This is a genomic window from Methylomonas sp. 2F7 (genome assembly GCF_057126975.1).
The window spans coordinates 4,550,269-4,606,618 of record NZ_CP195203.1 but is presented as its reverse complement, the minus strand read 5'-3'; the positions used below and the strand labels follow the sequence as shown (position 1 = coordinate 4,606,618).

At 51.0% G+C, this 56,350-nt stretch carries 58 protein-coding genes (2 of these 58 running past the window's edge); 21 read left to right on the top strand and 37 right to left on the bottom strand.

The features are described 5' to 3' along the window. On the bottom strand, positions 1-34 hold the start of the coding sequence (locus ACR64Q_RS20765; protein WP_313732982.1) for a helix-turn-helix domain-containing protein. 389 nt of this gene lie to the left of the window's left edge; 34 of the gene's 423 nt are visible here — the first part of the coding sequence; the start codon lies at positions 32-34; its stop codon lies off the left edge, out of view. 698 nt (positions 35-732) lie between these two features. After that, the gene (locus ACR64Q_RS20760; protein WP_313732981.1) at positions 733-1,905 is read right to left on the bottom strand and encodes a hypothetical protein; all 1,173 of its coding nucleotides are present in this window, start codon (positions 1,903-1,905) and stop codon (positions 733-735) included. A 97-nt stretch (positions 1,906-2,002) separates the two neighbouring features. Between ACR64Q_RS20760 and ACR64Q_RS20755 the strand changes: the two genes are divergently transcribed. Further along, positions 2,003-2,242 (top strand): helix-turn-helix domain-containing protein, encoded by a 240-nt coding sequence (locus ACR64Q_RS20755; protein ID WP_313732980.1) that lies wholly within the window; start codon positions 2,003-2,005, stop codon positions 2,240-2,242. A gap of 49 nt (positions 2,243-2,291) precedes the next feature. Here the strand turns inward: ACR64Q_RS20755 and ACR64Q_RS20750 are convergent, their stop codons facing one another. The 5 genes from ACR64Q_RS20750 to dnaA all read right to left on the bottom strand — a co-directional run bounded on the left by ACR64Q_RS20750 (position 2,292) and on the right by dnaA (position 12,805). Continuing rightward, positions 2,292-6,314 (bottom strand): NACHT domain-containing protein, encoded by a 4,023-nt coding sequence (locus ACR64Q_RS20750; protein WP_313732979.1) that lies wholly within the window; start codon positions 6,312-6,314, stop codon positions 2,292-2,294. Between the two features lie 267 nt (positions 6,315-6,581). Continuing rightward, positions 6,582-8,987, bottom strand: coding sequence for a DNA topoisomerase (ATP-hydrolyzing) subunit B (gene gyrB, locus ACR64Q_RS20745; protein WP_313732978.1), 2,406 nt, complete (start codon positions 8,985-8,987; stop codon positions 6,582-6,584). 120 nt (positions 8,988-9,107) lie between these two features. After that, positions 9,108-10,181: a DNA replication/repair protein RecF gene (recF, locus tag ACR64Q_RS20740; protein ID WP_313732977.1), complete on the bottom strand. Its 1,074-nt coding sequence runs from the start codon at positions 10,179-10,181 to the stop codon at positions 9,108-9,110. Positions 10,182-10,195: 14 nt separating this feature from the next. Next, a complete protein-coding gene (gene dnaN / locus ACR64Q_RS20735; RefSeq protein WP_313732976.1) occupies positions 10,196-11,299 on the bottom strand; it encodes a DNA polymerase III subunit beta in 1,104 nt (367 codons plus the stop codon). A gap of 189 nt (positions 11,300-11,488) precedes the next feature. Further along, the gene (gene dnaA, locus ACR64Q_RS20730) at positions 11,489-12,805 is read right to left on the bottom strand and encodes a chromosomal replication initiator protein DnaA (RefSeq protein ID WP_026147079.1); all 1,317 of its coding nucleotides are present in this window, start codon (positions 12,803-12,805) and stop codon (positions 11,489-11,491) included. Positions 12,806-12,926: 121 nt separating this feature from the next. On the opposite strand from dnaA, the gene gmk reads away from it, so the two are divergent. The 4 genes from gmk (at position 12,927) to ACR64Q_RS20710 (ending at position 15,959) form a co-directional block, all read left to right on the top strand. Beyond that, positions 12,927-13,541, top strand: coding sequence for a guanylate kinase (gene gmk, locus ACR64Q_RS20725; RefSeq protein WP_020484045.1), 615 nt, complete (start codon positions 12,927-12,929; stop codon positions 13,539-13,541). A 17-nt stretch (positions 13,542-13,558) separates the two neighbouring features. Further along, positions 13,559-14,002 (top strand): hypothetical protein, encoded by a 444-nt coding sequence (locus tag ACR64Q_RS20720; protein ID WP_313732975.1) that lies wholly within the window; start codon positions 13,559-13,561, stop codon positions 14,000-14,002. Between the two features lie 111 nt (positions 14,003-14,113). Next, the gene (hemL, locus tag ACR64Q_RS20715; RefSeq protein WP_313732974.1) at positions 14,114-15,394 is read left to right on the top strand and encodes a glutamate-1-semialdehyde 2,1-aminomutase; all 1,281 of its coding nucleotides are present in this window, start codon (positions 14,114-14,116) and stop codon (positions 15,392-15,394) included. A gap of 106 nt (positions 15,395-15,500) precedes the next feature. Next, positions 15,501-15,959 (top strand): hypothetical protein, encoded by a 459-nt coding sequence (locus ACR64Q_RS20710; protein WP_483823418.1) that lies wholly within the window; start codon positions 15,501-15,503, stop codon positions 15,957-15,959. 172 nt (positions 15,960-16,131) lie between these two features. Here the strand turns inward: ACR64Q_RS20710 and ACR64Q_RS20705 are convergent, their stop codons facing one another. After that, complete coding sequence (locus ACR64Q_RS20705; RefSeq protein ID WP_313732972.1) at positions 16,132-16,632, bottom strand: phosphate-starvation-inducible PsiE family protein; 501 nt, start codon at positions 16,630-16,632, stop codon at positions 16,132-16,134. A 278-nt stretch (positions 16,633-16,910) separates the two neighbouring features. Between ACR64Q_RS20705 and ACR64Q_RS20700 the strand changes: the two genes are divergently transcribed. The 5 genes from ACR64Q_RS20700 to ACR64Q_RS20680 all read left to right on the top strand — a co-directional run bounded on the left by ACR64Q_RS20700 (position 16,911) and on the right by ACR64Q_RS20680 (position 24,609). After that, entirely contained in the window at positions 16,911-17,534 is a 624-nt protein-coding gene (locus ACR64Q_RS20700) for a hypothetical protein (RefSeq protein WP_313732971.1), read from the top strand. Positions 17,535-17,564: 30 nt separating this feature from the next. Then, a complete protein-coding gene (locus tag ACR64Q_RS20695) occupies positions 17,565-18,905 on the top strand; it encodes a DNA recombination protein RmuC (protein WP_313732970.1) in 1,341 nt (446 codons plus the stop codon). 556 nt (positions 18,906-19,461) lie between these two features. After that, entirely contained in the window at positions 19,462-20,388 is a 927-nt protein-coding gene (locus ACR64Q_RS20690) for a hypothetical protein (protein WP_313732969.1), read from the top strand. 40 nt (positions 20,389-20,428) lie between these two features. Then, complete coding sequence (locus ACR64Q_RS20685) at positions 20,429-21,496, top strand: efflux RND transporter periplasmic adaptor subunit (RefSeq protein WP_313732968.1); 1,068 nt, start codon at positions 20,429-20,431, stop codon at positions 21,494-21,496. Then, positions 21,493-24,609 carry an efflux RND transporter permease subunit gene (locus tag ACR64Q_RS20680; protein ID WP_313732967.1) on the top strand — a complete coding sequence of 1,039 codons (3,117 nt, stop codon included), beginning with the start codon at positions 21,493-21,495 and terminating at the stop codon, positions 24,607-24,609. Before ACR64Q_RS20685 ends, ACR64Q_RS20680 begins: the two co-directional genes overlap by 4 nt. Positions 24,610-24,765: 156 nt before the next feature. Here ACR64Q_RS20680 and ACR64Q_RS20675 read toward each other — a convergent pair whose 3' ends face one another. The 9 genes from ACR64Q_RS20675 to hldE all read right to left on the bottom strand — a co-directional run bounded on the left by ACR64Q_RS20675 (position 24,766) and on the right by hldE (position 30,451). Next, positions 24,766-25,155: a lipocalin family protein gene (locus tag ACR64Q_RS20675; RefSeq protein WP_020484055.1), complete on the bottom strand. Its 390-nt coding sequence runs from the start codon at positions 25,153-25,155 to the stop codon at positions 24,766-24,768. A 102-nt stretch (positions 25,156-25,257) separates the two neighbouring features. Further along, a complete protein-coding gene (locus tag ACR64Q_RS20670) occupies positions 25,258-25,905 on the bottom strand; it encodes a glutathione S-transferase family protein (RefSeq protein ID WP_026602743.1) in 648 nt (215 codons plus the stop codon). A 395-nt stretch (positions 25,906-26,300) separates the two neighbouring features. Then, positions 26,301-26,750 (bottom strand): nucleoside deaminase, encoded by a 450-nt coding sequence (locus ACR64Q_RS20665; RefSeq protein WP_313732966.1) that lies wholly within the window; start codon positions 26,748-26,750, stop codon positions 26,301-26,303. 240 nt (positions 26,751-26,990) lie between these two features. Beyond that, positions 26,991-27,854 carry a 4-hydroxybenzoate octaprenyltransferase gene (gene ubiA, locus ACR64Q_RS20660; protein ID WP_313732965.1) on the bottom strand — a complete coding sequence of 288 codons (864 nt, stop codon included), beginning with the start codon at positions 27,852-27,854 and terminating at the stop codon, positions 26,991-26,993. A 57-nt stretch (positions 27,855-27,911) separates the two neighbouring features. Continuing rightward, positions 27,912-28,106: a hypothetical protein gene (locus tag ACR64Q_RS20655; protein WP_020484059.1), complete on the bottom strand. Its 195-nt coding sequence runs from the start codon at positions 28,104-28,106 to the stop codon at positions 27,912-27,914. 32 nt (positions 28,107-28,138) lie between these two features. Continuing rightward, positions 28,139-28,423, bottom strand: coding sequence for a helix-turn-helix domain-containing protein (locus ACR64Q_RS20650; RefSeq protein WP_313732964.1), 285 nt, complete (start codon positions 28,421-28,423; stop codon positions 28,139-28,141). A gap of 21 nt (positions 28,424-28,444) precedes the next feature. Beyond that, positions 28,445-28,711, bottom strand: a complete 267-nt coding sequence (locus ACR64Q_RS20645) for a hypothetical protein (RefSeq protein ID WP_313732963.1) — start codon at positions 28,709-28,711, stop codon at positions 28,445-28,447. Beyond that, positions 28,704-28,979: a toxin gene (locus ACR64Q_RS20640; protein ID WP_313732962.1), complete on the bottom strand. Its 276-nt coding sequence runs from the start codon at positions 28,977-28,979 to the stop codon at positions 28,704-28,706. The genes ACR64Q_RS20645 and ACR64Q_RS20640 overlap by 8 nt, the downstream gene beginning before the upstream one ends. Positions 28,980-29,020: 41 nt before the next feature. After that, complete coding sequence (hldE, locus tag ACR64Q_RS20635; protein WP_313732961.1) at positions 29,021-30,451, bottom strand: bifunctional D-glycero-beta-D-manno-heptose-7-phosphate kinase/D-glycero-beta-D-manno-heptose 1-phosphate adenylyltransferase HldE; 1,431 nt, start codon at positions 30,449-30,451, stop codon at positions 29,021-29,023. A gap of 72 nt (positions 30,452-30,523) precedes the next feature. Between hldE and arsC the strand changes: the two genes are divergently transcribed. Together arsC and wrbA are read left to right on the top strand one after the other, a co-directional pair. Further along, positions 30,524-30,871 carry an arsenate reductase (glutaredoxin) gene (gene arsC / locus ACR64Q_RS20630; protein ID WP_026147081.1) on the top strand — a complete coding sequence of 116 codons (348 nt, stop codon included), beginning with the start codon at positions 30,524-30,526 and terminating at the stop codon, positions 30,869-30,871. Next, complete coding sequence (wrbA, locus tag ACR64Q_RS20625; RefSeq protein WP_313732960.1) at positions 30,871-31,458, top strand: NAD(P)H:quinone oxidoreductase; 588 nt, start codon at positions 30,871-30,873, stop codon at positions 31,456-31,458. Before arsC ends, wrbA begins: the two co-directional genes overlap by 1 nt. Before the next feature lie 13 nt (positions 31,459-31,471). Here wrbA and blaOXA read toward each other — a convergent pair whose 3' ends face one another. The 9 genes from blaOXA to ACR64Q_RS20580 form a co-directional block, all read right to left on the bottom strand. Then, entirely contained in the window at positions 31,472-32,254 is a 783-nt protein-coding gene (blaOXA, locus tag ACR64Q_RS20620) for a class D beta-lactamase (protein ID WP_313732959.1), read from the bottom strand. Further along, a complete protein-coding gene (locus tag ACR64Q_RS20615) occupies positions 32,255-32,728 on the bottom strand; it encodes a VOC family protein (RefSeq protein WP_313732958.1) in 474 nt (157 codons plus the stop codon). A gap of 38 nt (positions 32,729-32,766) precedes the next feature. After that, a complete protein-coding gene (locus tag ACR64Q_RS20610) occupies positions 32,767-33,243 on the bottom strand; it encodes an SRPBCC family protein (RefSeq protein WP_313732957.1) in 477 nt (158 codons plus the stop codon). Continuing rightward, positions 33,240-33,800 (bottom strand): SRPBCC family protein, encoded by a 561-nt coding sequence (locus ACR64Q_RS20605; protein WP_313732956.1) that lies wholly within the window; start codon positions 33,798-33,800, stop codon positions 33,240-33,242. Before ACR64Q_RS20605 ends, ACR64Q_RS20610 begins: the two co-directional genes overlap by 4 nt. A 35-nt stretch (positions 33,801-33,835) precedes the next feature. Next, positions 33,836-34,318, bottom strand: coding sequence for a DUF1579 domain-containing protein (locus ACR64Q_RS20600; protein WP_313732955.1), 483 nt, complete (start codon positions 34,316-34,318; stop codon positions 33,836-33,838). 24 nt (positions 34,319-34,342) lie between these two features. After that, complete coding sequence (locus ACR64Q_RS20595) at positions 34,343-34,696, bottom strand: YciI family protein (protein WP_313732954.1); 354 nt, start codon at positions 34,694-34,696, stop codon at positions 34,343-34,345. A gap of 11 nt (positions 34,697-34,707) precedes the next feature. After that, on the bottom strand, positions 34,708-35,115 hold the full coding sequence (locus ACR64Q_RS20590; RefSeq protein WP_313732953.1) for a VOC family protein: 408 nt from the start codon (positions 35,113-35,115) through the stop codon (positions 34,708-34,710). Between the two features lie 9 nt (positions 35,116-35,124). Continuing rightward, a complete protein-coding gene (locus tag ACR64Q_RS20585; protein ID WP_313732952.1) occupies positions 35,125-35,616 on the bottom strand; it encodes a VOC family protein in 492 nt (163 codons plus the stop codon). A gap of 120 nt (positions 35,617-35,736) precedes the next feature. Then, positions 35,737-36,114: a YciI family protein gene (locus ACR64Q_RS20580; protein ID WP_026602724.1), complete on the bottom strand. Its 378-nt coding sequence runs from the start codon at positions 36,112-36,114 to the stop codon at positions 35,737-35,739. 415 nt (positions 36,115-36,529) lie between these two features. On the opposite strand from ACR64Q_RS20580, the gene ACR64Q_RS20575 reads away from it, so the two are divergent. Further along, positions 36,530-37,024, top strand: coding sequence for a YchJ family protein (locus ACR64Q_RS20575; RefSeq protein ID WP_313732951.1), 495 nt, complete (start codon positions 36,530-36,532; stop codon positions 37,022-37,024). Beyond that, on the top strand, positions 37,021-37,776 hold the full coding sequence (locus ACR64Q_RS20570) for a YkgJ family cysteine cluster protein (RefSeq protein WP_313732950.1): 756 nt from the start codon (positions 37,021-37,023) through the stop codon (positions 37,774-37,776). Before ACR64Q_RS20575 ends, ACR64Q_RS20570 begins: the two co-directional genes overlap by 4 nt. 52 nt (positions 37,777-37,828) lie before the next feature. Here the strand turns inward: ACR64Q_RS20570 and ACR64Q_RS20565 are convergent, their stop codons facing one another. The 5 genes from ACR64Q_RS20565 to ACR64Q_RS20545 all read right to left on the bottom strand — a co-directional run bounded on the left by ACR64Q_RS20565 (position 37,829) and on the right by ACR64Q_RS20545 (position 42,858). Then, positions 37,829-38,230, bottom strand: a complete 402-nt coding sequence (locus ACR64Q_RS20565) for a DUF4411 family protein (protein WP_409521198.1) — start codon at positions 38,228-38,230, stop codon at positions 37,829-37,831. 45 nt (positions 38,231-38,275) lie between these two features. Beyond that, positions 38,276-39,262: an ImmA/IrrE family metallo-endopeptidase gene (locus tag ACR64Q_RS20560; protein WP_313732949.1), complete on the bottom strand. Its 987-nt coding sequence runs from the start codon at positions 39,260-39,262 to the stop codon at positions 38,276-38,278. 63 nt (positions 39,263-39,325) lie between these two features. Continuing rightward, entirely contained in the window at positions 39,326-40,279 is a 954-nt protein-coding gene (locus tag ACR64Q_RS20555; protein WP_313732948.1) for an IS110 family RNA-guided transposase, read from the bottom strand. An 863-nt stretch (positions 40,280-41,142) separates the two neighbouring features. Then, on the bottom strand, positions 41,143-42,369 hold the full coding sequence (locus ACR64Q_RS20550) for an RNA polymerase sigma factor (RefSeq protein ID WP_313732947.1): 1,227 nt from the start codon (positions 42,367-42,369) through the stop codon (positions 41,143-41,145). Between the two features lie 6 nt (positions 42,370-42,375). Next, positions 42,376-42,858 carry a MarR family winged helix-turn-helix transcriptional regulator gene (locus ACR64Q_RS20545; RefSeq protein WP_313732946.1) on the bottom strand — a complete coding sequence of 161 codons (483 nt, stop codon included), beginning with the start codon at positions 42,856-42,858 and terminating at the stop codon, positions 42,376-42,378. A 71-nt stretch (positions 42,859-42,929) separates the two neighbouring features. Between ACR64Q_RS20545 and ACR64Q_RS20540 the strand changes: the two genes are divergently transcribed. Continuing rightward, the gene (locus ACR64Q_RS20540) at positions 42,930-44,090 is read left to right on the top strand and encodes an aminotransferase-like domain-containing protein (RefSeq protein ID WP_313732945.1); all 1,161 of its coding nucleotides are present in this window, start codon (positions 42,930-42,932) and stop codon (positions 44,088-44,090) included. A gap of 1 nt (position 44,091) precedes the next feature. On the opposite strand, the gene ACR64Q_RS20535 is transcribed toward ACR64Q_RS20540, so the two are convergent. Next, positions 44,092-44,898 carry a helix-turn-helix domain-containing protein gene (locus tag ACR64Q_RS20535; RefSeq protein ID WP_313732944.1) on the bottom strand — a complete coding sequence of 269 codons (807 nt, stop codon included), beginning with the start codon at positions 44,896-44,898 and terminating at the stop codon, positions 44,092-44,094. Between the two features lie 127 nt (positions 44,899-45,025). Between ACR64Q_RS20535 and ACR64Q_RS20530 the strand changes: the two genes are divergently transcribed. From ACR64Q_RS20530 to ACR64Q_RS20510, 5 genes are all read left to right on the top strand, one after another. Next, complete coding sequence (locus tag ACR64Q_RS20530; RefSeq protein ID WP_313732943.1) at positions 45,026-45,496, top strand: hypothetical protein; 471 nt, start codon at positions 45,026-45,028, stop codon at positions 45,494-45,496. A gap of 106 nt (positions 45,497-45,602) precedes the next feature. Continuing rightward, positions 45,603-46,007 carry an MbcA/ParS/Xre antitoxin family protein gene (locus ACR64Q_RS20525; protein WP_313732942.1) on the top strand — a complete coding sequence of 135 codons (405 nt, stop codon included), beginning with the start codon at positions 45,603-45,605 and terminating at the stop codon, positions 46,005-46,007. Then, positions 46,007-46,705: an RES family NAD+ phosphorylase gene (locus ACR64Q_RS20520; RefSeq protein ID WP_026602713.1), complete on the top strand. Its 699-nt coding sequence runs from the start codon at positions 46,007-46,009 to the stop codon at positions 46,703-46,705. Before ACR64Q_RS20525 ends, ACR64Q_RS20520 begins: the two co-directional genes overlap by 1 nt. 9 nt (positions 46,706-46,714) lie before the next feature. Continuing rightward, a complete protein-coding gene (locus ACR64Q_RS20515) occupies positions 46,715-47,191 on the top strand; it encodes an MEKHLA domain-containing protein (protein ID WP_313732941.1) in 477 nt (158 codons plus the stop codon). A gap of 40 nt (positions 47,192-47,231) precedes the next feature. Beyond that, positions 47,232-47,708: a CreA family protein gene (locus ACR64Q_RS20510; RefSeq protein WP_026602711.1), complete on the top strand. Its 477-nt coding sequence runs from the start codon at positions 47,232-47,234 to the stop codon at positions 47,706-47,708. Positions 47,709-47,722: 14 nt separating this feature from the next. Here ACR64Q_RS20510 and ACR64Q_RS20505 read toward each other — a convergent pair whose 3' ends face one another. The 5 genes from ACR64Q_RS20505 to ACR64Q_RS20485 all read right to left on the bottom strand — a co-directional run bounded on the left by ACR64Q_RS20505 (position 47,723) and on the right by ACR64Q_RS20485 (position 54,006). Continuing rightward, complete coding sequence (locus tag ACR64Q_RS20505; protein WP_313732940.1) at positions 47,723-49,651, bottom strand: ATP-binding protein; 1,929 nt, start codon at positions 49,649-49,651, stop codon at positions 47,723-47,725. After that, a complete protein-coding gene (locus ACR64Q_RS20500) occupies positions 49,648-50,157 on the bottom strand; it encodes a YfiR family protein (protein WP_026602709.1) in 510 nt (169 codons plus the stop codon). Before ACR64Q_RS20500 ends, ACR64Q_RS20505 begins: the two co-directional genes overlap by 4 nt. 17 nt (positions 50,158-50,174) lie before the next feature. Next, entirely contained in the window at positions 50,175-52,202 is a 2,028-nt protein-coding gene (locus tag ACR64Q_RS20495; RefSeq protein WP_313732939.1) for a TonB-dependent receptor plug domain-containing protein, read from the bottom strand. A 288-nt stretch (positions 52,203-52,490) separates the two neighbouring features. Next, entirely contained in the window at positions 52,491-53,339 is an 849-nt protein-coding gene (locus tag ACR64Q_RS20490; RefSeq protein ID WP_313732938.1) for an aldo/keto reductase family protein, read from the bottom strand. A 154-nt stretch (positions 53,340-53,493) separates the two neighbouring features. Next, entirely contained in the window at positions 53,494-54,006 is a 513-nt protein-coding gene (locus ACR64Q_RS20485; protein ID WP_026602706.1) for a hypothetical protein, read from the bottom strand. Positions 54,007-54,595: 589 nt separating this feature from the next. On the opposite strand from ACR64Q_RS20485, the gene ACR64Q_RS20480 reads away from it, so the two are divergent. Continuing rightward, on the top strand, positions 54,596-56,350 hold the 5' portion of the coding sequence (locus ACR64Q_RS20480; RefSeq protein WP_313732937.1) for a hypothetical protein. 735 nt of this gene lie beyond the right edge of the window; the window shows 1,755 of its 2,490 coding nt (coding positions 1-1,755); its start codon is at positions 54,596-54,598; its stop codon lies off the right edge, out of view.

Sequence of the window (56,350 nt, the reverse complement as noted above, 5' to 3'; positions counted from 1 at the left end):
GAATCGTGTGTAGAAAACAAGCAAATGGATTCATGGTTGGTCAAAACCGGTAACGTATCTAAGACAAGATAGAGAATAGTCTTAGTAGATGAAAATGTAAAATTTTTTCCTTAATAATCAATTACTTATTGTAAAGTGAATTCGCTTGACAAATAAAAAGCAATTGATAACTATAACCATAATAACCTTTTAAATTCATATAGTTATCAAATATGATTAACTACATTGTTGTGGTAGATAAGTTCTAATTTTTCCACTCAGAAATCAGCAAACATTGCTGGTTTGGTTTGCAGATAGCCTTTTGTCTATTGCACTCAGGCCGTTACACGTAGTTTTGTATCAATAAAAATGCCATCGTGTCATTTTGGCCGACCGTAACGGTTCTTCGTAAATGAGAAATTTTTGAATTTGCTAATGTGATCAACCCCTTGAAAAGGTAAATAATTAGAAAACGCTATAGGGGTTGTAATCCAAAATTTGAATCGAATTCAGATTGATGGTGCTGACCGGCAAGAAATTGCTAAAAAGATTTTCTAAATCTTTCGCGGGCGCGAAAATATTTGCTGCTCATGGATTCGTAATAACGACAATCCTCTTACCCAAACTCGTTGGCTTAACATTAAACTAACTCTCGGACTCAACGGAAACTGGTATCAAAGACTCGTTGCACTCAGCAATCAACCTGACTAATTTAGACAAACGATAAGACTCAGTCCATTGGGTCGTAAAAAGTTACATTTTTGGCCTGGCAATTTTATCCAAAGCCAAATTGAATCCATCATCCCCACGTTTCAGAAAGTCATCGTATAAAACGTAACTGATCATACTTCTAGGTAGTTCGTGGTTTCTGTGAAAGGGTGTCACCACCCATTTTTCGGCCTTAGCTCTATCTACCCAACGTTGGCATGCTCCGATCATGTAATTAGCAGCATGCTGTGGGGCGCAGGAAGTCCTGACCAAGAAGTCAGCCGCTGCCTTGGCTCCCGCATAGATAATTCGATAACATTGTGCCACTGAATAATCCTGTAATAGATTATTCAGCATCATCGATGTACTGCGCTGAGCCGAGGCCGGCAATCCGCGTTGTTTGGCGCAATAGTCGTAAAACTCCTTAATTTCGGCAAATGCTAGAACGCGCGCTAAATCCGGCAACTGACCAGACCAATGCCTAGGCCATTTTCTCTGGGCGACGCGTTGTTCTATGCTTTGAATCAGATTCGTGCGGGTGATTCTGGATATACTCCAGAAAATCGGAAAAGGCGTTTCAATTCGCACTTCATTTCCGAACACACTGAAGTTATCGGGTACCGCTGAATTCAAAACGCTCAGTAATTTTGCCTGGCATAATTTTTGGATTAGCGTATGACCATAATTACCTTTTGGCGCAAATGGCACCGTTGACATGCTCAAAGCCGCCGACACCGCTATAACATCAACATCGGCAACCCCAGGACAACGTAATAGCGACAGCAAAGCGACTGCCAGTTCCAGTGTTAGATTATCAGGCTCAATACTCAGATTTGCGGTCTGTCCGCTTGAGGCATTTTTAATATCAAAAACGTTTCGTAAAACTTTGCCTGAATCTAATGTCCGACGATTACGGCAATGGTCACATTTGCATCGAGAAGTATCTTCATGTCTGCATTGGGAGCAACGCGTCGTTGTTTCATAATGCGCACTCCTGGATATTCTTGGCGACATCATGGCAGCATCGCAACAAGGACATACCAAAGACGAATGAATTATTGGCGGGAATAATTTGAATAGGTGATGCGGGTTGCAATCGACTTTAAATTCTCCCAGTAAATCGGCAATGGTTTCTCCCGCGTAGTACCGTGAAATCAGATTATCTATCTGACTGTCTGAAAGATGAGCCAATTTGGGGTGGATCGACGAATTCGGCATTGGATCGCAAAGACAAAGCGCCAAATATAAGCCTACAGAACATAATTGTCACTCATAGAGCGTGGCCTCATAGGGTACCGGTTAGTAGCATCATGAGATGCCTACCGATTCCCAGCCCAAGCCTGATCCACTTGTCTTATTTGGACAACGTCTTGTCCAATTGAGAAAAGAGCGCGGCTGGTCTCAAGAGCAACTCGCACTGGAATGCGGCATGGCTAGAAGTTATTTGGGCGGAGTAGAGCGGGGGAAACGAAATATTGCTTTGCTGAATATTTGTAAGTTGGCAGATGCGCTATCAGTGTCACCGGCGGAGATGCTGAAACTTAGTAACGACTAAAGTTACAAGCATTATTCGGCAATCAGTTAATAGTTGCCACACAAGGTGCTTAATTGGTTGCAGCCAGCGGGTGACAAAGATTCAGCACGATTGACTTAACTTTTGTTTTTTCGTCGGTATTCTTCAAAGCACACTGGTCGGCTTTTTCACTAAACTCGCCTATTGAGGAACGCGACTTACCAAACCAACCTACCAGATAGATCCCACAATTACGGGATTCCCCATCGAGATATTTTCCAACCAATTGCTCAGGAATATCCTTCTCGGGTTTGGCCTTATTATTTGGCTTTACTTCAATCACTACGCAAGGATGCGACTGATGGAGATTTGCGTCGGGTGAAACCGCTTGAATAAATAAATCGGTTCTTTCACCGATACCAAAGTCGTGCAAATTCCTGATTTCCACTTCCCTGTTGATGATGATTCGACCGTCCCGCCATTCCCTGTCCAAATAAAATTTCAAAAAGTCGGAAAGCCTCTGCTCGGAAAAAGGTTTACTTTGTTTTTCATCCCAAAGAAAAGTCACTAACGGCGGCGAGCCGTGTTGGGCTTCATGCGCAAAACGTTGTAAGGCTTCTTCAACAACATTCATCAATTCAAAGCTATTCCGAACTACCGAAGCATGGGCGTCTGATAACAGCCGAATGGACTGAGCGAACGACAGCCTCGTCCGTTCTTGCCGCCAGAGATTTTTACAGGCGTCGGCTTTCGCCCTGACTAACCAAGAACTGTCGGGATAGGCTTGGAAAATTCGATCCAATTGATTGATTGCGGCCGGCGTTGCCAATCCTACCAACCATCCGATAATGCTATCTCGAAATTGGACAACCTCCAGCCTAGGATACGGCGTGAATACGCCATTTGGCGTAGGAGGGTCTTCCGATGGTGGAAATAAGTGACGAATTCTCTCGTACAGCCATCCTAATTGCTCAACATCCAGCTTTGAATAAACAGACGTTGTGCGCCAAGCATTGTCTGCAACACCCAGTATGACTTCTTGGGCCAGATCAGCCTCATTCGTTAATAGCTTTTGAAGAGTCGGCCAAGTTTGTGTGAGTGCATTCAGAAATAATGTATTGGCCACCTTAGAACGATTACTCAAATCCGGCTCGGTTGTCAGCCAATCAATAAGCCGCTCTATGACGCCTTCAACTTTATTGCGGACTAATAATTCGGCCAGTTGTAATCGACAGTAAAACGGCCAATCGGAATGAGTTAATCGAGTGGTAGCTAACTGTTGTAAAAAACTCGGATGCCAAACGTCCTCACACGAATCAAGGATATGAAGATTTCCCTGTTTCGCTTCATGGTCAGCCCGTTTCAATACCGCAATATCAAACGCTTCCGGGACTATTGATCTTATTTTTCTAAAAATTCGCTTTTGGGTTTCTGCGTCGAAGAAGTGGGTAACAACTACCAAACACCAACGGCTTAAATTTTCATTGGACAAACGCTGAAAATTGTTGGTGTCGGAAACAATGGCGACAGCCATACCGCAAGCAGCTTGCGCAAGCGTACGAGAATTTTGAAGCAGAATTTCATCCTCTGGCGGCTCGGAACATTCCAAGTAATCTATTGCCGCCCCGACGATTCGGCTTCGAAGTTCGCTATCGGCTATTTGCCAACCAGGTAGAGAATCTGGGTCATGTGTAAAAGACTGCGAACCATCCTCATCCAACGCCAGCGATGCAATCAAATTTGGCCAACATTTGAAATCACCCGATTCACAAGCAGCCAGATTGGTTTCGATATAAAACTCGGGAGGATTTGGAAGTGACTGTGCCTGCCTAGGTTCATCAAGACGAGCCATCAACGCTTTATTTTCCAAATATTGAACTTTGAACCGAACGGTTTCTTCGCTATTTAAATACATCGGACAAATTAACCAAGCTAAATGTACCGCTAATATCGGATCAGGATTGGCGACCGCCACACCAGCTCTAAGCAATACTTGTTCTACAGCGTTACGAGTTTCGTAACGCCTGATTAAATGGTCAACAATGGCCGCAATGACATGTCTTTCCGATTCCAAAGAAGTACTATCCAACCGATCAAACAGCCACGTGCTATCTTCTTCCCTAAAACAATTCAAAGTGACAAATTTCCAAATGTCGCTCGCATCAACTTGGTGTATTAGTTCAGCGAGAACAAGCCGTCGATTCAGGAGGCTGTCGAAAAAGTTTTGAGGACGATTTCTTTCCAGTCCGTCGAATAAATAATCATGGTGATAGCGAAGCGCTTTGATCGCGTAGACTAACGTCTCAACCATACCTTCTACATTCACGTAATCAAAAGCTTTGGCTAATAGCCGGCTTTTCAATTTGTTCGAGGTGAACTGGTCATGACTAATTGGCACATGTTGGGCAATCCACTTTAAACCAGTTATCAAACCCTTGGTATCTAACTGATCTAGGAATGAATCCTCATAAACATGATAGCGAAGCTCAGAACATGCTGTTTCTAGGAAAGAAGGGGAAATTTGGTGAAAAAAGGCTTCAGCACCCATTAAACCAGGCCCTAGTAAAGACAATGCGAGCCCCTTTAGCCGCAAATTATTAGCGAACTCAGCTAAGGGAAGCAGCAATTTTTTCGCGTCATTACCCATGTGCATCATAGAGGACATAGCCAACTCGCGAAGTTGAATATCTTCCAATTCGTCTAATGCAATTTTAGCCAATTCAGAACCTAGTGCTTTTAACTCGCAGGCATTAACAATTCGGATTGCCAGTGACCGGCCGGCGAAAGGAATAGAACTGTTCCCTATAACGCAGGACAAACTAGATTCGAGGCCAGAATAATTCAGTTTGGCAAGCCTTTGTTTATCGTAAGCAGGGCGGTGCTCCTCTACCGCCAAACGTAAAAGCCCATCAACTAGCGATGGTAATTCGACCTGCTGTAAAGTTGCGAAATCGGCCTCCAACGCTGCCTCCGGTTCATTGTTGACTAACCAAATTCGAAAGTCGGCATCGAGAGCAGCCAACCAAGCTGCCGTTTCATGCAAGTCTGGAATCAACCGTTGACTATCTGGGTGCAAAATTACTTTTAGCTTTTGCTCGGTAGATATTGGACTTTTCGCAATATACCAAGCTGCCAGAAACTCGGCGAAAGTACGGCTGGCAAATTGAAATCGCGTGCCGTCGAGCCTGGCAAAGATTCCGGTCAATTCCAGGGTCTCTTTGACAGCTTCATCACTTATTTCTTGGCCCGCTTCTTTGCTGGTTACCTGCCTGGCATCGAACAGACCGTTTGGGCATTGAACACGCGGTCCGAGCCAAATACTATTACAACCCTGCAAGACATAACCCAGCGCAATCTTAGTAGCGACTCGAAATCTATCACTAGCCGGAATTTGGCTTTTGAAACCTGTGATTTGCCGCTCTGGACTATCCTCGCAGAGCAGTTCCAATCCTTGCTCGAAAATCTCGGTTCGCAACTTCCGTAACCGATTTTCTTGAAAAAGCCTGAGCATGAATTGCAACGTAACCGGCAGGGCTGCCAATTGCTCCACATTACGTTCAGTTACGGTATTTAAAAACTCTTCGGCATTAATTTGGCTGAGGTTTGCAGCAATACGTATATCGTCTTCGCGGAGTGGGCATAAGCGCCACGACTCTACGGGAGATTCAGCGACCGAACGCCAGCGTTCCGAAAAGGCCTTTTCCAATCTTTCCGGCCAATGGGATGGTCTGCAAGTGATACGGACAAAAACCCGCTCGGGATATTTGACCTTGTTGATGAAATTGCTAATTAGCCAATCGCCTGGAGCTGGGAGCGTGCATTCGTCAAAGCTGTCGAGGAGTATCCAGAGATGGCGGCCTTGTTCAACAAGCTTAAACTCATCCGAATCCAACAACCGCTGCCCATCCCCAGAATCGAAGATTTTTAGATCTTTAATGATAACCAAATCGTCAGGGTGCTCTTTTTCGAGCCGTATCTGTTCGTCCGCTAAAGCGTGGCTTTTTCCATAGCCAGGTTCGCCTAACAGAATCAATACCGGAATCTGAGTTAACTCGGCAAGTTGTTTAGGCAGAGCTTGGTAATAATGACTGTGTTCTGGAGGCGGTAAAGCCAAGTAACCGCTTTGAACAAATACGCTGTTGCTGTTTCCCTCTGGGAACCAGTATCGAGGCCATGGGAAACAGCAGCTTGTATTAGGCAATTCCACCAATCCAAATTAAATCGAGATAGGCAGGTACCTCAAAACGAGTACCTGCTTTTTGCGATGCGATGTTCTTAGTTTGAAAAAATAAGCAATAACTGTCGGATTATTTCATTTTTTGTGTCACTAGTTTTTCACTAATTTGGCACACTTTTCACTTTTTGTGTCACTCGACAACAGCTATACGTCCAAATTCGCCACATCCAAGGCGTTCTTCACAATGAAATCCCGACGTGGTTCCACGACATCGCCCATTAGGGTGGTGAAGATTTCGTCGGCGGCGACTACGTCATTGATGGTGACTTGCAGCATGCGGCGGCTGTTGGAGTCCAGGGTGGTTTCCCAGAGTTGTTCCGGGTTCATTTCGCCCAAACCTTTGTAGCGCTGGATATGCTGGCCTTTTTTGACTTCTTTCATCATCCATTCGAACGCTTGTTTGAAGGTATCCACTTGTTGTTCGCGCTCGCCCATGCGCATGACCGAGGTTTCGCCGAACATGCTGAGGGTTTTTTCCACGAAGCGGGCGATTTTTTGATAATCATTGCCGGCGAAGAACGGCGCATGCAGGACAAAGCTTTTGGTAATGCCGTGCAGGCGCTTGCTAACTTCTATATCAAAGTCGTCGCTGTCGCGATATTTTAGCTGGGTGCTGAATATGGCTTTGTGGCCGCCCTCGTTCAGATTTTTTTGCAGCAAATCGAACCAGGCTTGCAGCTTTTGCTGATCGGCTTTGATGTCGTCGCTTAACACCTGCATGTAGGTCATTTGCTCCAAGTACAGGTCATCGTAGCGTCTGGATAGGCGATTGATGATGCTCATCACGTCGGCAAATTCTGTCGCCAGCTTTTCCAGGCCTTGGCCTTGGATGACCGGGGTGTCGGCATCAGTTTGTAATTGCGCTTTATCCAAAGCCAGTTGGATTAGGTATTGGTTTAAAGCGTTGTCGTCTTTGACGTAATGTTCTTGTTTACCTTTTTTGACTTTGTACAAAGGCGGTTGGGCGATGTAGATGTGGCCTCGCTCGACCAGCTCCGGCAATTGCCGATAGAAGAAGGTCAGTAACAGGGTACGAATGTGCGAACCGTCGACGTCCGCGTCGGTCATGATGATGATGCGGTGGTAGCGGAGTTTGTCGATGTTGTATTCGTCTTTACCGATACCGCAGCCCAGCGCGGTAATCAGGGTACCCACTTCTTCCGATGAAATCATTCTGTCGAAGCGGGCGCGTTCCACGTTAAGGATTTTACCTTTCAACGGCAGGATGGCTTGGGTGCGGCGATCACGGCCCTGTTTGGCGGAGCCGCCCGCCGAGTCCCCTTCCACTATGAACAGTTCGGATAGGGCTGGATCTTTTTCCTGGCAATCTGCGAGTTTTCCGGGTAAGCCGGCAATATCCAGCGTGGTTTTGCGGCGGGTCATTTCGCGGGCTTTTCTAGCGGCCTCGCGGGCTCTAGCTGCATCGATGATCTTGTTGACGATGGCTTTGGCGACTTGCGGTTGCTCCAGCAGGAATTCCTGCAGTTTTTCGTTCATGGTCGATTCGACCAGCGGTTTTACTTCCGATGAAACCAGTTTGTCTTTGGTTTGCGAGGAGAACTTAGGATCTGGGACTTTCACCGATAACACCGCGGTCAAGCCTTCGCGTGCATCGTCGCCGGTGGTGGCCACTTTCTCTTTTTTAGCCAGGCCGTTGGTTTCGATGTATTGGTTAATGGTGCGGGTTAATGCACCTCTAAATCCGGCCAAATGCGTACCGCCGTCGCGCTGCGGGATGTTGTTGGTGTAGCAGAACACGTTCTCTTGGTAGGAGTCGTTCCATTGCATCGCCACCTCTACCGTTACGCCTTCTTTTTCGGCGATAAAGTGGAAGACTTTTTCAAACAGCGGGGTTTTGTTTTTGTTCAGATGTTGCACAAAGGCGCTGATGCCGCCTTCGAATTCGAATACATCTTCTTTGCCGGTTCTTTCGTCGCGGAGGGAAATTCGTACGCCAGAATTTAAAAACGACAGTTCACGCAAGCGCTTGGCGAGGATGTCGTAGTGAAATTCGATATTGGTAAAGATAGTAGGGCTGGGTTTGAAGTTTATGTAGGTACCGCTGCCTTCACAGTCACCTATCACGGCTAAGGGCGATACTGGCTCGCCTAGGATGTATTTTTGCATGTGCAGCTTGCCGTTCTTACGAATCTTCAGCGTTAGCTCTTCAGACAAGGCATTTACCACCGAGACACCTACGCCGTGTAAGCCACCAGAGACTTTATAGGCGTTATCGTCAAACTTACCGCCGGCGTGCAGGATCGTCATGATAACTTCCGCGGCGGAACGGCCTTCTTCTTTGTGAATATCAACAGGGATGCCGCGACCATCGTCATACACGGATATTGACCCGTTCTCATGAATCACGACATCGACGCCTTTGCAGTATCCGGCTAATGCTTCGTCGATGGAGTTATCGACGACTTCGAATACCATGTGATGCAAGCCGGAGCCGTCATCGGTATCGCCGATGTACATGCCGGGACGTTTTCTGACCGCATCCAATCCTTTAAGTACTGTGATATTCGAACTGTCGTAATTTTCACTCATGGGTATATCCATTGTGTTGTGTTTTACCGCAACGATGCCTGGCTTTCATATCGCACATGAAGCCGTTGTATCGTGTGTGATGGGAGTTGTTAATTTTTATTATTTGTTCCACGTGAAACATTAAAGTTGTTTTACTTCGCCTTGTTCCACGTGAAACCATTTATAGTTATCCACTGAACTTAAGTCACCAAAATCAGCTATATCGGTACTGCTGATAAAAACCTGACAACTCAGTCCAACGAGGTATTTTATCAATTTTGCCCGGTTTTCTGTATCCAATTCAGATGCTAGATCGTCAATGAGAATACAGCAGGAGTATGGGCTTTCCTGATTCAATAAAGTCACTTGTGCCAACATCAGTGCCAAAACTAAGAGCTTTTGTTGTCCGCGTGACAGATAATCTTTAGCCAATCTTTTATCTTGATAAGTGTGAAAGTCCGCTCGGTGCGGTCCGCTATGCGTAAAGCCGTAGCGTATGTCTCGCTCCAGATCGTTTTTCAAAATTAAGTCTAGGGCTTGCCTATCATCCCAGCCGGGCAAGAAGCGTAAATCAACATCGTCCTTATTTAAGAAGTGGCTAGCCATTTCTAAAAACACCGGTTGCAAGCTTGCTACATAGGCCAAACGAAACTCGTTAATCACCTGCCCATATTCCACAAGTTCCTTATCCCAAGCCGGAAGCTGTTTGAGTTGCCGGGTTTTCAACAAAGCATTACGTTGGTGCAAAGCTTTATTAAACTTGCGCCAACAGGGCAAAAAGTTTTTGTGTTGATTAAAAATACCCCAATCCAAAAACTCCCTTCTAATCTGCGGCCCTGAATCTAGTAAACGATAACTCTTGGGATGAATCAATTGCACCGGCAGTGCGTAGGCCAAGTCGGCTTTTTGTCGATCTTCCTGATCGATGCGGATCTGGCATTGTTTGTTATCAATCTGTATTCCCAGCGTACTGACCGAACCGGACTGTTGCCGATTTTGCGCGGAAACGGTCAATTGCGACTGCTCGAAAGCAATGGCCTGCTTGGTATGGGTAGTTCTAAACGAGCGAGATCTACCCAAAATAAAAATGGCTTCCAGCAGCGAACTCTTGCCGCTGGCATTGGCGCCGGTGATCAAATTAATGGCGGGCGACGGCGAGATGCTTGCGGAATGGATGTTTCTGACCGACAGCACATCCAGCTTTAACAAGGTCATAATCGCTAAACGACCTACATCCGCATTGGCATGACAATAAATTTAAACAATGGCTGTTCGGGTTCTTCGATGAAACAACTGCTGGCGTTGCCGGCTATGGTCAGCACCGCCATTTCTGAATCCAAGTTGGATACTGCATCCAGCATATATTGCGAATTAAACGAGATGCTCAACGGCTCGCCTTGATAATCGATGATCAATTCTTCCTCGGCCTCGTCATGCTCGGGATTATGGGTACTGAGTTTCAACAAATCGCCGGAAATATCGAAAGTCACACCCTTGTATTTTTCATTGGACAGAATCGCTACCCGCGTTAACGCATCTCTCAAGACTTGTTTTTGGATCAACAACGGACTCATAAAACTTTGATTGAACACTTTACTGAAATCCGGGAATTTGGCATCGATCAGCTTTGACGAGAACACCACATCCTTGTAATAAATTCGGATGTTGTTGCTGGAAAACTGGATGTTCAATTCTGCGTCTGCATCGTCCAGCAAGCGACTAAGCTCCTGCACCGCTTTTCTAGGAATGATGATGCGGGATTCATAACCGGTCGCTTGGCCGATATCGTCTTCATAAATCGATAACCGATGGCCGTCGGAAGCCACCAGTTTGAGTTTGGAATTGCTCACATTCAACAACAAACCGTTCAGGTAATAGCGTACGTCCTGATTGGCCATGCAAAACACGGTTTTATCCAAAGCTTTCTTGAATTTACCGGCATTGAGCAAAAAGCTATGTTCAAACTCGGACTCGTTGAACTCTGGATAATGTTCCGCCGGTAAAGTACTCAAAGAAAACCGGCTGCGGCCGGAAACGACCTTAACTTTATCGTCTTGCAATTCAAAGTGAATTTCCGCGCCATTCGGTAACAAGCGGCAAATATCCAGAAACTTTCTAGCAGGAACCGTGATTTCCCCGGAATGCGCTATTGACTCGATATTTAACTTAGCAACAATCTGAATTTCTGTATCTGTACCGGTCATCACCAACTGCTCGTCGCTAGCCTGCAACAACACATTGGACAGAATCGGCATGGTCTGCCGTTTCTCGATAACGCTGACGATTTGTTGCAGCGGTGGCAAGATTTGATCTCTGCTAATAATAAATTTCATATAAATATCTTTTATATATTGTTACTACTATGTAAACAAAAAGCTGTGGAAAACCGGTTTTATATAATTTAAATCAAAATCTTAGCATGTATCAAACATTGTTGCCGGATACCGCTTTAGCTTGTATGGGGTTTGTGGATAACCCGGATAGGGTATTTTCGGCGCACTTTATCCACAACTTACACGCAATTAATGGGATAAGGTTCTCAACAGGTTTTTGTAATCTTCAGCCATCTTCACATCGTCGTCTTTCAACTCAGCCACGCGCTTGCAGGCATTGATGACCGTAGTGTGATCGCGCCCACCGAAGGCGTCGCCGATTTCCGGATAGCTGTGAGAAGTCAATTCCCTGGCCAGACACATAGCTACCTGTCTAGGCCGGGTGATGGATTGTTTGCGATTTTTTGAAGATAAATCGGCCACTCTGATCTTGAAATACTCGGCCACTGTCTTCTGGATGTTATCGATGCTGATCAACTTGTCTTGCAAACTAATCAAATCATGTAGCGCTTCCTTGGTAAATTCCAAGGTAATGTCGCGGCCGGTAAATTGCGAATTGGCCACCACCCGCCGTAACGCACCTTCCAGATCTCTAACATTGGAAGGTATGCGTTTAGCAATAAAGAAGGCGATATCTTGATCCAGATCCACACCTACCTGCATAGCCTTTTTTATCAAGATCGCGGCCCGGGTTTCCAGATCCGGCGGTTCTATCGCCACCGGCAAGCCCCAACCGAAGCGAGATTTCAAACGGTCTTCCAGACCATCTATTTCTTTCGGATACTTATCGCAGGTCAAAACAACCTGATGTTTGTTATCCAGCAGATTGTTAAAGGTGTGGAAAAACTCTTCTTGCGAACGTTCCTTGCCGGCCAGAAACTGGATGTCGTCCATCAATAAAATATCGATGCTGCGGTAGTATTCTTTAAACTGGTTGATGCTGTTTTGCTGTAGCGCCTTGACCATGTCCTGCACGAATTTCTCGGAATGCAGATAGACAATATTGGCATCGGGCTTTTTCAACAGCACAGCGTTGCCTATGGCATGCATCAAATGGGTTTTACCCAAACCGGAACTGCCGTAGATAAACAGCGGGTTGTAGACCTTGCCGATGTTATCCGAAACCGTCATCGAAGCGGCTCTGGCCAACTGATTGGATTTACCTTCCACAAAGCTCTCAAAGGTGAAGGCTTTGTTTAAAAAATTCGGTTGATTCTTCTTTTGGGTCGGACTCTTGCTGAGTGTTGGTGCTTTGATAGCCGGCGATTTTTTACTACCTATTTCAAACTGCACCGCCAAGGTTGCATTGGAAAACTCGTTGACCGCATCTTCGATGATCGCGAAAAAATGCTGTTTGATATGGTCGATAATAAAGCGGTTGGGAGCAAGTAATTTTAACTGGCTGTCGGTTTCCACTGCTTGCAGCGGCCTGATCCAGGTGCTGAAATCGGTACTGGGAATTTCATGTTCAAGCTTGGCCAGGCAGTTGTTCCAAATCACACTCATCGGCATTCAAGAAGGGGCTTAGAAAGGCCTTGCATGATACCACAGTGACCGCTTAGGGCTTGACTCTGTGGACGTTATCAGAAAAGAATGACGGCCGCATGGATAACCCTCATTACTACACATGATTTCGGGCAAACTTTATATTATTTCTGCGCCATCCGGGGCGGGCAAAACCAGTCTGGTTAAGCAACTGATTGCCGAGACTGACGATCTGGCCGTCTCGGTGTCGCACACTACCCGGGCAATGCGCAGCGGCGAACAAGATGGCGTCGATTATTTTTTCGTCTCTGTTGACGAATTTAAAGCCATGATCGAACGGCAAGCCTTTTTGGAGCACGCGCAAGTGTTCGATAATTTCTACGGCACCGCACAGCAGACCGTGGAAGATAATCTGGCCAAAGGCTTGGATGTGATCTTGGAAATCGATTGGCAAGGCGCTCAGCAGGTAAGAAGAATGTTGCCGGAAAGCCTGTCGATCTTCATCCTGCCGCCATCCATCGAGGTATTGAGCCAGCGTTTGCAAAATCGCGGTCAGGATAATCCTGAAGTGATTGCCCGACGCATGCGCGATGCGGTGACTGAAATGAGCCACTATCCGGAGTACGACTATCTGATCGTTAACGACGATTTCAATCTGGCTTTGCATCAACTAAAAAGCATTGTTACCGCAAACCGCTTAACCCAAAGTCAACAACAACAAACCTTGGCGCCATTGCTGCAAGATTTACTTAACTAATAAAACTAACAACACTTATGAAAACTAGAAAAACTTCTTATCTCTTTGCGACGTTGATTGTTTCAGCGTTGACCATTGCCGGCTGCTCCAGTGATGAAGCGGAAACCCCAAAAGATAGCGCTAGCGCCGGCACTGCCAAAAAAGCGGTACACAGAGTAGATACCGGCGAAGCCACTGAACCCGAGAAACGCCAGTTCGAAAAAGAGTTTTCCGCTAAATGCGTTGAACGGGAACTGAAAAATTCGAATAACAAAGACGTCGATGAAAAACGTTTTGAAGAAAGTTGCGACTGCATCGCCGAACACATCATGAAAGATCTGTCGGAGATCGATGCCGAGAAATATCTGGAAGACCACGAAGACACCCACACCTTGCAGATCAAATTCGACGCTGCGGCTTATTTCTGTTTGCAAAACAAACCGCAACCCAAAGGCCCGCATTTGTTTGGCAAACCGCAATAACAATGTAGGTTGGGTTGGTTCGATAACGCACAACTCAACATTCAAAGCCCCCGTGTTGGGTTACGGCTAGTGCCTAACCCAACCTACACGATTTCTCTATCCTTCATCCCCATGACCCAATCTTCCGAATTATTTTCTCAAGCCAAGCAATACATTCCCGGCGGCGTCAATTCGCCGGTACGTTCCTTTAGCGGCGTCGGCGGCACGCCGGTATATTTCGACCATGCAGCCGGCGCTTATGTTTACGACAGCGAAGGCAAGCGCTATATCGATTATGTCGGTTCCTGGGGGCCAATGATTTTGGGGCATGCGCATCCGGCTGTGATCGAAGCGGTCAAGCTAAGCGCTGAAAAAGGTTTAAGTTTTGGTGCCCCCACCGAAATCGAAACTTTGATGGCGCAAACGGTTTGCGAATTGCTGCCGTCAATCGAAATGGTGCGCATGGTTAGCTCCGGCACCGAAGCGACCATGAGCGCGTTGCGCCTGGCGCGTGGTTACACCGGTCGCGACAAGATCGTTAAATTCGAAGGTTGCTACCACGGCCATTCTGATTCCTTGCTCGTCAAGGCAGGTTCCGGCGCGTTGACTTTCGGCGTCCCTAGCTCGCCGGGCGTACCCGCCTCGGTTGCAGCCGATACCCTCACCCTGACTTACAACGACAGCGATGCGGTACGCAGCACCTTCGCCGAAATAGGCGACAAGATTGCTTGCATCATTGTCGAGCCGGTGGCCGGCAACATGAACTGCATCCCGCCGGAACCCGGCTTCTTGCAAACCCTGCGCGAGGTATGCGATCAATACGGCAGCGTGCTGATTTTTGATGAAGTAATGACCGGCTTCCGCGTTGGTTTGCAAGGCGCACAAGGTCTGTACGGCATCAAACCGGATTTGACTACGCTGGGTAAAATCATCGGCGGCGGCCTGCCGGTCGGTGCTTTCGGTGGCAGCCGTAAAATCATGGAATATCTAGCGCCATTGGGTCCGGTTTATCAAGCCGGCACCTTGTCGGGTTGCCCGGTGGCGATGGCCGCGGGGTTGAAAACCCTGGAACTGATCACTCAGCCCGGCTTCCACGACGCCCTGACCGCCAAAACCGCAAAACTATTGGAAGGCCTGCAAGCTGCCGCCGATCAGGCAGGTATTGCTTTTACCACCAATCAGGTCGGCGGAATGTTCGGTTTGTTTTTCAGCACTGAAAAATCGGTCTGCCGTTTTTCCCAAGTTATGGCTTGCGATGTTGATCGTTTCAAACGCTTTTTTCATGCGATGTTGGATAAAGGTTTTTACCTGGCACCTTCGGCGTTTGAGGCTGGGTTTGTTTCTGCCGCGCATTCGGATGAGGATTTGCTGGCTACTGTGGTTGCGGCGGCTGATGTGTTTAGGGGGTTGTGATGATATTTGGAAATTTTTTAACTACTTAATGGGTACCAAAATTTATTCGCAACACGACCTTGATCCTCAGCTTTCCTCTGCGTTGAAATCAATCTACGAGGAGGTAATGTGGCTTTCTGCGCGCCCCAACGTTACTCCAGGGCGTGCCCGTGCTTGGTACACTCACATCATGGCCGAGGCCGTAAAACGAAAGTTACGTCGCTTCACTGGCAAAGTCTCCGAGATGGCTGCCACACAAAACGATGGCCCGCTAATGCTTGAGCATTTCAAACGTATTCAAACGACGCTTACTGCACTTGTTGAACAACACCGCGCCGAACAACTCAACGACCCGGATGCTTTTATCAAAACGTTAGTTGACTATGAGCAAGTTCACATAGTCACTCGCGATGAGAACTATGCCGCCATGCGTGCCAAAGGGAATTATAACCAAGCAGGTATCGTACTTTTTCCGTGGGAAGAACTTTCTGAAGGGCAGCGTACTGAGTTGTGGAACAAAATGCTTCGAGGGAAGGTAGCAAACGCAGACGCTTTCAAACCACAACGTATAACCTGCACAACATAGGCCGCGTAGCTCCGATTAGCGAAGCGTAATCAGAGGCATGAAAGCCTCCCATTCGTGCGGTTACGCTTCGCTAACCGCACCTACCAATACCGATTTCCCCGTATTTGCGCGGTGCTTGGGCGAGTGACAGTCAACAAGTCAAATAGCTGGGTTTGGCGTAGTCCTTCTCAGCCTAGTTAATTTCCGGTTTTGAATTTGAGGTGGCTATCTCGACTAACCGGTCATCACGTTCGCGCATCAACCAATAGGTTATGCCCAACACCAATGTCACTGCCGCCAAGGCTAACAATACGTCGGCGGAGATTTTGCCGATATCCAGCACGATAAATTTACGCGCCAACGCCAGCAGGGCGATTAAGAGTACAACCTTGGTTTGAATGACACTTTGCTCGCGGGTGACGACATATTGCAGGGTGTGGTTAAACTCCAGCGCAATTAACAAGGTCATGATCTCACCAAACACCTGTTGGAATATTTCGTGGTCCAAAGGATTCAATGCATCGAATACCAATCCGCCGATTACGCCGACGAATAATCTAAACAACGCGACGCTGACGACCAACATCACCAAAAAGGTCAGGGCAAACGCGACCCCGCTTTCGAAGCGTTGATAAAACGTCAGTGCATTCCAATCCTTACCCAATATTCGCCATCTGGATATTTCATTTTTCATACTATGTACTCCGTGATCTTCAAAAGATAAATGCAATATATGAATATGCGCGAAAGTAGTTGCCGAGAGGTAGAATTTCAATAGTTCCGCCGTCTACGAGCAAGACTGGTTTTAGTTGTTAGCCCTGTAGATCAGGGTTCGCGATAGCGTTCCCTGACAACATAGCTCGATTTGTCACGTAGCCGCTATCGCGCCAACGCAACCTGCGAAACTAGTGAAATTAGGCATTATCTGATCGCTTAGACGGCATAGCATTTAACTGACTTGGACCAAAATAGATGAATAGACAGAGCAAAAACGCTGAATCGCTTTTACCGGCCTCTGCGTATCGACATCACAAATTAACCGCATCTCTGATTATTGCGCTCGGCTTCGCGACGTTGCCAAATTTGAGCCATGCCGATTTTGTTACCCATCCGCTAACCGACGCACCGTCTCCAAAGCCATCGGAACCCGCAGCGCCAGCCGTACCGGAAGCCGCCGATACCAGCCAGCCTAACCAAGCCGAGATTGACTTTAACGAGCAATTTGGTGAAAAAAAACTGGGTACTTGCAGCATGACCTACAAGCTGGAGGGGTTTTCGCTAGCTTACAAGCAATACGACGGTACTGGGGAAATAAGCTGCCGCAACGGGCAAAAAGCCAAGGTGGCGCTGTCGTCAAAAAGCATTGGCTTTACTATTGGCTATTCCGTCATAGAAGGAGAAGCCTATTTCACCGACGTGAAATATATCAGCGAAATATTCGGCAATTATGTTTCGCTGGGCAACCACTTTGGGTTTAAAAACTCGGTGGATAGGCAAGTATTGACCCGAGGTGAAATTTCCTTGGTTATGCTGGGCAAAGGCAAGGGGTTTGATATTGGCTTTACCATTGGCGATTTGTCCATCAAGCCGCGTTAACCCGCACGTTTTAGTCACTAAGAGGTTCTGATGGAAGAGATATCGATGACGCTGGCAGCACTACCGCTGGCGGCGTTGCTTGGCTATGGCGTTTGCGCCTGGCTAAGCGGTAAGCGGCATCGCGAGTTGCAAAGTCAGTTGGAACAACTACAGCAGCAGCTCCAACAACAGGCCGTCAAATTGGCAGTGGCCGAGGAGCGCACGTTATTGCTGACCCAAAAAGAAACCGAGCTGCACAGTTTGCAACAACAGTTGCTGGCATTGAAAACCGAGAATGCCGAACTGAACACGCGCCAGCAGGAACAGCACAAACATAACGAAGAGAAAATCCGTTTACTGCAAGATGCGGAAAATCAGTTAAAAACCCAATTCGAGAATCTGGCCCACAAAATATTCGAAGAACGCGGCAAGCAGTTCACTGAACATAACAAAACCAGCATCGAAAATCTGGTCGCGCCATTAAAGCAGCAACTCGGCGAATTCAAAAGCCGCGTCGAAAGCGTTTACGACAACGAAACCAAAGACCGTATTTCCCTGCGTGAGGAAATTGTCTCCCTACGCCGCGACACCGCCAAGATGAATCAGGAAGCGTTGAACCTGACCCGTGCTTTGAAAGGCGATCATAAAACCCAAGGTAACTGGGGCGAGATGATTCTGGAAAAAGTCTTGGAACAATCCGGCCTGCGCAAAGGCATTGAATACGAAACCCAAGGCGCATTCCGCGACGAAGATAATCGCCTATTCAAACCCGATGTGATCGTCCGCCTGCCGGAAAACAAAGACGTGATCATCGATTCCAAGGTCTCGCTATTGGCTTACGAGCGTTACTGTTCCGCTGAAGACGACAAGCAGCGCATCGAAGCCTTGAAACAACATACTGAAGCGGTCAGAAATCATATCAAAGGCTTAAGCAACAAAGACTACTCCAGTTTGAAAGGCCTGCGGTCCTTGGATTTTGTACTGCTGTTCATGCCCATCGAAGCTGCCTTCATGGCAGCTTTTCAAGCAGACGAAAAGTTATTCAACGATGCTTTCGAGCACAAGATCGTCGTCGTTACCCCCACGACCTTGCTGGCAACCTTGCGCACCGTGCAAAACATCTGGCGCTATGAACAACAAAACGAAAACGCCCGCTTGATTGCCGATAAGGCCGGCAGCTTATACGACAAGATCAGAGGTTTTGTCGAAGACATCGAAAAACTGGGCAACCAACTCAACACGGTGCAAAAAACCTACGACGGCATCGTCAACAAACTCAGCAGCGGTGGCGGTAATTTGCTGCGCCAGGCCAGCGCATTAGAAGAATTGGGCGTGAAAGTCAAAAAGAAGCTACCTAAAAGCCTAACCGAACAACTGTCCGCAGAAGATTGATGTTTCTTGGGGGCTTAATAGCCAGAATCTTGCCGCAATAATAGTAATAACTTTATAAAGATCTTAAGATTATTATTACTACTAGTGCTGAAAAATCTGTGGAAAAGCACATTTAAGTATTTTAATTCAAAGTGTTACTAGCAATTAACACTGTTATAAGTTGGACTTTCTAGTTGTTCACAGTCTGGGGATAACTAAAACAGTGCTTTTTACCGGTAATTTATCCACAACTTGTTGGGTGATTAGCCAACAGGTTTTCAACAACAGCCAGGGCTTGTTGTGTCACTGTGGGAAGTGTTAAGCGATAGTCCGCTGGTGAGTTGTTTTGCTGGACATGATCGGCACGATAAAGCGAGCCATCCGATGGCCGCCTTTGCCACTATTCTGCAATATGCTAAAGACCTGGCGCTGGTAAGCTCCCGTCTGTAAGCTTTGGATGACGACGCTCGGCAAGCTTGATTGGGATACAACCATTGCCGGTTTGTGAACCCGTTGATAGGTGGTAGCATGCGGCGAGTTGAAACGCCATATTCAAAGCCCAGCGGAGGCCGCCTCTATGAATCCAATCAATGCCGATGTTTTCAGTCAGCTGCATATCGACATCGCCCGCAATTCCACTGACGATTTCAATCTGTTCCACGATAGCCGAAAATGGCAGAACATCAACGGCAATCCGTTTAATGGGCCGATTACCTTGGGGTTTCAGCTGGAGTCCTTGATCGAAGGCAAGATCGCTGACTATCGCCTCCAACATGACGAAGAAAAATTGTTAGCCGAACAGGGCTTGAACTTCAGCAATTACCAATTTGCCTTTGCCAATGCCATTAAGCCGAACCAGGTGATAGAAGTAGATATTAAAGAGTCGATATTTAAGAACGAACCGTCGCCAAGCTTGAGCAACCGGATTATCGTCAAGGCCGACGGCAAACTGGCCTTGACCGGCTATAAAAAAGAAACTGCCGACCCGTTGTTTTTAGACCAGCCGGATTTGTCTAGGGTTGGCGAATTAAAAATTCAGCCTGACCGTTGTTTTTTGAATAATGGTTTTTTTCTTAAGCGTAAGTTCATGATGACCAGCAACGCCAAGAATTTTCTCTGCGCATCGCTACGCGACCAAACCCGGTATTTCGACGAATTGCAGGATAAGGTGATTTTCCCGGAGATGTTTCCATGCGCGTTGCTGTCCAGTGCGTTGCTGGAAAAAGCTTTGAAATGGCTGCACGATTTCGAGCGTAACCCCATGGTCTATACTTCGCACAAAATTTCTATCGACAGACGTTGTTTGGCGCAGCTTAAAAGTAACGACGCGGTGCATATTTTGATCAAACCCACAGCGGATAGCGCCGCGCACGATTTTGGCGATTTAAACGCGACACCCTTGGATTACGAATGTTACGGCCTCTTCAACAACAATAATGCTTTGTTGTTTAGAGCATTGATTTCGTTGGTGCCGTTGGAGTCGATCCGCAAGGCAATGGCATAAGTAAAGCTGGATGCAGTTCGGTCTATTTAAAGGGGATAAGATGAAACATTTGTTGTTGATGTTGCCGCTGTTGCTGGTGGCTTGCGAAAAACCAGCGCCCACGGCATCGGTGCCCAGACCGGCTTTGGTGGTGACAGTAGGCGAACAGACCGCAGCCGCTCCCATCATATTGGTGGGTGAAATTCGCTCCCGCTACGAAAGTGCGCAAGGTTTTCGTATCAACGGCAAAATCATCGAACGCAACGTCGATACGGGGGCGGTAGTGACTAAAGGTCAGTTGCTCGCCAAGCTGGATAGTATGGATACCGGTTTATCGACTCAAGCGGCTCAAGCGGAAGTCAGGGCGGCGGAAGCGGATTTGGCCTTAGCCCAGGCCGAACTGGACAGACAACGCCAACTGCATGCCAGCAAATTCATTTCCAACCAGGCTTTGGATATTAATGAAGCGCAATTCAAGGCCGCGGCGGCCAGGGTAAAGCAAACCCGCGCGCAAGCCGCGGTAACCGGCAATCAGTCGCGCTACACGCAATTACTGGCGGAGCGGGATGGCGTGGTTACGCAAATTCATGCCGAACCTGGCCAGGTGGTTGCCGCCGGCGAGCCTATCGTTCGCATCGCGGTGCCGGAGAATAAGGAAGTCGAAATTGCCGTGCCCGAGTCGCGCATGTTGGGCATTGCTGTTGATGTGCCGGCGGAAATTAGGCTGTGGGCCAATCCCAATACCGTATATCACGGTAAAGTCCGGGAAGTGGCACCGGCTGCCGATAATCTCACACGTACTTTTCAAGTACGTGTGGTTTTGCTGGATGCGGATGCTTCGGTGCGTTTGGGTATGACGGCCGGCGTCCGTTTTTATCATCAGGAAACCAAGGATTTTTTATTACCCACCACAGCGGTTACTCAGCGTGACGGTCAATCCGTAGTTTGGGTGGTCAATCCGGCCAGCGGCGAAGTTCAGCCGAGAGTGGTGCAAGCCGGCGCGTTTCGTGAAGACGGGGTTTTAATTGCTGGCGGTATTCAAAAAGGCGAGCAAATAGTGGTGGCCGGTGTGCAAACTTTGGTACCCGGCCAGATAGTCCGGGCAACGCCGTTGCGGAGCCGACTATGAAATCGGGCTTCAATCTCTCCGAGTGGGCCTTGCGTCACCCGGCATTGGTTTTATATGCCATGTTGATGCTGACCTTGGTGGGGATGCTTTCGTATACCAGGCTGGGCCAATCGGAAGATCCGCCTTTCACTTTCAAAGTGATGGTTATTCGCACCGGTTGGCCCGGTGCCAGTGCCCAGGAAGTGGAACAACAAGTCACCGATAAGCTGGAGAAAAAACTCCAGGAAGTACCCTGGCTGGACAATTTACGCAGCTATTCCAGGCCGGGCGAATCGTTAATTTTTCTGTCGGCCAAGGATTCCACACCGGCGGCGCAAGTCCCGGACATTTTTTATCAAGTTCGCAAAAAAGTCGGCGATATTGCTTATACCCTGCCGGCCGGCGTCGAAGGTCCGACGTTTAACGATGAGTTTGGGGATGTATACGGAAACTTGTATGCCTTGACTGGCGAGGGTTACGACTACGCGGAACTGAAGCGTCACTCGGAAACTTTGCGCGCCGAGCTGCTCAGAGTCAACGATGTCGCCAAGGTCGATTTTTTCGGCGAGCAGAAACAACGCATTTACGTCGAGTTGTCCAATGCCAAATTAGCGACCATCGGCATCGACATTGCCACCTTGCTCCGTACCTTGCAAGCGCAGAACCTGGTGACAGGCAGCGGTAGTTTCGATTCTGAAAACGAGCACATTCGGATTGCGGTAACCGGTCGTTACGATAGATTGGAAGAGCTGCGCGATGTGCGTTTTCGCGCCAATAACAACGAATTTCGGCTGGGCGATGTCGCCAAAGTCAGTCGCGGCTTTGAAGATCCTCCCAAAGATAGGGTGCGCTATAAAGGTCATGACGCGCTGTTGATCGGGGTAGCGATGCGTGCTGGCGGCGATATCATCAAATTGGGCCGTGATCTGGATCAGGCCGTCATAACGACCCAAGCCCAATTGCCGGTGGGTTTGGAATTGCATACTGTGTCTTCGCAGCCAAAAGCAGTGCAGCGCTCGGTTAACGAGTTTGCCAAATCGCTGACCGAAGCGGTCGTCATAGTATTAGGCGTTAGCCTGCTGTCCTTGGGCTTACGCACCGGTATCGTAGTAGCGATCACGATTCCGGTGGTGTTGGCGGTTACTTTTTGGCTGATGTATCTGTTTGGCGTTGGTCTGCATAAAATTTCCCTGGGTGCACTGATCTTGGCCTTGGGCTTGTTGGTCGACGATGCCATTATCGCTGTGGAAATGATGGCCTCTAAGATGGAACAGGGCTGGGATCGGACGCGTGCTGCCGCATTTGCCTATACATCCACTGCGATGCCTATGTTGAGCGGCACATTGGTAACGGCTGCCGGTTTTTTGCCGATTGCCACGGCTGCGTCCTCTACCGGCGAATACACCCGCTCGATCTTTCAAGTGGTTGTCATCGCCTTGTTGGTATCCTGGTTCGCGGCGGTAGTGTTTGTACCGTATTTGGGATTTCGGTTGCTACCGGACTTGAGTAAGGGCCAAGAGCAAGAGTCGAGCTGGGCGCGGATTTGGGCCAAGTTGCGGAAAAAACCACAGTCCGAACCGTCCAAGAACCACGCCCACGATCTTTATCAAACCCCCTTTTATCTGCGTTTCCGAAAACTGGTAGCCGCCTGCGTTATCCACCGTTGGCTGGTAATTTTTTTGACCATAGGGATGTTTTTTGCCGCTATCTTCGGTTTTAAGTTCGTCCAGCAACAGTTTTTTCCGGATTCCACTCGGCCGGAGTTAATCGTCGATTTGCGCTTGGCGGAGGGTGTGTCGTATGCCGCCACCGAAGCCGATGTGAAAAAACTGGAGGCATGGCTGGATAAGCAAAGCGGCATCGATAATTACGTCGCTTATGTCGGCAACGGCAGTCCGCGCTTTTATTTGCCTTTGGATCAGCAATTACCGCAACGCAGCTTTGCGCAGTTTGTGGTGTTGACCAATGGCCCAGCGGAACGAGAACAACTGCGCGATAAACTCATACATTTGTTTGAACAGGATTTTCCGGATATGCGCGGCAGCGTATTGCGTTTGGAAAACGGCCCGCCGGTAGGTTTTCCGGTGCAGTTCAGAGTCTCCGGGCCGGACTTGCTGACACTGCGCACTATCGCTCGCCAAGTGGCGGATGTGATGCGCGCCAATCCTTATCCGTCCAATGTGCAGCTGGATTGGGAAGAGCCAGTGAAAGTTGTGCGCGTCAATGTTGAACAATCCAAGGCCAGACTGCTGGGAGTCGGTTCCAACGACATCGCCAATATTATCAATGGCGCCCTGCAAGGCTTGTATGTCACCGAATTTCGTGAAGGCATCGAGCGCATCGACTTATTGGTGCGTGGCGCCGAAATTGAACGTAAGCATTTATCGCGTCTGCAAAATTTGATGATCCCGATTCCCGGAGGACGTAGTGTGCCTTTGTCGCAAGTCGCCGAATTGGAATACGGTTTTGAGGAAGGTTTGATTTGGCGGCGCAATCGTATTCCTACTGTCACTGTGCGAGCAAATTTGTACGGCAACATGCAGGCGCCCATGGTGTCGGCACAAATCGAAGAACAGTTAGCGGATATCAAGCGACAGTTACCGCCAGGTTACCGCCTGGAGACTGGCGGTGCGGTGGAAGAATCGGCTAAGGGCGGCGATTCGGTGGCTGCCGGTATGCCTTTGTTCTTTCTGACGGTATTGACTGTGCTGATGATCCAGTTGCAAAGTTTTTCGCGGATGGCCTTGGTATTATTGACAGCGCCGCTCGGTTTGATCGGCGTGACGTTGTTTTTGTTGATTTTTCAGCAACCGTTCGGCTTTGTGGCGATGCTGGGCACAATTGCCCTCTCGGGAATGATCATGCGCAACTCCGTAATTTTGGTCGATCAAATCGATCAGGATAAGCTGGCCGGGCGCTCGGATTTTGATGCTATTGTCGATTCGACGGTGCGCCGGTTCCGGCCTATCGTATTAACGGCGGCGGCGGCAATATTGGCTATGATTCCACTCACCCACAGCGCGTTTTTCGGGCCGATGGCGGTGGCAATTATGGGAGGTTTGACTGTCGCGACTGCATTGACCTTGCTGTTTTTGCCGGCTTTGTATGCCGCTTGGTTCAGAATCGCGGTTTAATTTTTAGGACCAAAATTGCAGCGCTTATGCGGGGATTCGTTATTTCAGGGTTCCCGCGCCCCGGCGTGAACAGGGGGAAGCTTGCGGGAACAAATTATTAATGGTTAGCCAAGTGTTATTGGTATTTTTAGGCTAAGAAATTACGGATGATGGTTTTTAATTTTTATTAAAGTGATAAACGTCGCCGAATTTGCCTTTTAAGGTCATGGATTTATCGGTTTTTTCCTGCAAGGCAAAGATGTCGAATTTATCCGGTCTACCCAAAATGGCGATTTTCAATTTACCGCCTTCAATTTCATAAGCGACTGGCGATTGGTCATAAAAAGTACCTTCGCGTGGGATATGAGTGATGGTGACTTTGCCGTCTTTAAAGGTCCAGGTATCTTCGCGCTTGATGGTTTCCGTGGAGGTAGCGGATTTTTTGGTATATTCCAACTTCCACACGCCTTGTACTTCTTCATTGGATTGCAGCGGAACATCCGCAAAACTCAGGCCGGAAAATACTGATAAGCCGAGTAAAACAGCGGTTAATTTGATTTTTTTCATAGTGCTCTCCCGTTGGTAAATAACAAGAGAATCATTCTACGCTCAGGTAGTAGCAAAGTATCTTTAAATTATTGTGGTAAATCGGCAAGGTCTTAACACTGCTTATTCAAACGCGCTGATGACCTCGCTTTCCAACTTGCCGGCTTCTATCCAGGCGTTTACAGCAGGGCAGGCTAATACCGAGTCCACATAGGCTTGCGCCTCTTTATTGGTTTCCAGTTGATAGCTGTGAAATCGCAAGGCGACCGGGGCGAACATCGCATCGACTATGGTAAATCGGCCAAATAACCATGGACCGTCATGGCGGTGGAGTTGCCGGTAGTGTTGCCAAATTTCACCGATACGTTCGATGTCGGGATGTACCGCTTCCGGTAAGGGTTTGGCTGAGGGTGTGCGCTTGCAATTCATACCACAATAGGTGCGTAGCGCAGTAAAACCGGAATGCATTTCGGCGGCTAACGAACGGGCCGCGGCGCGTTCGGCGAAATCCTCCGGCCAGCCTTGGGTTTGTGGAAAGCGTTCCGCCAGATATTCCAATATTGCCAGCGAATCCCAGACCTTAAGCTCACCATCCAACAGAACAGGTACTTTACCGGTCGGCGAGTATTGCAATAGTTTGTCTTTCGAATCTTCGCGATATAGCGGAATTCTGATTTCCGCGAAATCGATGTCGTGATATTTCAAAAACAGCCACGGCCGCAATGACCAGGATGAATAGTTTTTGTTACCGATGACTAAGGACAGACTCATGAACGGAAACTCCTGTGCAGATTAAGGATCGAGAATTTTTCAAAATTGGGTTAGCTGCCGTCAACCTCCCCATTCAATGCAAGTTGTGATTGATCAGAGCCTTTTGGCTACTCGCACAACCTGTAAAAGGGGGGCTTCAAAAAATGGGTATCGTCGTTCCTGTGAATTCTGGAACCCAGGACTATCAAAACCCCGGACTCGCGTCTTCGCGAGATTAACATTAAATGTTGCGTTTAGGTCCAAGCGCATCATTCCCGCCGTTTTATAATAATTCACCGCATAGAGCAATGTCATTTTGTAATGAACGTTTAGTTGGGGGTGGTTGGCGGTTATTTCGGATGGGTAGAGCCTGAGCGCAAATCTTCGTTTGTGGAATTAACTTATTCAGAATGTCCTTAACAACAATCCTCACCGATGTCTTCAAACCAAATCCGTGGCGATTGGGCAATAAAACGGCTCATCAAATCGATACAAGCCGCGTCGTTTAATTCCACGATCTTAACGCCAGCCTCTCTTAGCCAATCCAGATGCCCCGCAAAGTTGACCGATTCGCCGACCAACACCGTGCCGATATTGAACTGCCGAATCAAGCCCGAGCAATACCAGCACGGCGCCAAGGTCGTGACCAGGATTTTGTCGCGGTAGCTGGTTTGTCGGCCGGCTTTGCGGAAAGCGTCGGTTTCGCCGTGTACCGATGGATCGTTGTCCTGCACGCGGCGGTTGCGGCCCCGCCCCAACAATTTGCCGTCGGCGGCGAACAAAGCCGCGCCGACCGGCACGCCACCTTCGTCAAAACCGGCTTTTGCTTCGGCTAATGCCACGGCGAGCATCTCGTGATAGTTCATCGCAAATCCTATAATCTATTGGATAGGCTTAAAAATCTCCTATCAGGGCTTTAAATTAAGCTCCCTCTCCTGCTGGACGACTGCACGGATGCAGGAGGTAGGGCAACGCTGGGAGCAGTTGCCGAGAGGGTTGGGGTGATGAGAATCAAACCAGGCGAATGACCTGTTTTCATCTTCTCATTCTGACCGTCTCTTTTTACGTTATTGAGGCTAGTGTGAGGAAGGGCATCACCCTAAACACTACAGCCAATACGCCAACACAATCCCAACAAACACCGCCAGACCGAACCAGTTATTATTCAAAAAGGCTTTAAAACAACTGGGTTTATCGAAATGAAAAATCAGCTTTTGCTGGTAAATCGCCAAGCCGGCGGCAACCGCCAAACCGGCGTAATACGGCCAGTTCAGTTGTTGCATCGCGCCGACCGTAATTAGCAGCCCCATAATCACAACTTGCAGACCGGCGGTAATTTCCCGCACCCGCTTGCCGAATAGAATTGCAGTGGATTTCACGCCGATTTTCAAATCGTCGTCGATATCCACCATCGCGTACATGGTGTCGTACACCAGCGCCCACAGCAGCACCGCCAGATATAAAATCCAGCCGACTGCTGGAATTTCGTTGGTTTGCGCGGCAAACGCCATCGGTACCGCAAACCCGAACGCCGCACCCAGATAAGCCTGCGGCAAATGGGTAAAGCGCTTCATGAACGGATAACTGGCCGCCAAAAACGCACCGATAAACGACAAACCAATGGTGTACCAGTTCATCAGCAACACCAAGCCAAACGCGGTCAGGCACAGCGCCGCAAACACAATCAACGCTTCCTTCGGCGTCACCTTGCCGGCGGCAATCGGCCGCAGTTTGGTCCGGTCGACATGCGGATCGAAATCCTTGTCGGCGTAATCGTTGATCACGCAGCCGGCGGCACGCATCAACACCACGCCCAGCGTAAACACGATCAACACCAATAAATCCGGCTTGCCGTTGCCGGCGATCCACAAGGCCCAAAGCGTCGGCCACAGCAAAATGAAAATACCGATGGGTTTATCGAAGCGGGCTAGTAGCCAGTATTGGAGGAGGCGGTCTTTTAAGTTATTCATTCAAAGCGCGATTCATTATTAGGGGGTGACTAGCCGCAGTGCGGGCAAGCGGCAAAGTTAAGACGATTGTTCCCAATCTTGCTGGGCCAATGCAGATAACGATTCTACGGATTCGTCAGGCCAGAGCTGTTTTTGCCAATTCGTGTAATCGAGTTTATCGCGATTAATGATAAACCTCTCGGCATCAACCATGCCCAGGGTTGAAAAAATGGATTCGAATCCGCTATGGATGATTTCGGCGTCAGTTTTCATGAATTGCCTTCGTCTTAAAGAATGTCAGCGGATTAAACCAAATCATCCAAATCCACATTCAATGTTTCGGCTATTTTTTTCAGTGCGCCAATGGTTCCGGTTCGCTTGCCACTTTCCATTTGTGCGATACTGGCTTGGGCCATGTTGCAGCTCTCGGCCAGCCCTGACTGAGTCAGGCCGCGATGTTCGCACCATACTTTGATTTTATTCTCGCCGTTCAACAGTCGATTGACGATTTCGGCGGGAACCAATTCGTCTTCGCTGGCCAGGGCTTGGTCATAGGCCGTGATGTCATCCAGCATTTCCGCCTTATTCATTGGCTTGTCTTAGTCCGCTTTTTAAGTTTCCAACCGAATTTTGCCGGTAGCATACTGATGCACCAGCGAAGAAATCAACGTTTGGTAAGGGATGCCAACGTCTCGAGCGCGGTTTTTAATTAATGTCACATCGCCCAAACTAAGGCGAATGGTGATATTTTTCGATTTTGACAAGTATTCTTTAGCCGCTTGTTTGGCCAAGGCAATTTCTTCATCCGCGTTGATGCTACGTATTAACTGGTTATTTTCCAACGCATTTAATATAGACATTTCTTCGTCATCAAACATGGTTTCCCCCTTTGTAACGTTCTTTGGCTTTGCGGCTTGGAATAATGGTTTTAAGAAAGATGCCATCTTCATTTCGAATAAACGGCACTAAATAAACATAATCAAGCGCCTCAACTACATAGATTTTTTGGCACGGATACTTGGTTTGATCGGGATGGTCGAACACATCCAGTATCTTGCCAGCATTGATAGCCGTAATAATTTCTTCAAAGCCAATGCCTCGAGTTTGCTTGAGCAATTCATTTTTCTCGTGACCAAATGAAATCATAGAGCGCCAGTCTTATACATACATTGTATGTGCAGCATGTTCTAGTTGCCAATTTTATCTCTAATGGTCTGAATAATCGAAGTCGTCGAATGCCCTTCGATAAACGACAAAATCTTCACCTCTCCGCCGTTGGCCAGCACGCTTTCATGCCCGGCGATGCTGGTGATATCGGTGTAGTCGCCGCCTTTGACCAGGATGTCGGGTAGTAATTGGTCGATGACTTCCTTGGGGGTGTCTTGCTCGAATTCCACCACCCAATCCACGCATTCCAGCGCGGCCAGCATTTCCATGCGATGATCCAGTTTGTTGACCGGGCGCTCCGGGCCTTTCAGGCGTCGCACTGAGGCGTCGCTGTTGACCAACACCACCAGCCGGTCGCCCAGGGTTTTCGCTTGTTGCAGGTAGCGGACGTGGCCGGGATGCAGGATGTCGAAACAGCCATTGGTGGCGACGATCTTCTCGCCGTTTTGCTGTGCGGCGGCGCGCTCGGCCAGCAATTCCGGCAAGGTGCATACACCCTTTCGATGGGCGCGGGGGCCTTGCAGCGCGGTGGCCAGTTCGTCGGTATTGACGGTGGCTGTACCCATTTTGCCGACCACGATGCCGGCGCCGATGTTGGCCAGTTGTGTGGCTTCAGCCAGCGATTTTTTCGCCGCCAGGCTGGCGGCCAGCACTGAAATCACCGTGTCGCCGGCGCCGGTGACATCGAAAACCTCGCGGGCGTGAGTGGGTAGGTGTAAGGGTTCGGCATCTTTGCTGAGCAAGGTCATGCCGTGTTCACCGCGGGTGATTAGCAAAGCTTGAAGCTCCAGTTCGCTTAGCAAATTCATGCCGCGCTCGACGATTTGCTCTTGATCGGCACAACGGCCCACCACCGCTTCAAACTCGCTGAGGTTAGGCGTGATCAGCGTGGCTTGTTGATAAATCGAAAAATCGTTGCCTTTCGGATCGACCAATACAGGTTTGTTCAATTGTTTGGCGAGGCGGATGAATTGCTGGACTTGGCTCAAAGTACCCTTGCCGTAATCGGACAACACGATCACTTGCGATTGCATCATCTCGGCATGATACAGGTGTAGTAGCGCGTCGCTATCGACTTGCTGAAAGCCGTCTTCAAAATCCAGCCGGATCAATTGTTGATGGCGGCTCATCACCCGCAATTTGGTAATCGTCGGATGACCCGGCACCGCCTGAAACAGACACAAAACTTTGGCTTGTTGCAGTAATTGCTTCAGGGCGGTCGCGGCCTCGTCTTCGCCAGTAAAACCCAGCAAAGATACTTTTGCCCCCAGTGCGGCGATGTTCAAAGCCACGTTACCGGCACCGCCGGCGCGTTGTTCGTCTTGTTTGACGTGCACCACCGGCACCGGTGCTTCCGGGGAAATCCGTGAGGTCGCGCCATGCCAGTATCTGTCAAGCATCAGGTCGCCGACCACTAGCACGCGGGCGGTTGAATAGTTGGGTAATTGCATGGCTTTGGGAGCTTATCCGTGATTCGAAGGGTGCTATTATAGCCGCAACCCGTCATGATTAAGGTGCAAACCATGAGCGTCAAAATTTACCATAACCCGCGTTGCGGCAAATCCCGCGACACCTTGAAACTACTGGAAGCGCAGGGCGTGACGCCGGAAGTTGTCGAATATCTTAAATCTCCGCCTACCGCCGCCGAGTTGCAGGACATCCTCAGCAAGCTCAACATCAAGCCGCGCGAGTTGATGCGCACCAAAGAGCCGGAATATAAGGAAAACGGTCTGGACGATAAATCCCTGAGCGATGCGGACTTGATCGAAGCAATGATCAGAATCCCCAAATTGATCGAACGGCCTATTGTGTTAAAAGATGGTAAAGCCGTCATCGGTCGGCCACCGGAAAACGTGTTGGCAATACTCTGATGGCGAAAATCCTGATCCTGTATTACAGCCGCGACGGCGCCACCGCGCGCATGGCCCAACAGATTAGCCGGGGCGTGGAATCAGTGGCCGGAGCGGAAGCGGTGTTGCGCACGGTGCCGGAAGTATCGGCGGTGTGCGAGAAAATCGCCGACAGTATTCCCGATGCTGGCGCGCCTTATGCAACTTTGCAAGACCTGGAAACCTGTGACGGCTTGGCGCTGGGCAGCCCGACTCATTTTGGAAACATGGCGGCTTCGTTAAAGCATTTTCTCGATGGTACGACCGCGCTGTGGTTTTCCGGCGCTTTGTCCGGCAAGCCGGCCGGCGTATTTACTTCCACCGGCAGCATGCACGGCGGTCAGGAAACCACCTTGTTATCGATGATGCTGCCCTTGATGCATCACGGCATGTTGTTGATGAGTTTGCCGTGCAACGAGATTGCGCTGCGTGAAACAGTCAGTGGCGGCACGCCTTACGGGCCTAGCCATGTGGCCGACACCGACTCCGAATTAACCGAGCATGAAAAACGTTTGTGTTGGGTGCTGGGCGAGCGATTGGCTAAGGCGGCTTTGGCTTTGAGAGTCTGATAATAAGTTGAGCTTAGAATATCCCCAAGGCCTTAAGACAGGCCTTGCCCAACTCCACGCGCTTGGGCGCATCGGCAGCCTGGGTAATGTCGATATTCAATGCAAAACTGTATAGATGGCTGCCGTTCTTGACCCAGCCCACCCACCAGCCGATACCGGCATTCGGGGCGTTTAACCAGCCGGTTTTGCCGTATAAAGTCCGTTCGCCGCTCTGCTCAAGCATGACAATTTCCCGGACTTTGGCCTGAACATCACCTGAGAGCGGTAATTGATCCCGCGCCAGGAGGGCCAAAAATGCCGTCTGTTCCACCGCGCTGATTTTTAGCGGACCGTCCAGCCAAAACCTATCGACCTTAGCGCCGATCTCGGCGTTACCGTAACCGAGGCTGATGACCCCTTCGCGCATGCGGGTAGGACCAATGCGCCGGGCCAGGGCCTGATAAATCGGTACATTGGACAGTTTGATTGCCTCGCGCAAGCCCATATCCCGTTCCCAGTCTTTGATCATTTGCGGCTGGCCGCCGTATGGCAACGGCTCGTCCACGCTGCCAATCGCACCTACCGACAAGCCGATCAAGCTATTGACTATCTTGAACGTGGAGGCTGGGATGAAGCGGGTTTCCGCGCGGAGCCGGTCATGGACTATCAGGCGTTCGGCATCGACGTCGTAGAGTACGAAAGTGCCTTGCACACCGGCGTCTCTAAACAATTTGCCGAGCTCAGGACTGTCCAGCCATTCAATAGCATGAGCTTGACCGGCAAATAGCAGTATGAGGATGGCGAATAGATGTTTCATTCAGGATTGCTCGTAGGCTCGTTTTAAAGTGTCTATTTCTATTTTTGTCATTTTCAGCATGGCCTGCATCACCCGTCCGGCTTTTACCGGATCGGGATCGCTCAAAAATTCGATCAGGATATTCGGCACGATTTGCCAGGTCACGCCAAATTTATCGTCCAGCCAGGCACATTGATGTTCTTTCCCGCCTTCTGAAAGTTTCTGCCAATAGTGGTCCACTTCCGCTTGGGTTTCGCAGTGTATAACAAAGGAAATGGCCGGCGAGAACTGGTAGACCGGTCCGCCGTTGAGCGCGGTGAAAACTTGACCGTCCAACTCGAAACTGGCGGTCATCACGCTGCCCTTCGGTCCCGGTCCGGCGTCGCCGTAGCGGTTGACACTCAAGACTTTGGAGTCTTTAAAGATCGACAGGTAAAAATTCATCGCCTGTTCGGCTTGGTCGTCGAACCATAAAAATGGGGTGATTTTGGGCATGGTGATTACTCGGTAAGTTATAGAAAGTAATGACCGGCTTAAAGGCTGGTTACCAGCTCGACCAGTTGATCCGTGGCCTTGCCCCAGCCTTCGTGAAAGCCCATTTCCTCGTGGGATTTCCGGTCTGCTGCACTCCAATGCAACACGCGAGCGCTGTAGCGAGTTTTTCCGTCTTCAGGCGCAAACGTGACGATGCCGGTCATGAAGGGTTTGGCGGAGGGTTCCCAGGCGCTGGTGTAGGCATCGGTGAAGACCAAACGCTCGTTTGGCACAACTTCAAGATAGATGCCTTGGTTGGGAAACTCCTGGCCGTCCGGGCTACGCATCACGATGATACTGGTGCCGCCGGCTCTGACATCGAGTTCGGCTGAGGCCACGGTCCAGGGCTTCGGACAAAACCACTGCTTGAGCAGTGCCGGTTCGGTCCAGGCTCTAAAGAGTTTCTCGGGTGTTGCATCGATCAGGCGCGTTAACACCAGCTCCCGCGATTCTGTTGTTTGTTCCGTTGGCTTCATGGCTTTTCCTCTGGAATTGAAATAGCTGATGACTTTTCGGCGATGGTCTTTAGCTCGGCCAAACTTTCTGCGAATTTCCCGCCTATCATCTTGTCCATGCTGAACGCCAGGCTCATTACTTTGGAAATATAAGGGCTTGGGCCGAAGATCGCCTGCGTGACGTGCGTCGAGTCACCCTCGGCTTGTAGAACAAATTCCAGGGTGTTTCGCGCCGGAAACGGTTTGATGAAATCCATCCTGATCGTTATTTTTGCGGGCGGTGTCGCGTCAAGAATCTCCATACGCCCCTGGCCGATTTCCTGGTTGCCTTCCCACTCATAGACCGCGCCCGGCCCGCTGGCAGCGCCGCTGTAAGTCCGCTTCATGCCAGGGTCCACTTTTTCCCAAGCCGACCAAGTCTGCATGTTGTGCAAATCGCTGATCAACGGAAAAATCGTTTCCGGGGTCGCTTTGATTGTGATAGAGCGTTGTACGCGGAAAGTATCCGGTTTGGTCGCCGCATAAATAAGTATGCAGACGATTGCTAGGGCCAAGACAATTAGTATGGTTTTGATCATCGGGTTTTCCTTGATAGTGCAATAAACCTAAGAAACTATGTTTTGCGCCGATACTGCGCCGTCATGAATAGCTGCCATTGGCCTTCGTCGTCGAGTAGATAGGAAGTCAATAAGCGTTGCTGCGGACTCTGCAGGCTGATCACGTCGCGCTGCTTGGCCAACTTGCCTTCGCTAGCGCAACACGGACCTTCGGTATTCAGCGTTAGCACAGTGCCATTGGCGTCCAGCGCGCCGTCGTAAATCCAGAGATGGGTCATCATCGAGCCTATCCAGGTGCCTACAAAGCGCTGCTGCCGAGCGTCGTAACCCAATGTCATCAACATAGTCGCAGTGCCGCCGCCCGGCATTTCGCTGCAACCCTCGCACAATAGCCACAATCCGCCCAAGCTGCGCACGCTTTCGGTGCCTTCGAATTTCTCGGGCGGCTGGCCGGGCTCCGTTACGCATTCGGACACATAGGTCCATTCGCCAAGCAGTTGTTGTAGCCATTCGTGTTCTTTCTGCAGTTCAATTTTCATTGCTTGCTCCTCTTCGGTTGCGTTTTACAACGGCAGGCTAGGGATCTCGATCAGCGGCCGCACTTCGACGGTACCCTTGCGCGCCATCGGAATCTGCTCGGCGATAGCGATGGCGGCGTCCAGATCCTGAGCCTCGACCAGATAGTAGCCGCCCAGTTGTTCGCGGGTTTCCGCAAACGGGCCGTCGGTGACGAAGCGCTTGCCGTCGCGCACCCGTACACTGGTCGCCATTGTCGTGGGCTGTAAGGGGCTGGCGGCCAGGTATTGGCCGTTGGCTTTGAGCTTGTGCGCGAGTTGGGTGGACTCGACATAACAAGCTTGCCGCTCGGCTTCGTCCAGGCTGTGTTCTTCAAGATAAATCAGTAACATATATTTCATGCCGGTCTCCTTTAGCCTTGGCACACCGCGCCGGGCTCCATGTAACAATATTCCCAGATGTGGCCATCCGGATCCTGAAAGCCGTGAGCATACATAAAGCCGTGATCTTGCGGTTCCTTGTACAGCGTGCCGCCGGCAGCGATGGCCGTGCTGACCATGGTATCGACGTTTTCCCGGCTTTCCGCCGATAGGCATAACAACATTTCCGTACTTTTAGTGGCATCGCAAATGGCTTTGGGCGTGAAGGACTGGAAGAAGTTCTCGGTCAGCAACATCACGAAAATAGTGTCGCTGACGATCATGCAAGCCGCGTCGTCGTTGGTAAATTGCGGATTGAAGGAGTAACCCAGTCGGGTAAAAAAGGCGATGGAGTTAGGTAGGTTTTTTACCGGAAGATTGACGAAAATTTGAGTGTTCATGTCAGCTCCTTATTGCGGTTCGGCACTAGCCGCTTGCGCCGCGAAGAATGCAGCCATACGACTGGGCATTTCGCTGGGATCGACATCTTCGATATGCGTGGCAATCATCCATTGATGGCCGAACGGATCGCTCACCGCGCCCATCCGGTCGCCCCAGAACTGGTTGGTGGGCGGCATCGTCGATGTGGCACCGACCTTTATCGCGGCGGCAAACACCGTATCGACATCAGTGACGTACAAGAATAGTTTGACCGGCGTACCGCCCAGCAATGCTGGCGAAAGATCGGTACAGTGCGGATTTTCGTCAGCGAGCATGAATATCGAATCGCCGATCTTGAATTCGGCGTGAGCTACGTTGCCATCCGGCGTATTCAGGCGGGATAGTTCACTGGCTGCGAAGGCATTTTTATAAAATTCCAGTGCCTGCGCGGCGCCTTGCACTACCAGATAAGGGGTAAGCGTGTGGTAGCCGTCGGGTATGGGTTTAATGTTGGCGGTCATGGGGTTTTCCTCGATTGGGGGTGAGTACTGATAACTATGGCTTGCATCCTTAGTCGAACGGCCTTTACTTAAATCGACATCGCGTAAAATTTTTTTCGTCCGCCAGGTCCGGGCCGCATTTCATTTAACCAGTCCCAGCGCTTCTAAAGTCTTTGGATCTTCCGCTACCGGCCGGATTTCCACGCAACCCAACTTCGCTCCGGGTATCCTTGCGGCTACCTGGATGGCTTCGTTCAAATCGTCGGCTTCGATCAGGTAGTAGCCGCCGAGTTGTTCCTTGGTTTCCGCGAACGGGCCGTCGGTAACGCTCACTTTACCGCCGCGCACTCGCAGCGTGATGGCGGCATTGGCCGGCAAAAGCCGATTGCAGCTCAGGTAATGGCCGCTGTCGCGAATGGCTTGGGTAAATTCGGTGTATTCATCAAAATGTTTCGCTGCCGCGTCATCCGACATCCCCTCCATCACGGTTTCGGCACAAATCAGGCATAGGTATTTCATGGTCAACTCCTCGGGCTAAAATAGTGTACGCACCGAATAGTCGTTCGGCGTTGGGCAAATTCGACAACCAGGATACTTTTTAGCTAAAAAGCGAGTAACTATTCCGTGAAGCATAAAACCCGGCAAATCGTTAAAAGCATGCTCTTCTCCTGATCTAGGATGTCGTAAAAGCGGAAACAGTCCCTTCTCCCTCCGTACCCACAGGGCATAAAGGAGAAGGTTAGGATGAGGGAATATAAAACAATAGTTTATTGATTTTTCATCCCCTGCCCCCCAACCCTCCAGAAAGGAGAGGGGCGTTGGTGCGATGTGCTGAATAGTTACAGTTTCCCGCGCCTTGCCATTGAGCCGAAGCCGGCTGTCGCTTACCATGAGCTGATAGACCTATTTTTCACAATCTGACCGGAGATCAACGATGACGCTATGCCCTTGCGGCTCCAAACTGGAATATGCCGAATGCTGCGGCCTTATCATCGATGGTGCGCCGGCGCCCACCGCCGAAGCCTTGATGCGTTCACGCTACACGGCTTTCGTGCAACGCAAGCTGGACCATATCGAGCGCACCCATGCCCCGGAAATTAAGGATGATTTCAATCGAGCGGAAGCCGAGCGCATGGCGGAAGAATGCGAGTGGCGCAGCCTGGAGATTCGCAACGCTACGGAAACTGGCGATACCGCGCAAGTCGAATTCACCATAAAATTTCGCCGCGACAAACAGGATTTGGTGCAAACCGAGTTGGCCAGTTTCCGCCGCGAAAACGGCGAATGGCTGTATGTCAGCGGCGATCTTAATCCCAAAGTCATGCAGCGGGTAGTCAGCAAAGTGGGCCGTAACGATCCTTGTCCGTGCGGGTCGGGCAAGAAGGCCAAAAAATGCTGCGGTACCACGACTGAATTAGAGCAGGAATGACGCAGCGTTTTCACTGTACCGCTTGCGGCAAATGCTGTTATGGACAATTGCCGCTGACAGTAAACGATGCGTTTAAGTATGCGGATCGCTTCCCCTTGGCCATGGTCTGGACGCCGGTGCGGCAAGGCGGTAAAGACTTTGCGATGGTGTCGCGGCTGGGGGCCACGATAAAACTGACCAACAAGAAAGAACTGGCGGTGTTGATAGTACCCACAGCCTATATTCCTCCAACGTTTCCGTGTCCGGCGCTGGCGCCTGATAATCTTTGCGGGATTCACGGCGATAAACCCTCGCGTTGCCGAACCATGCCGTTTTACCCGTATCGGGACGAGCAATTTCAAGCCGAGCTATTAACACCGCAACCCGGTTGGGCTTGCGATACTTCCGAATCGGCACCGCTGGTGTTTGCCGATAAGAAAATTGTGTTTCGCGAAGATTTTGATGTGGAACGCCAGGAATTGGAGGAACAGATTCCGCAGATTCGCCGCTATGCCGACTATATGTTGAAGTACACCCCGCAGTTGGTCGATAACCTCGCCAAAGTGTCGCTCAAACCCAAAGGCGGACAAGTGGTGACCAGCCTGTCGTCATTTTTGACCGCGATTCGCCACCCCAATGCCCAACAGATTGCCCAGCAGCAACTGCCGGTGTTGAACGGTTATCTCGAGAAAACCGCCTCCGAATCCAGCCTGGTGGAATACCATCGCCATTACCTGGCCGGGGCCAAAGAAATGCAGTATTTAGCTCGGTAAGCCGGATAACTATTCTACGATTGCCGGTTGTCACAACTCAGTGCATTTTGCTTTAGTGTTCCAAAACAAACCGCGCATTCAATGCCCGCAGAAACTGAAACGTGTCCAGGCAAGGCACACCGAATTGCAGGCAAATGTTGGGAACTTTGACTTTCTTGGTGTTCGGTGCAACCAAGGCTTCGTGGGTGACCACCGTTGCCCCAAGGGTTTTAGCTTTGGCGATGAGCCAGGGATCGGCTTTTGCTAAGAAGTTGTTGCGGTTGCCGGGGTTATAGTCGCCGGCTGCGACACTTTGAACAATTTCGGAAAACACCGACTGGGTTTCGGTGTCGTCGTTGTCGATGAAGTGTTCTGAGCGCGCCTTGGCCCATGCGGCTAGTTCGTCGTGACCGTCTTTAAGTTCCTTGCCTATCCAGCCAATCCCAATAAGCCGGACAGATGTCCATGCCGTAATAGAAATTCTTGGCTTGAATGTAGGTATTGGAATCGAGAAGATATTTCAAACGCCCAACTCCTTGGCAAAGGTGGCGATTTTGTCGGGTTTGATACCACCCAATAACTGGCTGGCTTCACGGAGTAAAAGTTGGCCGCTGAGAGCCTCACTGACGACCGCGCGGGAAAAACGCTGGCTAATCTGGGCTTTTTTGGTACGGTAATAACCGGGGCCGCTGCTGTCGTTGCGATCCCGATAAGCTGCTTGCTGGGTGTTGATATAACGCTGATATTCGTCCTGAGTTATGTAGTTTAAAGCTAGCGCGCGGCGCGCCAAGGTCCACGTGCTGACGTGGAAATGCGATTCCAAAGTCGGCAAATTGGACTGCCAGTTGTCCAGACCATGCCTCCATATGGTCTGAAATTCAGTGGCCGGGACTAAAAACTCGGCGGCTACCGCATTACAAAGAATCTCTTCTGCCCGATGGGTTTGGGTGCTAGCGTCGGAAATGCCAGACTGGCCGATCCAGATATGGCAGAGTTCGTGGATCAGGGTGAACAGCCGTGCGCCCAAGGCATCGGCATGGTTGACGAAAATGATCGGCGCGTAATCGTCAGCAATTGCAAAACCTCGAAACTCTTCGACGCGCAATGGTCGTGTGTAGTGGCCCACATCGCTTTGGCGCATCACCAACACCCCTACAGACTCGATACGGTTGACCAGATCGCGGTAATAATCTTCCCAGCTGCCGCGTTGCGGGTGATTGCCGACGCCGAGCGCGGTGCGAATGTCGCGCACGATGGCGGTTACCCCATCTTTGACGGCAAAGCGGCCAACGATAGGATTTGGACCGACAAGATGCTGTTGTAAATAGTCTTTGTACCATTCTTGGCGCTGTTGCATCAGCTTAATCAGATCGAGCAATTCCGCGCTGAGTCTACGGTTGATTTGGCCTTCGATCGTTCTTAAATCGGGAATAGGCAATTCGTCGATTGGAGGCTGGGCAAGGAACAAATAGCCGAATGGGATATGTGCCTTTTCGGCGTAGGTCATAGCCTGCTTAAAGGTCAAAGAGCGGTGGCCGGACTCCCATTCGCTGAGATTCTATGGTTTTCGTCAAGCTGCATTGTTGAGGCAAGCAATTTTCTGAGCGTCAAATCGGGCATCGGCTTGTTGCCAAAGCGAGAATGCGATGCGTAATAATTTTCTGGCGATAATCACTAGCGCCTGAGTTGCCGAGAACTCTCTGGCTCTTAACTCTTGGTAATAGGGTTTCCACACAGCCGTTTTGACGGCTGCCTGGGCGCAGTTGTATAACAGCCGTCTCAGTTCACCCGGTCCCCGTTTGGATACGCGTCGGCGGCCCCGCTTTTGGCCTGAGTCACAGGCTCGGGGATCCAGCCCGACAAAGGCTACTACGGCATCGCTGCGGCTTAACGGGACCCGATCAAACAAGACAGCCAGCTGTGTTGAGGTTTGCCGGCCAATACCCGGTATGCTCTCAAGACGTCGGGCCTCGGCTTTCAGTGCAGGCTGCAAAGTTAATAAGTCATCCAGTTGCTGATCGATATGCTTGAGCAATCCGTCCAAGGCGGCCACGGTATCAATGAGTGGCGCTTCAAGTTCCTTCACGCTTCGCAAGGCTTTTTGCAGAGCTTGACGATGCTTGACGACCGTCGCACGGCGCCGTTGCAGTAAAGTCACTTGGTGCTGCATCGCCGAAGCAGGTTGATAGGGACGTAAATGACCCCGTTCAGCGGTGATAAATCGCCGGATCATTTGGGCGCCCACTCGATCCGTCTTGCCCCGTCTGCCCAAACCCAGGGCATAATGGCGCATATCCCGTGGGTTCAGCACATAGACGACCATGCCCATCAATACCGCTTGCTCTGCCATGAGTTGATGATAATCGCTGGTGGCTTCCAGGCCAATATAACTCCCGGTCGGTAACGTCTTCAGCCAGGCATTGATGGCCTCTGCCGTATTGGCAAGCGTCAACAAACCCTGCTCTGAATCTATCACCAGTTCATCTTTTGCTACATCGATACCGATCAACATTTCGCTTGTCATACGTCCTCCACCTGTTGAAAAATAAGAGAGTCGGGGTGGTGCGTCTGCCGAGTAAGCTTGTGCACAAATCGGCGGCCTAACCGCTAGATTCTTCATCGACTCTGGAAGACGCGATGGGATGATTTCTCAGTGAGGTCTGTCTTAGCAGATGCTTGTCGATGTCCCTCCATCCCGACAACCAAAGTCTCCCCGATTCTCTTAACCTTTACCATACAAGCTTGTCTAGGCTGACACCGCACTTCCGGGCAAATTCAGACACGGCGATGCCGGAGCGTTCGCGCGCCCAGGTCAGCATGGTCGTGTTGATGTTGGCGGTGGTCATAAGTCTTTTTTTCTTCCAACTAATCGATTATTAATGCATTTATACCAACTTGTCGATACCGAATGCTGCGATTCGTTTTGTATTGATGCCGCTGTGCCAACGCGGCGAGATTGGCAGGCCTCATTATAGGCAATACTTTGAACCTAAACGCATGAATTACAAATAGTAATTATTTCTTCATAATGAGATTGTCTGAGCTCTACTTGTTTGATCCACGGGCAATTAGCAAGTAGCCTCGATGGAATCGAGGTTTCGAAGGCCAGCTTCTTTTAATTGCCGATGTGGGTTTGATGGCCGGCAGGCCGACGCCCTCGATTCCGCTAACGCTGCATCGAGGCTACAGTGGCCCGACTTCAATCGACGCAATTTCGTGGCGGGTGGCACCTATTTTTTTAAGTCAGGTGGGCTTTGGCCGAACTTGCTCTATCAGAATGACGGGGCGCGAAACTTTTCATTTTTTGTGTCAAAAAGCGGATATGGAGTACGACTCAAATATTGAAATATCACTTTAAAATCAATCGCCCTTTTTTAGCTAATACTGTCACTGGATGCGGATTTCCCGCAATCTACGCGCCAAAAAGCGCCGTTCCGGTTCCTGCCGCGTCAAAGCCAGGGCTTGCTCGTAAGCTGTGATCGCTTCGTCGGTTCTGCCCAGACGCCGGTACAAGTCCGCTCGGGCCGCGTGCGCCAGGTGATAATCGCTAAGGTCACCGTTCTGTAAAATCGCATCGATCAAAGCCAGCCCGGCCGCCGGTCCATCCCGCATTGCTATCGCCACGGCCCGGTTTAATTCGATCACCGGCGAAGCATCAATACGTAATAAGACTTCATAGAGCGCGACGATTTGCGGCCAATCCGTGGCGGCGGCATGGCTGGCGTTGGCGTGCACTGCGGCAATGGCGGCTTGCACGGCGTAAGGGCCAAAACGCTGCGATACTAAGGCCCGCTGCACCAGTGCCGAGCCTTCCGCGATGCGTTCCCTATCCCACAAGCTGCGGTCTTGGTCGTCCAACAAAATCAGTTCACCGTCGGCTGTGGCTCTGGCGGCGCGGCGCGATTCGTGTAACAGCATCAACGCCAATAAGCCTTGCGCTTCCGGCTCCGGCAGTAGCTCGACCAGCAAACGTCCCAAGCGTATCGCTTCTTCCGATAAATCGTGCCGGGTTAGCGCGTCGCCGGACGAAGCGGAGTAGCCTTCGTTGAACACCAGATAAATTACCCGTAACACCGAATCCAGGCGTTGTGGGAGTTCTGATGGCGACGGCACCTGATAGGGGATGCGGGCGTCGCGAATCTTGGTTTTGGCGCGGACGATGCGCTGGGCGAGCGTCGGTGTCGGCGTCAGAAAGGCGCGGGCGATTTCTTCAGTCGCCAGGCCGCAAACTTCGCGTAGCGTCAATGCGACTTGGGCATCCGGGGATAATGCCGGATGGCAACAGGTAAAGATCAGCCGCAGGCGGTCGTCTTCCAGGCCTTCGTCATCGGTGTCGTCTGTTTCGCTGGCCGGATCGGCCAAGTTATCGGCATCTTCCAGCACGTCGAAGCGGGCTTGCCGGCGCAGGCTGTCGATGGCCTTGAAGCGGCCGGCCGACACCAGCCAGGCGCGCGGATTGGCCGGCAAGCCGTCGCGCGGCCATTGTTCGAGCGCAGCGCGAAAGGCATCGTGCAGGGCTTCCTCGGCCACATCGAAATCGCCGAGCAGTCGGATCAAGGTTGCCAGAACGTGGCGAGATTCGCTTTGGTAGATGGCGTCGATTTTCTCGCGCACCACTGGTCAACCTTGTCCGCTCAAACTACGCATCACTTGATGCCAGCCGGCTTCGGCGTTGGCGCCGACTTGTGCAAATACCGTTTGCAGCTGTTGCATTTGCGTGCCGGTGAGTTGTGCTTCCAATTCCGCTCCGGCCGGCGTTAAGCTGAGTTCGCGCACCCGTTTGTCGTGCGTGGCGGTGTCTATCATGACCAACTGCATGTCCATTAACTGCCGCAACGGCGCGTTCAAGGCTTGTTTGCTGACGCTGAGCATGTTCAATAAGGCGTTCACGGAAATCCGCGGATTGCGGCCGACGAAATACAAGATTCGGTGATGGACTCGGCTCAGTCCGCGTTGAGCCAGGATGCGGTCGGGCTGTACGGTAAAGGCGCGATAGCCGAAGTAAAACTGTTCGATAGCCAGCCGTAACGCGGCCTCGCGCATGTCCGGCGTCTGTGTTGCATCAAGCGAAGGATTATCGATGTGAGTTAATTGGTCAAGCATGTTGACATTATAGGCAGGGAGCTATTAGCATGGCTATAGGTCAACTTTATTGACATTTATCAGCGCTCGCCATGAACTCATTTTTACTGCAACACCCTGTCCGCTTTTCCACGCGTACCCAAGACCTGCATCCGTCGCCGATCCGCGAAATCCTGGCTGTTGTCGACCGACCCGGCATGATTTCCTTTGCCGGCGGCTTACCATCGTTGGAAAGTTTTCCGCAATTCAACCTGCAAGCCATGCCGCAGCACATGCTGCAATACGGCGCCAGCGAAGGCGAAGCGGAATTGCGCGAGCGGATTGCCGAAGACATGCAAAGCCTGGGCGTCGAATGTTCGGCTGAACAAGTGTTGATCTTGTCAGGGTCGCAGCAAGGCATCGATTTGGTCGCCAAGTTATTCATCGATCCCGGCACGCCGGTAGCCGTGGAAGCGCCAACTTATCTGGCGGCATTGCAGGTGTTTCGCTTTTTCGGCGCCCGTTTTGTGGCTTACGATGCCGGGGCTCCGGATCTCGATACCTTACAGCGGGAAAAACCGGCGTTCGCCTATGCGATACCCACGTTCCAGAATCCCAGCGGCCGCTGCCTGGATGCATCGGAACGTGCCGCTTTGGCCGCTGCCTGCGATGCAGCGAATATTCCTTTGCTTGAGGACGACCCTTACCGCGATCTGGTATACGACGCCTGCGAGCGCACGCCGGTGTGTGCTCAGTTGCGGCATGCGCCGTGGATCTATCAGGGATCGTTTTCGAAAAGTCTGGCACCGGGCTTGCGCCTGGGTTATCTGGTGGCGTCGCCGGAATTAGTGCCTTTCTTGACCCGGCTGAAGCAGGCTGCCGATTTACACAGCAATCGCATCAGCCAATGGTTGGTGCTGCAACAGCTGAACGATCAAGATCGCAGCCAGCAGCTAGTGGAACTGGCCGGACATTATCGCCAGCGCCGCGATGCGTTTGAAGCCGCGCTACGCCGGCATTTTTCCGATCTGGCCGTTTGGCAAACGCCGCCCGGTGGCTTATTTTTCTGGCTGACGCTGAACCGTCAAATCGACACTCGCAAACTGTTGCCCAAGGCTATCGAAGCCGGCGTTGCCTTCATGCCCGGCGAGCCTTTCCTGCCGATGGATGTGCAGGCCAGCGGCCAGCTGCGTCTGAATTTCAGTCACGCCGACGCTGGACAGGCCGAGCTGGGCTTACGGATTTTGGCAGGTCTGGTTAGAGAGTTTGCTTGAGTTAGCGTTGCAGCCGCGCCAAATTATGCAGGCCTACGGTGGGCGCGGCGCCGAAGGTCTTACGAAATTCGTGGCTGAAATGGGCGGAATCGGAAAACCCGCTGGAATGGGCGGCGGTCGTGAAGTTGTGGCCCTTGATCACTTGTTGTATGGCCTGCCGCATTCTGTTCCAGCTGCGATAACGGCGAAACGGCACACCGATCTGCTGGCTGAAAAGATGTTGTAGTCGGGACGCGGACAACCCCACGTTTGCGGCCAGCGTAATCACCGAAGTCAGGTCGTCGCCTCGCGTGAATAAAAATTCGACGATTTGGCTGATGCGTGGGTCTAAGCTGTCGGCTTGCGACCGGCGTTTCGAAAAATCCAGCAAATCGGCTAAGGGCTGCGCGCTCCAATGGGGATCGTAGCGTGCCTCGTACAGATCGCGCATGAAGGCGATTTCACCGCCGCTACCCACCAAAGCGCCGTTGACCGAGCGGGTGTTGCGGGTTAAAGGTAGCAGTGCCTCGACGCCGGCAATGGTCGGTTCGATGTAAAACACCGCCAGCGGGTCGCCGCCCACATCCAGCTCGTGCCACACACCGGCCGGAATCACCGCAGTACGGCAAGACAGCCAATCGCTACCCGCTATTTTCAAACGAAACTTGCCATACAGTCCGGCCAGAAACACCGGTGCCCCGTGTTGATGGTTGGCGTTGTAATACAGCGGGCCGCAAAAAAACGTGCGGCCGTCGCTGATGTCCCACAGCGCGTCGAACGGATTGGCGATTACCGCAGCACGTTCATACAAGCGAGAGGTATCGGTCATTGTTTATGCTCCTTGTGGCGTCCGGCCAGTCTAGTCAACGCGCTTGCGCTTGGCAACGGGGTGCGGGCGTTTGCCCTTGGCGGCATTCGATAACCGGGACTAAGTCCCTTTTAAAACGAGGATAAACATGACTAATCAAAAATTTCCACCCGAACCCATGGCAAACGTCTTTTTGCTGGCGTTTGCGATATTGTGTCTGGGGATAGCGTTGAGCATTGCCTGGGTGCTAGGCATCACGCTGTTTTTTCCCGACGGTGTGCTGGCAGGTCATCTGGTCGAGCGGGCCGACATCATCCGCGCCCATATCGACTATCTGATGATGGCGCAATTTCTGTTCATTTTCTTTTTATTGTTCCGGCAATACGCGATTATCCCGCCAATCTGGGTGGTAGCCGCCTGCTGTTTCGGGGCGTTTTTCAACCCATTATCATTTTTATTAAGAGGCTTGGCGGCGAAGCCGGATGCCACGGCTTTACTGGTTGAACCGCACTTCCCGATTCAGGCCGGCATCAGTTTTACATTGACGACGGTCGGTTTTCTAACCGCGACGATTTTGGTATTTAGGGCGGCATGGCTGTCGAGATTGGATAGGCACTGATGCAAAACTATCGTTGGCTAATGGGTGACGGCTTAAAGCAAGGTTGACAAAGTCCATAAATAGACTTATTTTAAAATAAAGTTTAGATAAGTTGTTTGGAGAGTTTATGTTGTCAACCGCTCATGCGCAATTACCCGCCGATAGCGCCATGGTGGCGGGCGCAGCTTTGCGTACCTTTTTTAATATCGCCGATGCCTGGGGTTTGAATGTCGAGCAGGCCATGGTTTTATTGGGGCTGGATTCGCGCAGCACTTATTTTAAATGGAAGAAAAACCCGGAAAGCGCCAGTCTTAACGCCGATAAACTGGAAAGGCTGTCTTATATCTTTGGGATTTACAAAGCCTTGCAGATTTTGCTGCCCAAAGCGGAAGCGGCGGACGGCTGGTTGCACCAGCCAAATCAGGCCGCGCTGTTTTCCGGGCAAACCGCGTTGCAACGCATGCTGTCCGGCCGAGTGGCGGATTTATATGTGGTGCGCCAGTATCTGGATGCGCAGTGCGGTTGGGCCTAATGTTGCCTGCCAAAATCAGTCGGATAGACTGGCGACCCTGCTGGCGCTTGGTGCCCAGCCGGTTTCCGCCGGCAGGTTTGTTCGACAGAGTCGCAGACCCGGCTGACCTGGACGTGGTGTTTGCCATCGAAGCGCTGACTAACGACCGTTTGCGCGACGAAGCCGGTGAAATCAGCTTAGTCGCCGCGGCGGACCGGATTGCAGGGCCGGGGACTACGCCCATCATGGCGGCGTTCACTCACCTCAATCCAGAAGGCAGCCGGTTTTGCGACGGCAGTTATGGCGTGTATTACGCCGCCAAGGACATCGATACCGCGATAGCTGAGACCTGTTTTCATCGCAGCCGGTTTCTGGCTGCGACCCAACAGGCACCGATTGACATCGACATGCGCAGTTATGCATCAGATTTGAATGCCGATTTGCACGACATTCGCGGCCGGCAAACCGAATTGCCGGAAATTTACGATGCCGACACCGGCAATTATGCTGCCGCGCAGGCTTTGGCCCGGCAGTTGCGAGCGGACGGCGCGGACGGGATCGTCTATTCCAGCGTGCGGGCGGTGGGCGGCGAATGTGTGGCGGTGTTTAAACCGCGCTTGCTGGCGCCGGTCAAACAAGGCGCGCATTATTGTTATGTGTGGGACGGCCGGCAAATCAGCGCGGTTTATAAAAAAGAACTTTACCATCCCGGTGTGTAACGGATAGCCATGCTTGATTTGCCAGTACCCAGCCGGGAAAACGATTTTTACGAAACCCATATCCAATTGTTAGTGGACAGCTATCGGCGTTTATTGGGTAGACCGCTATTAGAAGAATCTTCAGCTTTGTCGCTTGGTCAGCAAGCCTATCAAGCTGATTTTGTTTTGCTGTCGCATAACACCGACGCCGATCCTGTATTCAATTACGCCAACCAAACCGCGCAGAATTTATTCGAGCTACCTTGGCCGGAATTCATCGGCATGCCTTCGCGTTTCTCGGCGGAACCGGTGAACCGCGAGGAGCGCGAACGTTTGCTGAATCAAGTCGCCAGCCAGGGTTATATCGACCATTATTCCGGGGTGCGTATCGCCAAATCCGGCAAGCGCTTTTTGATCGAGCGGGCTGTGGTGTGGAATGTTTATGATAGCGCGCAACGCTATGTCGGTCAGGCGGCTTGTTTTAGCGACTGGCGCTTGTTACCCTGAGCCCGTCCATTCCGATCAACTCATTGTCTGCGAGAAATTTATGCTGAAAACATCCTTAAAACGTGGCGGCCGCTTATGCTGCGGCTTGTTGCTGACACTGGCCGGCGTGGCGCAGGCCGATGAAGTGGGTTGCGTGACCACCGCGTGGAAACTGATCGGCGCCAATCACAAGGTTTGCGTTGATGTGTTCGAAGATCCGAAAATCCCCAATGTGATTTGCCATATCAGTCAAGCGAGATCCGGCGGGATTTCCGGCGGCTTGGGTCTGTCGGAAGATCCGTCGGAATTTTCCTTGGCTTGCCGGCAAATCGGCCCGATCACATTGCCGGCTAAACTGGGCTCCGAAGAAACCGTGTTTTCGGAAAGCACCTCGCTGTTTTTCAAGTCCACCAACATTACCCGTTTGTGGGATGCCAAGCACAACACGCTGGTTTATCTGGCGATTAGCCGCAGAGTGATCGAAGGCGCGCCGGCCAATAGCGTATCGACTGTGCCGATTATGCCGTGGGGTAGATAGGGCGTTGATTAATGCTACCCGATGTCCAAAGGCTGGTCGGCAACGGGTTTAATCCATTTCAATAAGGCCTCGTAAAGCGTGGCCGGCAGAATCGGTTTGCCGATGAAGTCGTTCATGCCAGCCGCCAGGCAGTGTTGATGATCGCCGTGCATCACGTTGGCTGTCATCGCAATGATCGGTAGGTCGCGGCAAGCCGGGATTTGCCGCAACAGCCGGGTAGCTTGATAGCCGTCCATCACCGGCATTTGCACGTCCATCAGCACACAGTCGTATTCGTTACGCCGCAGCTTGTCCAAGGCCAGTTCGCCGTTTTCGGCAATATCCACCTGTAATTGCGCTTGTTCCAACAGCTCGATGGCGACGATGCGATTGATTTCGTTATCTTCCACCAGCAACACCCGTCGCCCATGCAGTCGCGCCAATTTACCGATGTCTATGCTGGCGTGGTGACGGCGAATTTGGAAATTGCGGATGGTGTTAAGATCGGTAGCCCCCAGCAGCACGTTAAAGGTAAAGGTGGAGCCGATGCCGGGTTCGCTGCTGACTTCTATACTGCCGCCCATCTGCTCTATCAATTGTTTAGAGATGATCAAGCCCAAGCCGGTGCCGCCGTAATTGCGGGTTACGCTGCTGTCGCCCTGGCTAAAGGCCTGGAACAGCTTGGTTTGCTGTTCGGCGGTGATGCCGATGCCGGTGTCGCTGATCGCAAATTGCAGACGCACCGAGTGAGCGTCGCGGCTGATTTCGCTGAAGCTGACCACTACCTCGCCGTGTTCGGTAAACTTGATGGCGTTGCCGATCAGATTGATCAAAACCTGCCGCAGCCGTTGCGGGTCGCCGATTACCGCATGATACTCCGGTCCGGCCGGCGGCCTGATGAGTTGAATCCCCTTGTTGGCGCTCAGTTGCAGCATGGTTGAAAACACATGCTCCAGCATTTCTTCCAGCAAAAAAGGAATGGTCTCCATCTGCATCTTGCCGGCTTCCATTTTGGAGAAATCCAGAATGTCGCCGATCAGCGTCATCAAGGAATGCGCGGACGACTCCACCCGTTTCAGATACTCGCGCTGTTTAAAGCTCAGTTCGCTATTCAGGCACAGTTCCACCAAGCCGACAATTGCGTTCATCGGCGTGCGAATTTCATGGCTCATATTGGCTAGAAACTGGCCCTTGGCCTGATTGGCGGACTCCGCATCCCGTTTGGCAAGCTCAAGCTCCTGCGTGCGGCTTCGCACCTGGCTTTCCAAATCGGTCTCGTGCGCCTGGATTTGCGCCAGCATATTATTAAAGGCCTCGGCCAAGTCGCTGATTTCGTCGTTACCGGAATAATCCGAGCGCCGGCTGTAATCGTGGTCTTTTTCAATTTGCCGCGCGGTATTGGCCAATTTCAACAAGGGGCCTAAAAACGAACGCTGCAAGCGCTGCACATACAAGGCCACCACACTCAAGGCGATCAAGATAATACCGGTGTTAATCAGGGTATTGAACAGCAAGGAGTGGTAGGAGCGTTTCAGATCGGCAACCAGGGTAATGTGGCCGACAATCTGTTTATTTTTATGCAAAATCGGCTGCGTGATCTGCCGGGTTTTCGACAGCCAGGTCGGCCACCAGCCGTGCCAATTGGTGGCGGGTTTTTCATAGCGGACCAGCGTGACGCCGCTGGGGGTTTGGATTTGCCCGGCGATGATGTCCGGATCGTGGGCCAGCGCGTCCAGTACTTCCTGGGCGGTTTGATTATCGTCGAATAACAAGGCAAAACTGCTGTTTTGGCCGATCATATTGGCGGTCAAGGTCAGTTTCTGGCCGATGGTCTGCTGCAAAGCCGAATATTCCCGAATCGACAGTGATACCGTCGCCACCATCAGGCTTAACATGACCATCACTCGCAGGATTTTACCCAGCTTGCGGCTAATGGAAATGCGAGGATCTGTTGACGCTGTCATTCTATTATTTCGGCCATCCGCAGTAATTTCGAACTCAGCTTTAAATCGGCTGATTTCACCGCCGCTAAATTTACCACCAGTTTTAACCTGTTGTCGCGTAACGTAAATTGCACCATACCCCCGTGGTTAGCGAAGTTTTCTACGTCGCCGACCAACAACACATGATGTTGTCTAGCTTGCTCGGTCAAAACCGGCGTTAACCCGGCCAAGTCGCTTAGAAATAAGATGCTGCATTGGGCGATGTCGGGGGCGTCGGCTAGATTGACATGAACCGCACTGCCGTTGATTTGCTGGCCTTCCAACACCGGCAGATAGGCGCGTAACAAGCTGTGACCGTGCAAACAAATCGTCACCGGCTTGGTAGTCGGCCATTGCGCCAATTCTGCAAAATGGAACAAATAGGCAGTCTTTAATTGAAACTCGCGGCTTTGGCTATTTTCCTCCGCGTGCGCGAAACCGGCGAACCAAACGCAGACACTGAGTAGCAAAAGGGTGTGCAGACGCATTGGCGCAATCAACCGTCTTAAAAATGCCAGGATATTTGCGCCAGATAGCCGCGTTGAATCTGGCTGGCGACCGGTATGTAAAGCACGTCGCTGAATTCAGGATGTTGATCATCCAACAGATTTTGCCCGCTTATCGATAACTCCAGATTTTTGTGCGGATGCCAGCCCAGCCGCAAGTCCAGCGAGATATAGGCCGGAATGCTGCGTCTATCGATATACAGTTCATCGACATAGCGCGCCCAGGCATCCAGTTCGATTTCGCTGGTCAGGTTGTACAAAGAGCGCAGCGAAACATTGTGTTGCGGATTGAAATGTTCTTCGGTGAGCGGATCGCGAAACCAGGGCTGGTTTTTATCGTAATTGACCGAGAATTGGTTGGCGCTGTAAGACGCTTGCAGGCGCCAATCGTGGTTTACCCGGTAATTGACAGCCAATTCCAGGCCGTAACTGTCCACTTGCCGGTAATTGGCCACGGTAGCCTGCTTGATGTTGCCGAATATCGGATCGTTATAGGTGACGCCTGTGAATTTGGTGCCTTGCATCCGGTCGTAGATGTTGTAAAACAAGGCGCTATCGACATCCAGATTATTGGAGATTTGCCAGCGCCAACCCAATTCGTAGGCCAGCAGATTTTCGGTCAGCATGTCCGGATTGGCTTTGGCTTCGAAAAAACGGTTGGTGTTCGGGATTTGTTTGAACAAACGAATGCTGTGTTGGGCCCGATTCGGCAACACCACGGCTCGCGACACCGCCGCCCACAGGCTGTGTTGTTTGTTGGGCGTCCACAGTAGCCGGGCGTTGGGTTCGGTTTCCCAGCCGGTGAAGGTGAAATGCTCCACCCGGTTGCCTAACGTCAGGGTCAGATCGTCGGTCAAGCCGATTTGATCTTGGAGAAACACGCCGACATTATGTTGAGTGAGTTGATTCGGCTCGAAACCCAGGGTGAGCGTATTGTCGAAACTATCGTCGATGTTTTGGTAATTCAAACCCCACATCAGCTTATGGTTGTCGATGGCCGGCAGGGTGTGTTGAAAATCCAGATCGTAGTGCGAGCGGCTCATCCGGTTCACTGCCAATTGCCATTCGGTTTGGGTAAACGCCATATTCAGCCGCCAGTCGTGGCCGCTGTCGGTGCGATGCGACCAATTGCCCTGCAAACTGCCGGTCACGCCGTCCCGACCAAAATCGTCGTTTTGCCACAGCGGTGCTGTCGTTGAGGTTTTACCGATATAGTAGCCGCCCAACCGGTAGCGGGAGACGTTGGCTTCCACCATCAGTTTGTCCTGGGCGCTGAGTTGGCTGTCCAGGCGAAAATTGGCGGTTTCGGTATCGCCGGTGTCGTGGGTGTCTTGCCTGCCGGCCAGATCGATGCTGGCGTCGCGCACCATCGTACTGATCGTGCCGCGCAGAAAGGTGGATTCGGATAATTTCTGGCCGTAACGAATCCCGCCGAAGCCGCGTTCCTCGGTGCCACCGCCGGCATTAAGCAAACCGCCCTGAGTATCGCGAGCCGAACGGGTAATGATGTTGATGGTGCCGTTCACTGCATTGGCACCCCACAAACTGCCACTGGGGCCGCGCAACACTTCGATGCGTTCTATATCCGGCAGCGACGGATTTTGCTGGCCCCAATACACCCCGCTGATGAGTGGATCATAAATGCTGCGGCCGTCTATCATCACTTGCAGCTTGTTGGCATATAGATCGTTAAAACCGCGCGCGCTGACCGCCCAATTCCAGGCGTTGATTTTAGCCACATTCATGCCAGGCACCATGCGTAACACTTCCGGCAAACTGGTGGCGCCGGAGCGGCGGATGTCTTCCGAAGTGATGACGAATGCCGCGGCCGGGCTGTCCTTGACCGTTTGTTCCTGCCGGGCCAGGCTGGATACTTCCAGCTCGGTAAGTTCCTCCCAACTTAGCGGCAGCAATTCGTTGGTCGCTTCGATGTCCGCCGGATTGCCTTGAGCAAGTACGTTCATATGCACCAGGCAAAGCCCGCTGCATAAGTAGGCGAATTTACGCAGGTAACGGTTAATCAGCATGACATTTAGGGGCTTGGAGAGGCAAGGTTGCCGCTATTATAAAAGCCTTAACCGTTAACTGGGCAAATCAGTTGATGATGGGCCTGGTCAACCGAGATGTATTGCAAATTCGCCAACCAGTGTGGGCTTTAGGAAAAGCCCCACTCTCCTCGCGGGAGAGGGTTGGGGTGAGGGGGTGAAAACTAAATAAACTGTTGTTTTATATCTAATAATAACGTTGTCCCTTTTTACGAGATGCTCAGGTGGAAGGGAGTTTGGCTATTGATTCTTAGCGCTTTAGAATCACGCTTAAAGCAAGGCTGCCACAGCCGCACATTCCGCGCTGGTCAACTCAAACTCGAAAATAGCCAAATCCTCGCAGATATGTTGGGCGGATGTGGTTCCGGTTAAAGGCACGATGCCAATCTGCGTTAAATAGCGGAAGAATATTTGCGCCGGGCCGCGCCGGTATTTTTCCGCCAAGGCTTTCACAGCCGAGTCAGCCAGTATTTTGGGGTTGGCCGTCAGCGTCCAAAAGCTCTGATAGACGATTTGCTGTTGCCGGCAAAACGCCCGCAGCTGTTTATCGTAGCCGGTATCGGCATAAAACCGGTTTTGCAACACGGCGGGTTTAACTGTGGCGTTGTCGTACAAAAACTCGAACAAGGCCGGATCGTAGCAATTGCTAATGCCCAGTTGCTTGGCACCGCCGCTCTGCTGGATAACTTCCAACGCTTGCCAAACTTCGAGCAACTGTCCGCGATCCGCCAGCGGTGAATGCAGCACCAAGCCATCCAGATAATCGGTATGCAGATTTTTTAACGAAACCTGGAAGGATTGCGCGACTTGTTCGGGCAGACTGGCCTTGGCATCGTAAGGAATGCGCAGCGGATCGTGGCCGTTTAAGGGCGTGAATTTGGTTTGTAAATAAAGATCGGAGCGCTGCAAACCCAATCCGCGGCAAGCGGCCAGCACTCCTTCGCCAACCCCGGCCTCGTGATAATGCTTGGGCTGGCAAGCCGTGTCGATACCGCGAAACCCTAGCATTATGGCCTGTTCCACTAATGCGGCGGTCCGCTCCTGCTTCCAGGCCGTCCCGTAAATAATGCCCGGCATACGTACCCCGGCGGCGGAGAGAATAAAGTCGTTGTCACTCATCACAGCTCCAGAAAAAGCCTTGATCTTCGGCGATCGCGGCCTGGGCGTCAATTGTTGGGCGCTTGATATTCGGCTGAGTTCGGCCAGGAGAAGTCATTAGCGCTTTTCAGATAGAGCGGTTTGAATGGTGATGTGTTGGTAGCGGCTTAAATTCCTAAGGCAATAAAAGCGCAACAAGAAACATACCACCTCCAAAGAGTGGAAGCCATGTTTTACACCAACGAAGTAACTTGCTAAGACTGATAATTTTGTTAGAAAACGGCCAAGAATTAGATTTACCGAATGTTTCACTAAACTCTGTATGCCATCTATTAGGATTAGCTTCTGCGTATTTGATACGCTCGTCGTGCCATTCACCAAGTATCTTGCAACCAATCAAATTAATACCAAGTAAAAGGAGGATCAATGCAATTGATCCTTTTGCCCAATGATTTGTAAGGATTTTGTCTACAGAGCCAAATACAGCCCAGTTTGCTGCGATCAGCGCTATTGACAAATTAAAGCTACTATCCGTCAGTCTGCCCGTCCAATAATTATATTCCTCCCGCAATACCTTGAGAGCCTCGTCTGGAGTCGTATATAACATGCCTGTAGGTGGCTGTATCGTGTTTTTGGGCTTTGTTAGTGTGCCTCTAATCCTCCGGATTAGTTGTTTATTTTTATTCATACTTTTATCACTATTCTTATTGCCCAGAAACGCCACATGGTCTCAGCGTTATTTAGTAGGACCTCGAACAGGGCCACGACCGCCGCCGCCGCCATGATCTTTGCTGGGTTGACGTCGAGGCTCACCGGGTGAGGGTACGGGGGGCTTGCTAGGACCTTTACCACCGTCTTGATTTTTGATGTCTACTTCTCTTAATAAGGAAAGCCATTTCTGTATTGGCTTTAGATGTTCTAGGGATCTTTGTTTTATCATTTAAATTCACTCAATAGTTTTAGATGTCAGTCGTTGATCGATATATTGATTTTAACTGAAAAACAGCTGATTATTAATGACTGCTTTCGGACATACTGACTGGCCGGTTAGGGTCGATTTTGTTGGTTCGGTTCTGAAAGAAGTCAGTTCGGCACATAGCCGGTTCACAAGGTCTTCCCCTTAACATCCAATAGCTCGTGAACATCTATGGTTCACGAGTAGCCAATCAAGAAAATTCGGATCGAATGGAATTCTGGGTAAGAAAGCTTAAGAGGTGGTATATCCCGGTGCTGTTTTATAATGCCTTTTTGAAGTATCGGCTAATCCCGAAACAGCCATGAAAAAAATCATCCAGAAAATTTCCGCCGCGATCTCGGAGTCGACCTTACCGGAAAAAGCCAGGGCGCACTATGCCGCCGGACGTTATAAGGAGGCGGGCGATCTGTTCAAGGAATTGTTGAAACAATCGGGCGACGCCGAAACCCAACGTTGCTTGGCTGATTGCTATTTGCAAAGAGCCTGGGCGATGGCCGGCAAGGGCATGTTCAAGGAAGCCTGCGTACTTTGGGAAAATTACGCCGCCCATGCTGACGCGCCGTTGCAAGCACAAGACGTTTACGTGTTGTGGCTGTTGGCCGGTAAAAACGAGCGCAAGGCGCATACGGTGCTGGATGGCCTCGACTCGCGGCAGCTGGACGAAGAGTTTCCGGCGCTGCCGGTTTATCTGGGGGTGCTGTTGGTATCCGGGGCCTCCGACCTGTTGCCGCATTTACCCCAGGATTCCGCACTGCTCAAACATTGGGAATGGGTAGTCGCGGCGCTCGCGGCGTATCGTAACGGCGAGCGTGAGCGGTGTGAACAGGCTCTGAAACAACTGCCGTTCCGGTCGGCGTTTCGCGATTTGCGCACCTTGCTGAAAGCGCAGTTGTCGGATGGCGCGGACAGCGAGCAAGCGCTGAACCTGGTAGCCAAAATCCCCGACGAATCGCCCTATCAACCGCTGGCTAAGGCCTGCTTGGCGTATCGGCAATCCGGCGCGGACTTTGTCGCCAGCGTGTCCGGGCTTGAGCACAATCAACGCCGCATCGTTGCTCAGGCCAAAGGTCTCAGCGTCCGCCAAGCTCAGTTGCTGGAAGCACTGGTCAAACTAAACGGTCAGATCGACGCCAAGGCGCGCTTCAATCTGGCGCTGCAATATCGCGATGTGTTCGGCAGCGATGCCGCGCAAGCCTATTGCCTGGGAGCGTTGGCCGAGTATCCGAGCGGCGAAAAAGACTACTTCAAACACTTCGCCAGCAAGGACTCGTTCGAGGAAAACCGCGTGCAGGCCTTATTGCACGAGCAAGCCGAAAACAGCTACGACGCCGGTTTTTTTTGGCAGCGCTGCATCGATATACTGAAACAAGACCGGCCGGCCAACGACCGAAAAATTGCGTTGATCCTCAGGCATATGGCCGACAAGGCCCATTCCGCCGAAGCGGCGGCTATGTTGGCCGACAGCCTGGAATACGACCCGGACGACCGGCAAAGTTACCTGAAGCTGCTAACGATTTATCAGGAACAGCGGCCAAACATGGCTCAGTACGCATACTGGTTGGAGCGCGGTCTGCAACGTTTCCCCAACGATAGCGATTTACTGGTGCGGGCGGCCAAATCCGCCGCCGCCAGAAAAGCCTTTAAAAAAGCCGCAGCTTATGCCAAAGCTTTGTTGAAGATCGATCCGGTCAATACCTTGGCCAAACACTTGTTGTTCGCCAATCACATGGCTCACGCCCGCCGCTTGGTAAAAACCGAAAAGTTTCATTTGGTGGAAAAGGAAATTCAAGCGGCCGAACAATTGACTATCGATAAAAGTCTGCGCCGCCAGGCCGAACTGTTGCGCGGTTTTTACCTGTGGCAGGCCGAGGACAAAGCCCAGGGCTTGCAACGCATCGTCGATACTTTGGCTACTTTGCATGACGATCCGGTCAACATGCATTTTCAGGCGCAGATCGAAGCCGGTCTATTGGAGCTGCCGACGCAGGGGATTAGCCGAGCGCTGCCGGCGTTTAAGGACTATCTGCTGTCAGCCCCGCAATTGCAGCGGCTGATC

Excerpts from the sequence above, each read along its gene's own strand:
- ACR64Q_RS20685 (WP_313732968.1), top strand. The coding sequence starts at position 20,429 with ATGAAACATTTGTTGTTGATGTTGCCGCTGTTGCTGGTGGCTTGCGAA.
- ACR64Q_RS20535 (WP_313732944.1), bottom strand. The coding sequence starts at position 44,898 with ATGACCGATACCTCTCGCTTGTATGAACGTGCTGCGGTAATCGCCAAT.
- ACR64Q_RS20525 (WP_313732942.1), top strand. The coding sequence starts at position 45,603 with ATGTTGTCAACCGCTCATGCGCAATTACCCGCCGATAGCGCCATGGTG.
- recF (WP_313732977.1), bottom strand. The coding sequence starts at position 10,181 with ATGACCTTGTTAAAGCTGGATGTGCTGTCGGTCAGAAACATCCATTCC.
- ACR64Q_RS20510 (WP_026602711.1), top strand. The coding sequence starts at position 47,232 with ATGCTGAAAACATCCTTAAAACGTGGCGGCCGCTTATGCTGCGGCTTG.
- ACR64Q_RS20610 (WP_313732957.1), bottom strand. The coding sequence starts at position 33,243 with ATGAAGCCAACGGAACAAACAACAGAATCGCGGGAGCTGGTGTTAACG.
- ACR64Q_RS20655 (WP_020484059.1), bottom strand. The coding sequence starts at position 28,106 with ATGAAAACTGACGCCGAAATCATCCATAGCGGATTCGAATCCATTTTT.
- ACR64Q_RS20710 (WP_483823418.1), top strand. The coding sequence starts at position 15,501 with ATGTGGCTTTCTGCGCGCCCCAACGTTACTCCAGGGCGTGCCCGTGCT.
- gyrB (WP_313732978.1), bottom strand. The coding sequence starts at position 8,987 with ATGAGTGAAAATTACGACAGTTCGAATATCACAGTACTTAAAGGATTG.
- ACR64Q_RS20530 (WP_313732943.1), top strand. The coding sequence starts at position 45,026 with ATGACTAATCAAAAATTTCCACCCGAACCCATGGCAAACGTCTTTTTG.
- ubiA (WP_313732965.1), bottom strand. The coding sequence starts at position 27,854 with ATGAATAACTTAAAAGACCGCCTCCTCCAATACTGGCTACTAGCCCGC.
- ACR64Q_RS20580 (WP_026602724.1), bottom strand. The coding sequence starts at position 36,114 with ATGAAATACCTATGCCTGATTTGTGCCGAAACCGTGATGGAGGGGATG.
- ACR64Q_RS20515 (WP_313732941.1), top strand. The coding sequence starts at position 46,715 with ATGCTTGATTTGCCAGTACCCAGCCGGGAAAACGATTTTTACGAAACC.
- ACR64Q_RS20570 (WP_313732950.1), top strand. The coding sequence starts at position 37,021 with ATGACGCAGCGTTTTCACTGTACCGCTTGCGGCAAATGCTGTTATGGA.
- ACR64Q_RS20670 (WP_026602743.1), bottom strand. The coding sequence starts at position 25,905 with ATGAGTCTGTCCTTAGTCATCGGTAACAAAAACTATTCATCCTGGTCA.
- blaOXA (WP_313732959.1), bottom strand. The coding sequence starts at position 32,254 with ATGAAACATCTATTCGCCATCCTCATACTGCTATTTGCCGGTCAAGCT.
- ACR64Q_RS20495 (WP_313732939.1), bottom strand. The coding sequence starts at position 52,202 with ATGCTGATTAACCGTTACCTGCGTAAATTCGCCTACTTATGCAGCGGG.
- ACR64Q_RS20755 (WP_313732980.1), top strand. The coding sequence starts at position 2,003 with ATGCCTACCGATTCCCAGCCCAAGCCTGATCCACTTGTCTTATTTGGA.
- ACR64Q_RS20545 (WP_313732946.1), bottom strand. The coding sequence starts at position 42,858 with ATGCTTGACCAATTAACTCACATCGATAATCCTTCGCTTGATGCAACA.
- hldE (WP_313732961.1), bottom strand. The coding sequence starts at position 30,451 with ATGCAATTACCCAACTATTCAACCGCCCGCGTGCTAGTGGTCGGCGAC.
- wrbA (WP_313732960.1), top strand. The coding sequence starts at position 30,871 with ATGGCGAAAATCCTGATCCTGTATTACAGCCGCGACGGCGCCACCGCG.
- ACR64Q_RS20640 (WP_313732962.1), bottom strand. The coding sequence starts at position 28,979 with ATGATTTCATTTGGTCACGAGAAAAATGAATTGCTCAAGCAAACTCGA.
- ACR64Q_RS20605 (WP_313732956.1), bottom strand. The coding sequence starts at position 33,800 with ATGATCAAAACCATACTAATTGTCTTGGCCCTAGCAATCGTCTGCATA.
- ACR64Q_RS20585 (WP_313732952.1), bottom strand. The coding sequence starts at position 35,616 with ATGACCGCCAACATTAAACCCATACCCGACGGCTACCACACGCTTACC.
- ACR64Q_RS20700 (WP_313732971.1), top strand. The coding sequence starts at position 16,911 with ATGAATAGACAGAGCAAAAACGCTGAATCGCTTTTACCGGCCTCTGCG.
- ACR64Q_RS20540 (WP_313732945.1), top strand. The coding sequence starts at position 42,930 with ATGAACTCATTTTTACTGCAACACCCTGTCCGCTTTTCCACGCGTACC.
- ACR64Q_RS20595 (WP_313732954.1), bottom strand. The coding sequence starts at position 34,696 with ATGAAATATATGTTACTGATTTATCTTGAAGAACACAGCCTGGACGAA.
- dnaN (WP_313732976.1), bottom strand. The coding sequence starts at position 11,299 with ATGAAATTTATTATTAGCAGAGATCAAATCTTGCCACCGCTGCAACAA.
- ACR64Q_RS20690 (WP_313732969.1), top strand. The coding sequence starts at position 19,462 with ATGAATCCAATCAATGCCGATGTTTTCAGTCAGCTGCATATCGACATC.
- ACR64Q_RS20680 (WP_313732967.1), top strand. The coding sequence starts at position 21,493 with ATGAAATCGGGCTTCAATCTCTCCGAGTGGGCCTTGCGTCACCCGGCA.
- ACR64Q_RS20705 (WP_313732972.1), bottom strand. The coding sequence starts at position 16,632 with ATGAAAAATGAAATATCCAGATGGCGAATATTGGGTAAGGATTGGAAT.
- ACR64Q_RS20555 (WP_313732948.1), bottom strand. The coding sequence starts at position 40,279 with ATGACAAGCGAAATGTTGATCGGTATCGATGTAGCAAAAGATGAACTG.
- ACR64Q_RS20645 (WP_313732963.1), bottom strand. The coding sequence starts at position 28,711 with ATGTTTGATGACGAAGAAATGTCTATATTAAATGCGTTGGAAAATAAC.
- ACR64Q_RS20665 (WP_313732966.1), bottom strand. The coding sequence starts at position 26,750 with ATGAACTATCACGAGATGCTCGCCGTGGCATTAGCCGAAGCAAAAGCC.
- ACR64Q_RS20500 (WP_026602709.1), bottom strand. The coding sequence starts at position 50,157 with ATGCGTCTGCACACCCTTTTGCTACTCAGTGTCTGCGTTTGGTTCGCC.
- hemL (WP_313732974.1), top strand. The coding sequence starts at position 14,114 with ATGACCCAATCTTCCGAATTATTTTCTCAAGCCAAGCAATACATTCCC.
- ACR64Q_RS20485 (WP_026602706.1), bottom strand. The coding sequence starts at position 54,006 with ATGAATAAAAATAAACAACTAATCCGGAGGATTAGAGGCACACTAACA.
- ACR64Q_RS20615 (WP_313732958.1), bottom strand. The coding sequence starts at position 32,728 with ATGCCCAAAATCACCCCATTTTTATGGTTCGACGACCAAGCCGAACAG.
- ACR64Q_RS20695 (WP_313732970.1), top strand. The coding sequence starts at position 17,565 with ATGGAAGAGATATCGATGACGCTGGCAGCACTACCGCTGGCGGCGTTG.
- ACR64Q_RS20490 (WP_313732938.1), bottom strand. The coding sequence starts at position 53,339 with ATGAGTGACAACGACTTTATTCTCTCCGCCGCCGGGGTACGTATGCCG.
- ACR64Q_RS20505 (WP_313732940.1), bottom strand. The coding sequence starts at position 49,651 with ATGACAGCGTCAACAGATCCTCGCATTTCCATTAGCCGCAAGCTGGGT.
- ACR64Q_RS20520 (WP_026602713.1), top strand. The coding sequence starts at position 46,007 with ATGTTGCCTGCCAAAATCAGTCGGATAGACTGGCGACCCTGCTGGCGC.
- ACR64Q_RS20575 (WP_313732951.1), top strand. The coding sequence starts at position 36,530 with ATGACGCTATGCCCTTGCGGCTCCAAACTGGAATATGCCGAATGCTGC.
- ACR64Q_RS20675 (WP_020484055.1), bottom strand. The coding sequence starts at position 25,155 with ATGAAAAAAATCAAATTAACCGCTGTTTTACTCGGCTTATCAGTATTT.
- ACR64Q_RS20560 (WP_313732949.1), bottom strand. The coding sequence starts at position 39,262 with ATGACCTACGCCGAAAAGGCACATATCCCATTCGGCTATTTGTTCCTT.
- ACR64Q_RS20760 (WP_313732981.1), bottom strand. The coding sequence starts at position 1,905 with ATGCCGAATTCGTCGATCCACCCCAAATTGGCTCATCTTTCAGACAGT.
- ACR64Q_RS20590 (WP_313732953.1), bottom strand. The coding sequence starts at position 35,115 with ATGAACACTCAAATTTTCGTCAATCTTCCGGTAAAAAACCTACCTAAC.
- ACR64Q_RS20600 (WP_313732955.1), bottom strand. The coding sequence starts at position 34,318 with ATGAAAATTGAACTGCAGAAAGAACACGAATGGCTACAACAACTGCTT.
- ACR64Q_RS20650 (WP_313732964.1), bottom strand. The coding sequence starts at position 28,423 with ATGAATAAGGCGGAAATGCTGGATGACATCACGGCCTATGACCAAGCC.
- dnaA (WP_026147079.1), bottom strand. The coding sequence starts at position 12,805 with ATGAGTGTGATTTGGAACAACTGCCTGGCCAAGCTTGAACATGAAATT.
- gmk (WP_020484045.1), top strand. The coding sequence starts at position 12,927 with ATGATTTCGGGCAAACTTTATATTATTTCTGCGCCATCCGGGGCGGGC.
- ACR64Q_RS20720 (WP_313732975.1), top strand. The coding sequence starts at position 13,559 with ATGAAAACTAGAAAAACTTCTTATCTCTTTGCGACGTTGATTGTTTCA.
- arsC (WP_026147081.1), top strand. The coding sequence starts at position 30,524 with ATGAGCGTCAAAATTTACCATAACCCGCGTTGCGGCAAATCCCGCGAC.